The organism is Lysobacter korlensis (assembly GCF_042434515.1).
Genome location: NZ_JBHLTG010000003.1, coordinates 455012 through 512193 on the forward strand (window position 1 = coordinate 455012; position 57182 = coordinate 512193).

Below are 57182 nucleotides of genomic sequence, written 5' to 3' on the forward strand. Positions count from 1 at the left end.
CGCTCGTCAGCCTGCTGCCCGAACTGCCGCTGGCGTGGGTGGAGTTCAAAGTGGGTCAGATGGGCATCTTCGTCGTCGAGCGCGCGGATCTCGTCGAGCACCACGAGCGCATCAAAGAGCTCGCCGCCGCCCGCGGCTGAGGCGCGTCGCGCCTTCGTGCCTGCGCCGGCATCGATCGTCCCGGCGCGCTAGAGTGGCGCGCCTCCCGTCCCTCCCGTCCAGCGGGCCCATCGGAAAACCTGCGTGGCCAGCAATACGTTCGGCAAGCTGTTCGCAGTGACGACCTTTGGCGAGAGCCACGGGCCGGCGATCGGGTGCGTCGTCGACGGCTGCCCACCCGGCCTGCCGCTGGCGGCTGAGGACTTTCGCGCCGACCTCGATCGCCGCGCGACCGGGCGCAGCCGCCACACCTCTCAGCGCCGTGAAACCGACGAGGTCGAGATCCTCAGCGGCGTGTACGAGGGCCGCACGACCGGCACGCCGATCGCGCTCCTGATCCGCAATACCGATGCGCGCAGCAAGGATTACTCCGCGATTGCCGGGCAGTTCCGCCCGGGCCACGCGGACTACACGTACTGGCAGAAATACGGCATCCGTGACCCGCGCGGCGGTGGCCGTTCCAGCGCACGCGAGACGACGATGCGCGTCGCCGCCGGCGTGATCGCCAAGCGCTGGCTTGCCGAGCGCCACGGCGTGCGCGTGCGCGGCTACCTGTCTCAGCTCGGCGAGCTGCGACCGCAGGGCGTCGACCTGGACGTGGTCGAAGGCAACCCGTTCTTCTGGCCCTGCGAAGCGCAGGTGCCCCAGCTCGAGACGTACATGGATGCGCTGCGCAAGTCCGGTGATTCGGTTGGCGCGCGCGTGGACGTGGTCGCCGACGGCCTCCCGCCGGGCTGGGGTGAACCGATCTACGGCAAGCTCGACGGCGAACTCGCCGCCGCGCTGATGAGCATCAACGCGGTCAAGGGCGTGGAGATCGGCGACGGCTTTGCGTCGGTCACGCAGAAGGGCAGCGAGCATCGCGACCTGATGGGCGCCGCAGGCTTCGAATCGAACCACGCCGGCGGCATCCTTGGCGGCATCAGCACCGGCCAGCCGCTGCATTGTTCGGTGGCGTTCAAGCCGACTTCGAGCCTGCGGCTGCCGGCCGACACGCTCGATATCCACGGCAATGCGGTTGAAGTCATCACGACCGGCCGCCACGACCCGTGCGTCGGCATCCGCGCCACGCCGATCTGCGAGGCGATGGTCGCGCTCGTGCTGATGGACCAGGCGCTTCGCCACCGGGCGCAATGCGGTGACGTCGGCGAGATCACGCCGCGCGTGCCCGGCGGGAAACCGGATCCGAAACGATAGCGGCCAGCCGCTGCGCTCGCCCGTGGGCGATGACGCGCGACTGCGCCGCTGCGCTGTAGTCCCGATATGCGCCGGTCGCCCTCGGCCACCTCGAGCCCTCCTTCGAGATGCGGGTCAGGCCGCCTCCGGACTTCGATATCCCTCAGACTTTTCGGAACACTCCAAATGACACAGCAAGTCACTGTCGCAATCGTCGGCGCCACCGGCGCGGTTGGCGAAACGCTCCTGAGCATCCTGGCCGAGCGCAGCTTTCCGATCGGCCGCCTGCATGTACTGGCGAGCGAGCGCTCGGCGGGCAGCCAGGTCGAGTTCGATGGACGCAAGATCACCGTGGAGGATCTGGCGACGTTCGACCCGGCCGGCGTCGACATCGCGCTGTTCTCGGCCGGTGGCAGCGTTTCCAAGGAATATGCGCCGAAGTTCGCCGCGGCCGGTGCGGTGGTGATCGACAACTCCTCGGCATTCCGCTACGACGACGACATTCCGCTCGTGGTGGCTGAGGTCAATCCCGAGCAGGTGCGCAACCGGCCGCGCGGCATCATCGCCAACCCGAATTGCTCGACGATGCAGATGCTCGTCGCGCTCGCGCCGATCCATCGCGAGGCGGGCATCACACGGCTCAACGTCGCGACCTATCAGTCGGTGTCGGGCACCGGCCGGCGCGCGCTCGAGGAACTCGGCAAGCAGACGGCGCGGCTGCTGAGTTTCCAGGACCCCGAGCCGGACGTGTACCCCGTGCAGATCGCGTTCAACGTGATTCCGCACGGCGGGGACTTCACCGACAACGGCTATACCACCGAGGAGATGAAGCTGGTCTGGGAGACGCGCAAGATCCTCGGCGAGGATTCGATCGGCGTGAACGCGACGGTTGCACGCGTGCCGGTGTTCTACGGGCATTCCGAGGCGGTGCACATCGAAACGCGCGAGAAGGTCAGCGTCGAGCGTGCCCGCGAGCTGCTTTCGCAGGCGCCAGGGCTGGAGATCGTCGACGAGCGCGCGCCCGGTGGCTACCCGACTGCGGTCACGCATGCCTCGGGTCAGGACCCGGTGTATGTCGGCCGTATCCGCGAGGACATCTCGCATCCGCGCGGGCTTTCGATGTGGATCGTCGCCGACAACATCCGCAAGGGTGCAGCGCTGAATGCGGTGCAGCTCGCCGAGCTGGTGCTCGCCGAGCGTTAAGGCTCGCATTGCGCCCCGCAGGTGGCCGCGGCTAGAGTCGCGGCCATCGGCATTTCAGGAAGGCGCTGTGAAACATTGGCTGCGGCACCCGACGTTGACGCTCGCCATCTCGGCTGCGCTGGCCTTCGCCAGCGGCACCGCGGCCGCACTGGGGCTCGGCCAGATCGAAGTTCGTTCGCGCGCCGGCGAACCATTGCTGGCCGAGATTCCGGTCATCAGCACCACGCCGGGGGAGGTCGAGCAACTGCAGGCCCGGCTTGCGTCCCCGGAAACGTTCGCGCGCATCGGCCTGCAACCGCCGCAGGGCGTGGTGACCGATCTGCGGTTCGAAGTCGCCTACAACCGGTCCGGGCGTCCGATCATCCGGGTCACCACCGACCAGCCGATCGAGCAGCCGCTGCTGACCTTTTTGGTCGAAGTCGACTGGGGGCAGGGGCGCCTGGTGCGCGAGTACTCGGCGCTAGTCGATACGCCGCGTGCGGTCGCCGCACCGGTGCAGCCCCCGGTCCAGGCGCCGGTTGGCGCGCCGTCCAATACGATCCAGCGACCGGTGACGTCGCCCACCAAGCCCTTGCCGATTCCGGCACCCGCACCGCAGCGACCTTCCGCTGCGGCCGCGTCAGAGCCTTCGCCGGCGCAGGACGTACCCGGCGAATACGGCCCGGTCCGTAACGGCGAGACACTCTCTGCGATCACTGCAAGGCTTGGCCTCGGCGACGGCGCGACGCTCGATCAGGCAATGATCGCGATGCTGCGCGCGAACCCCGACGCGTTCATCGGCGGGGATATCAACCAGCTCAAGCGCGGCGCCGTACTGCGCGTGCCGCCGGCGGCTGAGGTCGCAGCCGTGGACGCGGCCCAGGCCGCGCAGATCGTGCGCGACCGGATGCGCCAGTGGCGCGAAGCGCGGCGGCAGGCCCTGATCGCATCCGAGCAGGCTGATGCCAGCCAGGCCGCGGCACGCTCCGGCCAGACTTCGCCCGCCGAGGGCCGTGCAGGCTCGGAGGCACCGAAGCCGGTCCGCCCGCAGCCCGCGGACGGCGCCCGGCTCGAAATCGTTCCGCCCGCAGCGAACCGAGCGACGCAGGCGGGCACACAATCCGGCACCCAGGCCGGCGGCGAGGGCCAGATGCTGCAACAGGAACTGCAACAGACGCGCGAAACGCTCGCCGTGCGCGATGCCGAACTGCAGGAGCTCAAGAGCCGGGTAGCCGAGCTCGAGAAGCTGCAGTCGGACCAGCAGCGGTTGATCGCGATGAAGAGCGCCGAGCTCGCAGCCGCGCAACAGCGGCTCGGGAGCCGAGGCGAAGCGACAGCTGCTACGCCCGCCGAACCAGCCGATGCATCGGGGGGCGGAACATGGCTGCCGTGGCTGCTGGGCGCTGCCGCGTTGATGGCATTGCTGTTTGCGTGGTGGCGCACGCGCCAACGGACCCCGGCCCCGTCGCCGTTCCGCGCGCCGACGGAGAGCAGCGCCTCTGCGCTGGCGGCCGCGTTTCCGCTTCGGCGCGACGCAGACGCCGACGAGGATCTGCTCGTGGTGCAGCCGGCGGTGACGGACGCCGGAGCGATCGCGCCGGTGGCTTCGTCGCGCGTGGATGCTCGTCCTTCGGAAGCGGATCAGGATGAGGTTGACGCTTCCGCAGAGCTACCAGTCGAAGACGAAGGCCTGGAAGACGCAGGCGTGTCGACCGCCGATCCTCATGTCGCTGTCTGGGACGGCCCCGACCTCGCTCACGAGGACGCTGAGCCTGTCGAGGAGATCGAGGTAACTCCTCTGGCATGGCAAACACCCGAGAGGCCTGCGGTCACACCGGCGGCCCCGGCCCCGCTGGAACAGCCGGACGAACAGCGTCCCGAAACGGTGCCCGAAGCGCCGATCGAGGAAGTCCGTACGCCCGCCAGGCCCTGGATCGCGCCAGTTGCCCCGGTGCCGATGATCGAGCCGGGTCAGCCGAACGAGGCCGACCGGCCGAAGGAGCCGGACCAGTTCGACCGGCCGAACGAGCCGAACGAGCCGGACCGTCCGAACGAGCCGGACCAGTTCGACCAGCCGAACGAGCCGCGCGTCCAGCCTGTTGCCGACGCGCAAATCAACGAGCGAATCGAGCTTGCGCAGGCGTACCTGGACCTCGGCGACAGCGAAAGTGCGCGCCAGTTGCTGGGCGAGGTCGCCATCAACGGCGACCACGCGTCGCGCCAGCGGGCCCTGCGCATGCTTCGCGAACTCGAGTAACCGGTGGACGAACTCGACCCGCCAGCGACGCCTCCTGCCCGTCACCGGTACGCGCTTGGCGTCGAATACGACGGCAGTGAATTCTCCGGTTGGCAGCGCCTGAGCAAGCCGGGCGAGCCGGACCTGCGCGGCGAGGCGACCGTGCAGGCAGCGGTCGAAGCGGCGGTATCGTTCGTTGCCGGCAGCCGGGTGGAGGTCGTCTGCGCCGGTCGTACGGACGCGGGCGTACACGCCTCCGGGCAGGTCGTGCACTTCGACAGCCCGGTGCAACGCGACCCGCGGGGTTGGGTACTCGGCGTTACGTCGCGTCTGCCGCCTTCGGTCTGCGTGCGCTGGTGCGTGCCCGTTGCGCCGGACTTCCACGCACGCTTCAGCGCGCGCTCGAGGCGATACAGCTACCGCATCCTAAATCGCGCAGTGCGCCCTGCATTGCAGCGCCAGTACCTGAGCTGGGAGCGTCGCCCGCTCGATGCCGCGGCGATGCATCGCGCAGCCCAGGCGCTGGTCGGCGAGAACGATTTCTCCGCATTCCGTACGGTGCATTGCCAAGCCGCGCATGCACGTCGCGACCTGCAGGAGATCGTTGTCCGGCGCGAAGGCGACATCGTCGAGGTGCAGGTGCAGGCCAATGCATTCCTCCATCACATGGTCCGCAATATCGTCGGAAGCCTGTTGATGGTAGGACGGGGCGAGCAGGGCGAACCGTGGATCGGTGAGCTGCTCGCCGGGCGCGATCGCACGGTGGCCGGCCCGACTGCACCCTCCGCGGGCCTGGTGTTCCTGGGGCCGCGCTATCCCGCCCAATGGCGACTTCCGGCCGAGGTGACCTTGTGAGTCGAACCCCGTTCCGTACCCGAATCAAATTCTGCGGCTTGACCCGCCCGGGCGATGTGCGCCTGGCCAGCGAGCTCGGAGTCGACGCTGTCGGCTTCGTGTTTGCGGAAAAGAGCTCGCGCCGCCTCAAGGCCGAGGAGGCACGCGCGATGCGGCATGCGCTCGCACCGCTCGTCGATGCGGTCGCGCTGTTCATGGACAACGCGCAGGAGGAAGTGCGCGAGGTCGTGCGCCAGGTGCGCCCGAGCCTGCTGCAGTTCCACGGCAGTGAGGATGACGCGTTCTGCCGCGGCTTCGGCGTGCCGTATCTCAAGGCTGTCCCGATGGGTGGCAACGGCTCGCTCGAGGATGGCATCGCGTTGCACCGGCGTTACCCGGGCGCGGCGGGCTTTCTCTTCGACAGCCATGGCAGCGGTGAGAGCGGCGGCAGTGGTCGCGCGTTCGACTGGTCGCGTCTGCCGAGCGGCATGCAGAAGCCGTTCGTGCTCGCAGGCGGACTGACGCCGGACAACGTGTTCCGTGCGATCCGCGACACGATGCCCTGGGGCGTGGACGTGTCCAGCGGCATCGAGGTCTCGCCAGGCATCAAGGACGGCGATCGCATGCGCAAGTTCGTCGAGGAAGTGCGGCGCGCCGACTGCAACGTCGACTGACCTGCGGACCGACCGAGTCGGCAGGGCGTGGCGCCCGGCCTTTGGCCTACACTGGCGGTTCCGCCGAGAGCGTCGGCGATTGGACCGGTTCCGCATCCGCCGATGACCCGCGAAACGCCTTCCGATTTCCACGCATTCCCCGACGCCAACGGCCATTTCGGCCGCTTCGGCGGCCGCTTCGTTGCCGAGACGCTGATTGGCCCGCTGCAGGAACTGGCAGCCGCCTACGATGCCGCTCGGGTCGACCCCGAATTCATTTCCGAGTTCGAACGCGACCTCGCGCATTACGTGGGCCGCCCGAGCCCGATCTATCACGCGCGTCGGCTCAGTGACGAGGTCGGTGGCGCGCAGATCCTGCTCAAGCGCGAAGACCTGAACCACACCGGCGCGCACAAGATCAACAACACGATCGGCCAGGCGCTGCTCGCTTCGCGCATGGGCAAGCCTCGCATCATTGCCGAGACCGGCGCGGGTCAGCATGGCGTTGCGTCTGCGACCGTCGCGGCGCGGCTCGGACTCGAGTGCGTCGTCTACATGGGCGCGACCGACATCGAGCGGCAGAAGATCAACGTCTATCGCATGAAGCTGCTCGGCGCGACCGTCGTGCCGGTGACCAGCGGCTCGGCGACGCTAAAGGACGCGCTCAACGAAGCGATGCGCGACTGGGTCACGAACGTGCGTGACACGTTCTACATCATCGGCACCGTGGCCGGGCCGGACCCGTATCCGCGGATGGTGCGCGACTTCAATGCCGTGGTCGGCCGCGAGGCACGCGCGCAGATGCTCGCCGAGTACGGCCGGCTGCCCGATGCGGTAACCGCATGCGTGGGCGGTGGCAGCAACGCGATCGGCATCTTCCATGCGTTCCTCAATGACGCGGGCGTGCGCATCGTTGGGGCGGAAGCGGCGGGCGAGGGGATCGCCTCGGGCCTGCACGCGGCGTCGCTTGCCGCTGGGCGCCCGGGTGTTCTGCACGGCAACCGCACCTACGTGCTGTGCGATGACGACGGCCAGATCATCGAGACCCATTCGGTGTCGGCCGGCCTCGACTATCCCGGCGTCGGTCCCGAACACGCATTCCTCAAGGACATGGGTCGCGCCGAATACGTCGGCGTCACCGACGAGGAAGCGCTGTTCGCGTTCCACCGGCTTGCGCGCACCGAAGGCATCCTGCCCGCGCTGGAATCCAGCCACGCGATCGCGCAGGCCGAAAAGCTTGCCCGCGAGCTGCCGAAGGATGCGCTCGTGTTGTGCAACCTGTCCGGTCGTGGCGACAAGGACGTGCACACCATCGCGTCGCGCGACGGCATCACGTTCTAACGCAGCCCCGACGGTGCATCGGGACGCCTGACCGTCGATCGGCAGGCGTGCCGGTCCGCGCCGGCAATTCGAGCCGCCCAGCCCATCCGCCTGCCGCCGCGCCTGCGGCGCACGAGACCCCGATGAACCGAATCGACGCCCGTTTCTCGCAGCTCCGCTCAACCGGCCGCAAGGCACTGGTGCCGTTCATCACCGCGGGCGACCCCTCGCTCGAAGCCACGGTCCCCGTGATGCATGCGCTGGCCGAAGCTGGCGCGGACGTGATCGAACTCGGCGTGCCGTTCTCCGACCCGATGGCCGATGGCCCGACGATCCAGCGCAGCTCCGAGCGCGCCATCGCGCGCGGTGCCGGTCTTGGCTACGTGCTCGACTGCGTGCGCCGCTTCCGTGAAGTGGACAACGACACGCCGGTCGTGCTGATGGGCTATCTCAACCCGATCGAAATCCGCGGCGCGGAGCGGTTCGCGCGCGAGGCCGTCGAGGCCGGCGTCGACGGCGTGCTCCTGGTCGACCTGCCGCCGGAAGAGGCCGCTGAGTTCCGCGAAGCATTCGCGCCGCAGGGTCTGACGCTGATCCTGCTCGCTGCGCCGACCACGTCCGACGCTCGCATCGCGCAGCTCTGCGCGCAGGCCGCGGGTTATCTCTACTACGTGAGCTTCGCCGGCGTCACCGGCGCCGACCGCCTCGACACGGGCGAGGCAGGCGCTCGTCTGAACACGATCCGCGCCGGCAGCAGCGTGCCGGTCGTGGCCGGGTTCGGCATCAAGGATGCGACGAGCGCGGCGGCGATGGCGCGCGAAGCTGACGGGGTCGTGGTCGGCAGTGCGCTGGTCGGGGTGCTGTCCGAGGCCAGCGATGCGCCGGCCTCGGCGCGCCGGTTCTTGGCACCGCTGCGCGCCGCGCTCGATGCCTGAGCCCGATGCCTGACTAGGCGCGGTGCTGGGATAAACTGGCGCGCTTGCCGGCCCTCGGGGCCGGTGGTCGTCAAGCCTGAACGAGGGTTACCGAACGCATGTCCTGGCTCAAGAAACTCATGCCGTCCGGCATCCGCACCGACGGCGCCAACGCCAAGCGGCGTAGCGTGCCGGAGGGGCTGTGGGAAAAATGCGACAAGTGCGCGGCCGTGCTCTACCGGCCCGAACTCGAGGAAAACCTCGAGGTCTGTCCGAAGTGCAGCCACCACATGCCGATTCGCGCCCGCGCGCGACTCGCGGCGCTGTTCGACGCCGGCACTACGCACGAGATCGCCGCCGAGCTCGGCCCGACCGACGTGCTGAAGTTCCGTGACCAGAAGCGCTACAGCGACCGCATCCGCGCCGCGCAGAAGGCCACGGGTGAACGCGACGCTCTCGTCGCGCTGCGCGGTGCGCTGCACGGCCGCCCGCTGGTCGCATGCTCGTTCGATTTCGCGTTCATGGGCGGATCGATGGGCTCGGTGGTCGGTGAGCGCTTCGCGCGCGGCGCTGAGGCGGCGCTCGAACTCGGCTGCCCGTTCGTGTGCTTCTCCGCGAGCGGTGGCGCGCGCATGCAGGAGAGCCTGTTCTCGCTGATGCAGATGGCGAAGACCTCGGCGGCGCTCGGCCGACTGCGCGCCGCCGGCCTGCCGTATATTTCGGTGCTCACCCATCCGACCACCGGCGGCGTGTCCGCCTCGTTCGCGATGCTTGGCGACATCAATATCGCCGAGCCCGGTGCCCTGATCGGCTTCGCCGGCCCGCGCGTGATCGAGCAGACCGTCCGCGAGACCCTCCCGGAGGGTTTCCAGCGCAGCGAATTCCTGCTCGAGCACGGTGCGATCGACCAGATCTGCGACCGCCGCGAAATGCGTAGCCGGCTTGCCCACCTGTTGGCGTTGTTGATGAAGCAACCGCAACCCAACGACGAGGTCGAAGCCGCAGCATGAGCCGCAAGTATTTTGGTACCGACGGGATCCGGGGGCGCGTCGGCGAGGGCGCGATCTCGGCCGATTTCGTTCTCCGCCTGGGCAACGCCTATGGCCACGCGCTGGCGCGCCGCGCCTGGCGCAAGCCGGTGGTCATCATCGGCAAGGACACCCGCATCTCGAACTACATGTTCGAGGCAGCGCTCGAGGCCGGCCTGGTCGCTGCCGGCGTCGACGTCCAGCTGATGGGGCCTATGCCGACACCTGCCGTCGCGCACCTGACCCACTCGATGCGCGCCGACGGCGGCATCGTGATCTCCGCATCGCACAACCCGCACCACGACAACGGCATCAAGTTCTTCTCGGCCGAGGGTGAGAAGCTCGACGACGCGACCGAGCTCGCGATCGAGGCCGCGCTCGACCAGCCGTTCCGCACGGTGTCGTCTGAAGAGCTCGGCAAGGCCGTACGCACGCGCGACGCGCTCGGCCGCTACGTCGAGGCCTGCAAGAACTCGGTCCCGAAGGGGTTCGACCTCGGCGGCATGCGCATCGCAATGGACTGCGCGAACGGCGCGACCTACGAGCTCGGCCCGCTGGTGCTGCGCGAGCTAGGCGCCCGCGTCGACGCGATCGGCGTCGAACCGAACGGCGTGAACATCAACGACGGCGTCGGCTCCACCCACCCGGAAAAACTCGCCGCCCGCGTGTTCGAAACCGGCGCCGACCTCGGCATCGCGTTCGACGGTGACGGCGACCGCGTGTTGTTTGTGGATGCCGACGGCATGGTCTGCGACGGCGACGACCTGCTGTACCTGCTTGCGAACGACTGGAGCCAGCACGGTCGCCTCAAGGGGCCCGTTGTCGGCACACTCATGACGAACTATGGCCTCGAGCGGGCGTTCCAGCAGCGCGGCATCGGGTTCATCCGTGCCAAGGTTGGCGACCGCTATGTCCACCAGCAGCTGATCGCCCACGGCGGCGTGCTCGGCGGCGAGACCTCGGGCCACCTGCTGTGCCTGGACCGAACCAGCACCGGCGACGGCATCGTCAGCGCGCTCCAGGCGCTCGAAGTGCTGTGCCGCCGCGGCATTTCGCTGCGCGAGGCGTTGTCCGGCTTCACCAAGGTGCCGCAGAAGACCATCAACGTGCGCTTCGGCAGTGGCCGCAAACCGACCGAGGCGACCTCCGTGCAGACGGCGCTCGCCGAGGCGCAGGCCGCCGTCGAAGGCCGGGGTCGCGCGTTCCTGCGTCCGTCGGGCACCGAGCCGGTGGTCCGCGTCACGGTCGAGGCCGACGACGCTTCGCTGGTCCAGTCGACAATCGCGCGCCTGGCGGACGCCGTCCGCGCTGCAGCCGCCTGACCGGCGATTGCCGACACGTATCGGGTCCCGCGCCGGTCTGCACGCAGGCCGGCGCTTCACTTTCCAGTTTGAGCCCATGAGCCAGATCCCCACGCTAGACATCCGTCGCTTCACCGAGCCGACCAGCCAGGCCGACGCCGACGCGTTCGTCGCTGAGCTGGGAGCGGCATACCGGGAATGGGGATTTGCCGGAATCCGTAACCACGGCATCCCGCAGGCGCTGATCGATGACGCCTACCGGGTGTTTTCGCAGTTCTTCGCGCTGCCCGAAGAGACCAAGCGCCAGTACCACGTGCCCGGCGGTGGCGGCGCGCGCGGCTACACGCCGTTCGGGGTCGAGACCGCCAAGGGTGCGCAATACTCGGACCTCAAGGAGTTCTGGCACATCGGTCGGGAGATCCCCCGTGATGCGCGCAATGCGGACGTTATGGCGCCGAACCTGTGGCCGGAGGAACTCCCCGCGTTCCGCGAGGTTGGTTACGACCTGTACGAAGCGCTGGACCAGCTCGGCTCGAAGGTTCTGTCTGCGCTCGCGCTGCACATCGGCCTGCCGGGGGATTTTTTTGCTGATAAGACCGACCAGGGCAACTCGATCCTGCGCCCGATCCACTATCCGCCGATCACGACGCCGGACATCCCGAACGTTCGCGCCGGCGCACACGAGGACATCAACCTCATCACGCTGCTCGTCGGTGCCAGCGCCGAAGGGCTCGAGGTGCGCTCCCGCAAGGGCGAGTGGGTGCCGTTTACGGCTGATGCCGACACGATCGTCGTCAACATCGGCGACATGCTGCAGCGCCTGACGAACCATGTGTATCCGTCGACCACCCACCGCGTGGTGAATCCCCCGGGCGAGAAAGCGCGGCAGCCCCGGTATTCGACCCCGTTCTTCCTGCACCCGAACCCTGACGTCGTGATTGACGTGCTGCCCTCGTGCATCACCCCTGACAATCCGAGCCGTTACCCCGAGCCGATCACCGCTCAGGGCTATCTGGAAGAGCGGTTGCGCGAGATCAAGCTGAAATAAGCCGCACCCCGGCATAACGGAACGCCGATCGCCATGCGTCGAGCTTGGCGGTCTCGTCCTGCGACGCGTTCGCGGGGCTTGTCGACGGCAGTCTGCGCAGCTCAAGCGTGTCCGGCTCCAGCTGGGGCAGGGCGTAGCGCCGAAAGCTCTGCTCTGCCTTGGCGCCATTGAACAGCACGCTGCGGATCTGCGGATGTGTCTGCAGGAAGCTTCCGAAATCGTTCGCCGCCTCCGCGCGGATCGTGCTGTCGAGGCTGCCTTCGCGCTCGCATTCGGCCAGCACATCCCACAGCGCGACGCCGGCTTCGCGCATGATCTCGATTCGCCGCTCGTAGGGCAGCGAAGGCTCTGCCCCGACCAGTAACCCCATGAACCGCCAGAAACGGTTCTGCGGATGGGCGTAATAGCGGCCCAGCTTGAGGGACATTCCCCCGGGCATGCTGCCTAGGATGAGCGTCCGCGCTTGAGGATTTTCGATTGGCGGAAGGCCGGTGAGAACAGGCATTAGCGGGCTCCTTTTCGACAATCCTCGGTTCCTGCGCCAATGCGCTCGGTGAAGCTCGGGGTGGTCCACGCGCCGGGCCGACCCACACAGGGCTTCACACCATGGCTGCGTTAGACTGCCGGCCCTTCATGTACGGGAGTGGCTGATGCGTCGCAGGATCGTGGCCGGTAACTGGAAACTTCACGGCGATCGACAGTTCGCGAATGCGCTCGTGGATGCCGTCGCAGCAGGCGACGCGCCCGCCAACGTCGACCGGATCATCATTCCGCCGCTGCCCTACCTGGCCGAGCTGGCGGAACGCTACGGATCGGCGGGCCTGCAGTTCGGTGCGCAGGACGTCAGCGCGAACGAAAAGGGCGCCTATACCGGAGAGGTCTCCGCGGCGATGTTGCGCGACGTGGGTGCACGCTATGGCCTGGTCGGGCACTCCGAGCGGCGCGAGTACCACGCTGAAGCGAATGAGCTGGTCGCGCGCAAGTTCCTCGCAGCGAAGGCCGCCGGGCTGGTGCCAATCCTGTGCGTGGGCGAGTCGTTGAGCGAGCGCGAGCACGATCAGACGTGGTGGAAGCTCGAGCAACAGCTCGCTCCCGTCTTCGACCTCGGCGGCAAACAGGCCTTCGACGGCGCGATCATCGCGTACGAGCCTGTCTGGGCGATCGGGACTGGCCGGACGGCGTCCCCCGAGCAGGCGCAGGAAGTGCACGCATTCATCCGTAGCGAAGTCGCTGGGCGCGATGCTAGAATCGCTGACTCGCTGCCGATCCTGTACGGCGGCAGCGTCAAGGCCGATAATGCCGTCGCGCTGTTTGCCCAGCCGGACGTCGATGGCGGCCTGATCGGCGGCGCCTCGCTAGTTGCGGCCGATTTCCTCGCCATCGTCGCTGCTGCCGCGGCCTGACGCTGAACCACGCTACCGTTTCCGGACCCTGCCGATGCTGCTGCTGCTCAACATCGCCTACGTGCTGATCGCGATCGCGATGATCGTGCTGATCCTCATGCAGCGCGGCGCAGGCGCGCAGGCCGGTTCCGGCTTCGGTGGCGGCGCCTCGGCAACGGTGTTCGGCTCGCGCGGCGCGTCGAATTTCCTCTCGAAGGCAACGAAGTGGCTCGCGGTTACTTTCTTCGCGATCAGTCTCTTCATGGCCTGGCAGGCGACGCGTAACGCTGCGGGCGACACGGTTGATGCGCAGGACCTCGGCGTTATGTCGCAGGTTCCGGTGGCGCCGGTCCAGGCGCCTGCAGCGGACGCTGCCGTGCCTGCCGCCCCGGCGGCAACCGTGCCGCAGGCTCTCCCGGTCGCTCCGGTCGCAGCGCCTGCTGCCGAAGCGCCGACGACGTCAAATCAGACGCCTCAACCGGCTTCTGGTCAGTAACTTAAAGCTGTATAATTAGCGGCGTTTTCAGCCCGCGCGGAGCGCCGGGACAGGGGTCACGACACAGTCGAGCGACCCCAGCCTTCAACGCCGGACAGGCCGAGAAGACAGTCGGGAAGACAAGGTTTCAAGCCCAGGTGGCGGAATTGGTAGACGCACTACCTTGAGGTGGTAGCGACGTAAGTCGTGGGGGTTCGAGTCCCCCCTTGGGCACCATTACCTAGCAATAACCGCAATACGCACCTTCGGTCCGGGTGCAGCTCGCACGCGAGGCTGGAAGGCGCGCCGGGCGCATCCGGCCAGGTTGCACAGCCAAGGTCGCCACCGCGACCCTGTAGCCAATCAAGCCGAGAGAACAACCGCGTGCTGGCCGAATACCTGCCGACCCTGCTGTTCCTGATCGTCGCCAGCGGCATCGGCATCGCCCTGCTGGTCGTGGGCAACGTGCTCGGTCCGAAGACGCCGAGTGCGGCAAAGCTCTCCCCGTACGAGTCGGGGTTTGAAGCCTTCGGCGATGCGCGCATGCAGTTCGACGTGCGCTACTACCTCATCGCGATCCAGTTCATCGTCTTCGATCTGGAAATCATCTTCATCGTGCCGTGGACGCTCGTCTTCACGGAGATCGGCCCGCGTGCGCTCGTGACGATGGGCCTGTTCGTCGGCATGTTGTTCCTCGGCTTCATCTACGTGTGGAAGAAAGGCGCCCTCGAGTGGGAGTGATCTCATGAACGTGATGAAGAGCGTTTCCAATCTCATGCATAACCCGCTGCCCGAAGGGCGGCTGGATGACATCCTGCTTCCCGAGGCGGACAACCCCGTCATGCAGCAGGGGTTCGTCACGACGAATCTCGACACGCTCTGGAATTGGGCGCGCACGGGCTCGATGTGGCCGATGACGTTCGGTCTGGCGTGCTGCGCCGTCGAGATGATGCACGCCGGCGCGGCGCGTATCGACCTCGACCGCTACGGCGTCGTGTTCCGTCCATCGCCTCGCCAGTCCGACGTGATGATCGTCGCCGGCACGCTGGTCAACAAGATGGCGCCGGCGCTGCGCAAGGTCTACGACCAGATGCCCGACCCGAAGTGGGTCATCTCGATGGGCAGCTGCGCGAATGCGGGCGGCTACTACCATTACTCCTACTCGGTCGTGCGCGGCTGCGATCGGATCGTTCCGGTCGACATCTACGTGCCCGGCTGCCCGCCGTCCGCCGAAGCGCTGACGTACGGAATTCTTCAGCTGCAGAAGAAGATCCGCCGCGGGACGAATTTCGGTCCTGACATCCAGGGCGTCCGCTGATGGCCGAGTCCGTCCAAGAGTTTGCCGAGCGCCTGCGCGCGCGTTTCGGCAGCGCAAACATCACGATTGCGGAGCCGCGTGGCGAGCTGACCATGGAGGTCCCGCCGGGTCAGTGGCTGGAGACCGCGCAGGTGTTGCGCGACCAGTTCGACTTCGAGCAGTTGATCGACCTGTGCGGCGTCGACTTCATGAGCTACGGAAGCGACGAGTGGGACACGCAGGTGTCCTCCGAGGGCTATTCGCGCGGCGTTGAAGGCAAGGCAGTCGGTCGCGCGACCTGGGGCGAAGTGCCGAATGGTGCAGCCGCCACGGTCTCCGACCGTCGTTTCGCCGTCGTGATCCACCTGCTGTCCTACAAGCACAACCGCCGGGTCCGCGTCCGGACGTTCGCCGACAACGATGACCTGCCGGTTGTCCCGTCAGTGGTGTCGGTCTGGCGCGGCGTCAACTGGTTCGAGCGCGAAGCGTTCGACCTGTACGGCATCGTGTTCGATGGCCATCCGGACCTCCGACGCATCCTGACGGATTACGGTTTCGTGGGACATCCGTTCCGCAAGGACTTCCCGATGATCGGCAATGTCGAAGTGCGCTACGACGCCGAGCGCAAGCGCGTGGTCTACGAGCCCGTGTCGATCGAGCCGCGCGTACTCGTGCCGCGGGTCATCCGTGACGACGCGCGCTACGACACGTCGCGCGGCGAAGCTGCGCAGCGCGAGGAGGGCAAGCGATGAGCGTCGTTCCTCCCAGCCTTTCCGAGGACCTCGGACGCCCCGCGGGCACGACGGCCCCCGAGATCCGCAACTACTCGCTGAACTTTGGGCCCCAGCATCCGGCGGCCCACGGTGTGCTTCGCCTGATTCTGGAAATGGACGGCGAAGTCGTGCAGCGCGCCGACCCCCATATCGGCCTGCTGCATCGCGGTACCGAGAAGTTCGCCGAGACCAAGCCGTACATCCAGTCCGTGCCGTACATGGACCGGCTCGACTACGTGTCGATGATGTGCAACGAGCACGCCTACGTGCGTGCCGTCGAGACGCTGCTGGGCATCGAGGCTCCGGAGCGCGCGCAGTGGATCCGGACAATGTTCGACGAGATCACGCGCATCAAGAACCACCTGATGTGGCTCGGCTCGAACGCTCTCGATCTCGGCGCGATGGCGGTGTTCCTGTACGCGTTCCGCGAGCGCGAAGAGCTCATGGACGTCTACGAGGCCGTGTCCGGCGCGCGCATGCACGCGGCCTACTACCGCCCGGGCGGCGTCTACCGCGACCTCCCTGAGCGCATGCCGCGCTACAAGGAATCGCCTTGGCGCAAGGGCAAGGCGCTCAAGCGGTTCAACGAGGCGCGCGAAGGCACGATGCTCGATTACCTCGAGCACTTCACGAACTCGTTCCCGGATCGGGTGGACGAGTACGAAACGCTGCTGACCGATAACCGCATCTGGAAGCAGCGTACCGTCGATGTCGGCATCATCACGCCCGAGCAGGTCTACGCCTGGGGCATGACAGGCCCGATGATGCGTGGCTCGGGGATCGTATGGGACCTGCGCAAGCACCAGCCTTATGCACGCTATTCGGAAGTCGATTTCGACATCCCGATCGGCACGAACGGTGACTGCTACGACCGCTACCTGGTCCGCATGGCCGAGATGCGCGAGTCGAACAAGATCATCCAGCAGTGCGTGAAGTGGCTCAGGGCGAACCCGGGCCCGGTGATGGTCGACAACTTCAAGGTCGCGCCGCCGAAGCGCGAGGAAATGAAGGACGACATGGAAGCGTTGATCCATCACTTCAAACTCTTCACCGAGGGGTTCTGCGTACCGGCTGGCGAGACGTATGCCGCCATCGAACACCCGAAGGGTGAGTTCGGCTGCTACGTGATTTCCGACGGCGCGAACAAGCCATTCCGTCTGAAGATCCGTGCGCCGGGGTTTGCGCACCTGCAGTCGATGGACGAGATCGTGAAGGGCCACATGCTTGCAGACGTGGTCGCCATGATCGGTACCTACGACATCGTGTTCGGCGAGATCGACCGCTGAGCGCCGCACAGGCGCGCGACGATCGGCTGGGGAATAAACACTGAAATGAAAGCGACCGGAAATTTCGAGGCCTGCCAGCACGTCGACCCCATGGTCGCGCTGAGCGAGAGCACGCGCGCGGAAATCGACCACTGGCTGACCAAGTTCCCGCCCGACCGCCGGCGCTCGGCCGTGCTGCCGGGGCTGCACGCGGCGCAGGCGCAAAATGGCGGCTGGTTGTCGGACGAGATCATCGCCGCTGTTGCGAAGTACCTCGGAATCCCGCCGCTCTGGGCCTACGAGGTCGCGAGCTTCTACTCGATGTTCGAGACCGAGCAGGTCGGCCGTAACAACGTGGCGTTCTGCACGAACATCAGCTGCTGGCTCAACGGTGCTGAACAACTCGTCGAGCACGCCGAGAGAAAGCTCGGCTGCAAGCTCGGGCAGTCGACGGCCGACGGGCGCGTGTTCCTGAAGCGCGAAGAAGAGTGCCTGGCCGCCTGCTGCGGGGCGCCGGTCGTCGTCATCAATGGTCATTACCACGAGAAGCTCGACGCCGCGAAGGTCGACGAGCTGCTTGACGCACTGAAGTAGGGCGGACGCGATGGCGCATCACGACTATTCGAAGGGCTACGGTCCGGTAGGCCCGGCTCCGCAGGAGCACAGCGTCGTCTATACGACGCTGCACTTCGACACGCCCTGGTCCTACGAGAACTACCTCAAGACCGGCGGCTACAGCGCTTGGCGCAGGATTCTCGAGGAAAAGATCGAGCCGGCCGCAGTGATCGACATGGTCAAGCAGTCGGGTCTTCGTGGCCGCGGCGGCGCCGGCTTTCCGACCGGGCTCAAGTGGAGCTTCATGCCCAAAGGCTCGGGCACGCAGAAGTACATCCTGTGCAACTCGGACGAATCCGAACCCGGCACGGCGAAGGACCGCGACATCCTGCGGTTCAATCCGCATGCCGTCGTCGAGGGCATGGCGATCGCGTGTTACGCGACCGGTTCGACGGTGGCCTACAACTACCTCCGCGGTGAGTTCCACCACGAGCCGTTCGAGCATTTCGAACAGGCGCTCAAGGAAGCGTACGAGAACGGCTGGCTGGGCAAGAACGTGCTCGGCAGCGGGGTCGACGTCGACATCTACGGCGCGCTCGGCGCCGGCGCCTACATCTGCGGCGAAGAGACGGCGCTGATGGAGTCGCTGGAAGGCAAGAAGGGCCAGCCGCGTTACAAGCCGCCGTTCCCGGCGAACTTCGGCCTCTACGGCAAGCCGACGACGATCAACAACACCGAGACCTACGCCTCGGTGCCGGCGATCATCCGCAACGGCCCGGAGTGGTTCCTCAACCTCGGCAAGCCGAACAACGGCGGGGCTAAGGTCTTCTCGGTGTCGGGTCACGTCAACAAGCCCGGCAACTACGAAATCAGGCTGGGAACGCCGTTCTCCGAGCTGCTTGAAATGGCGGGCGGCGTGCGGGGCGGTCGCAGGCTTAAGGCAGTAATCCCAGGCGGCTCGTCGATGCCGGTCCTCCCGGGTGACACGATGCTCGGCCTGACCATGGACTACGACTCGATCCAGAAGGCAGGCTCGGGCCTCGGCTCGGGTGCAGTCATCGTCATGGACGAGACCACCTGCATGGTTCGCGCATGCCAGCGCATCTCGCGCTTCTACTTCAAGGAAAGCTGCGGCCAGTGCACGCCGTGCCGAGAAGGCACCGGTTGGATGTACCGGATGCTGACCCGCATCGTGCAGAAGCAGGCGACGCTGGAAGACCTGCAGATGCTGCGCGCAGCGGCCGGCCAGATCGAAGGCCACACCATTTGCGCGTTCGGCGAGGCCGCGGCCTGGCCGGTGCAGGGCTTCCTGCGCCACTACTGGAGCGAGTTCGAGTACGCGATCGTGAACAAGCGCTTCCTGGTCGACGACCAGGCGGCCGGCACGGTGAAGGAGGCCGCATGAGCGCCCAGCCAGCCAACCCGAACGTTCCGCCGGATCACGTCTCGATCGAGATCGACGGCGTGCCGATGACCGCGCCGAAAGGCTCGATGATCATCCAGGCCGCGGACAAGGCCGGGATCCCCATCCCGCGTTTCTGCTATCACGACAAGCTCAGCGTTGCGGCGAACTGCCGCATGTGTCTCGTCGAGATTGAGAAGATGCCGAAGCCGGCGCCCGCATGCGCGACGCCCGTGATGGACGGCATGAAGGTGGCGACGCGCAGTGACAAGGCGCTGAAATCGCAGCGCAACGTGATGGAGTTCCTGCTGATCAACCACCCGCTCGATTGCCCGGTCTGCGACCAGGGCGGCGAGTGCGAGTTGCAGGACCTGTCGATGGGCTACGGGCGTTCGATCAGCCGCTTTGCCGAGCGCAAGCGTGTCGTCCCTGACGAAGATATCGGCCCGCTGGTCGCAACCGAAATGACGCGTTGCATCCAGTGCACGCGCTGCGTCCGTTTTACCGGCGAAGTCGCCGGTACGTACGAGCTCGGCGGCATGTATCGCGGCGAGAACCTGCAGATCGGCACGTATGACGGCAAGCCGCTGACCACCGAGCTGTCGGGCAACGTCATCGACGTATGCCCGGTCGGCGCGCTCGTCGACAAGGTCTACCAGTTCCGCGCACGCCCGTGGGAGCTGATCGCACGCGAGTCCGTTAGCTTCCACGACGCGCTCGGCAGCAACCTGTACCACCACATCCGTCGTGGCCTCGTGATGCGCACGGTTCCGCGCACGAACGAAGCCGTCAACGAGTGCTGGCTTTCCGACCGCGATCGGTTCTCGCGCGACGGCCTGTACGCCGACGACCGCGCGACCGTGCCGATGGTGAAGGAAGCAGGGCAGTGGCGCGAAGCGAGCTGGGAAGAGGCGGTTGCCCGGTCCGCGCAAATCCTGCGCGAGAACGGCGCGGATCGGCTCGGCGTGCTCGTGCACCCGGCTACGTCGAACGAGGAGGGTGCCTTGCTCGCCCGCCTCGCCGAGGCCGCCGGGACCGGAAATCTCGACCACCGCATCGGACAGCTCGATCTTTCCGACGCGGCTGTAGCCGAGCCGTTCGAAATGCCGGTGTGCGAGTTCTCCACTGCTGACGTGGTGGTCATCATCGGCAGCAACCTTCGGCACGAGCTGCCGCTGCTTCATGCACGCGTACGCCGGGCCTGGATGTCGGGCGCGAAGGTGCACGTCGTCAATCCAGTCGATTTCGACTTCACCTTCGACGTTGCAAGCAAGCGCATCGTTGCTCCTTCGCGGATTGCGAACGAACTCGCCGGGCAAGCGCTGCGTGATGCCGCGAACGGTGGTTCGCGTGCCGTGGTTATTGTCGGGGCCCTTGCCGAGAACGGCCTGCACGCTGCGTCAATTCGCAAGGCCGCCCGCGAATTCGCCGACGCGATTGGCGCTCGCCTGTGCCGAGTTCCGCAAGGCGCGAACGCCGTCGGACTGACACGCCTCGGCGTGCTGCCCGCGTCGCGCGACGCTCAGGCGATGTTGTCTGACGCCCGAAGCGCGTATCTGCTGTACGGGATCGAGCCGGGCCTGGACTTCGGTGACATCCCGACCGCGCTGCGCGCGCTCGGTGGCGCGCAAGTGGTCGCGTTCAGCCATTACGCGTGCGCCTCTACGCGTGCCGTCGCGGACATCATCCTGCCGATCGGCCTGCTACCCGAGATCGACGCATCGATGACCAACCTCGAGGGCACGATTCAAGGCGCACGTGCGGGCGGCAAGCTGCCGGGCTACGCACGTCCCGGTTGGCGCGTGCTGCGTGCGCTCGGCGGCGAGATCAATGCTGACGGTTTCGATTTCACCGACCTGGACGGACTACGTGCGGGGATGCAGGAGCGCGACGTCGTCCCAGCCGCCGGCCGTGCGCCCGACGCGGATGGCGCCGGTCTGGAGGTGGCGGTCTCAACGGCGATCTATCGCAGCGACGCGACGGTTCGGCGCTCCCCCTCGCTGCAGGCGCACCCGCTGAACATCGCGCCGCGTGCGGTCGTGAACCCGGAAGATGCCGGACGTATCGGCATCAGCCAGGGCGATACCGCAAAGCTTGCGACGCGTGACGGCACGGCCACGCTGCCGCTCGAGGTAAGCGCCAAGGTTGCGGCTGGCACTGTCTGGATAGAACGCGGGCACGGCGCGACCGCGCCGCTGGGCGCAGGTCGTGTCGAACTCGGGAGGGCCTGAGCGCCATGTTCATGACGACTTTCGTTGATCCGGTACGTGAGGTCATGCACTCGTTCGGCTACGTCGGCGAGGCCGCGTGGATCGTCCTGAAGATCCTCGCCATTACGATGCCGGTGATCATCACCGTCGCGTTCTATGTGGTCTGGGAGCGCAAGCTGATCGGCTGGATGCACGTGCGTCACGGGCCCATGTACGTGGGCATGGGGCTGCTGCAGGCCTTCGCAGACGTCTTCAAGCTTCTGTTCAAGGAAGTCATCCAGCCGACGCGCGCCGAGAAGTATCTCTACGTCCTCGCGCCACTGCTCGCGCTGGCGCCTGCTTTCGCGGCGTGGGCGGTCGTCCCGTTCGACGCACGCGTAGTGCTTTCAAACGCGAACGCGGGCCTGCTGTACCTGCTCGCGATGACGTCGATGGGCGTCTACGGAATCATCCTTGCAGGCTGGGCCTCGAACTCGAAGTACGCATTCCTCGGAGCGATGCGCGCAGCGGCGCAGGTGGTTAGCTACGAGATCGCGATGGGCTTTGCGCTTGTGGGCGTCCTGATCGCCGCCCGCAGCCTCAATCTCAGCGAGATCGTCATGGCGCAGGCCGGCAACGCCGGTGCGTTCGAATGGTTCATGTGGCCGTTGCTGCCGATGTTCGTGATCTACTTCATCTCGGGCGTTGCCGAAACGAACCGCGCGCCGTTCGACGTCGTCGAGGGCGAGTCGGAGATCGTCGCCGGCCACATGGTCGAGTACTCGGGCTCAGCGTTTGCGCTGTTTTTCCTCGCCGAATACGCGAACATGATCCTGGTCAGCTTCCTGACCGCGATCTTCTTCGTCGGTGGATGGTTGAGCCCGTTCCAGGGGCTGGGCATTCCGCTGCTGTCCGTCGACGGCTGGTGGTGGTTGCTGATCAAGGTGTTCTTCTTCGCGAGCGCCTTCATCTGGTTCCGCGCCTCGTTCCCGCGTTACCGCTACGACCAGATCATGCGGCTGGGCTGGAAGGTCTTCATCCCGCTCAGCATCGCGTGGATCGGCGTTGCTGCACTGCTGGCGTTCTACGGCGTGCTCGAGCCCGGCCGCTGATGCGGCTGGCACAGAACAAGAGAAGGGTATGAATCGCATTTTTTCCTACATCAGGAGCCTGTTCCTGATCGAGCTGGCGCAGGGCCTCTGGCTTACGCTCCGCTACCTGTTCAAGCCGAAGTACACGCTGATGTACCCGGCAGAGCACATCCCGCAGTCGCCGCGTTATCGCGGCGCGCACGCCCTTCGTCGCTACCCCAACGGCGAGGAGCGCTGCATCGCGTGCAAGCTGTGCGAGGCCGTGTGCCCGGCGCTCGCGATCACGATCGACTCGGAAAAGCGCGCAGACGGCAGCCGCCGCACGACGCGCTACGACGTCGATATGTTCAAGTGCATCTACTGCGGCTACTGCGAAGAGTCGTGCCCCGTGGACTCGATCGTGCTGACGCATGTCAACGAGTACCACTTCGACCAGCGCGGGCAGCACATCGTTACCAAGCCCCAGCTGCTGGCTATTGGCGACCGCCTCGAGGCGGAGATCGCCGAGCGCCGCGCTGCCGACGCACCGTACCGCTGAGGGCTGATCGATGGATCTCGTTCAGATCGCGTTCTATTTATTCGCCGCGTTGGCGATCGGCTCCGCTATGGCGGTGATCAGCGTCCGGAACCCCGTACATGCGGCGCTGTTCCTCGTGCTGACGTTCTTCTCGATTGCGTGCACCTGGATCGTTGCAGGCGCGGAGTTCCTCGGTATCGCCCTGATCCTGGTCTACGTAGGCGCGGTCATGGTGCTGTTCCTCTTCGTCGTGATGATGCTCGACATCGACACCAAGCTGCTGCGGCAGGGGTTCGGCCGTTACCTGCCCGTCGGCGTGATCATCGCCGTGGTCATGCTGGTAGAGATCCTCACGCTGATCGGCGTTCGCGCGCAGATGACACCGTTCCCCATGAACGATGCGGTCGGTGATGTCCCCAACACTCTTTGGCTCGCCCGCGCACTGTTCACGAAGTTCACGCTGCCGTTCGAGATCGCGGCAGTGATTCTTACCGTCGCGGTGATCGCGGCGGTGATGCTGACCCTGCGCCGCCGTCCGGGCACGAAGCACCAGAACCCGGCGGAACAGGTGCTGGTCCGAGCCCAGGACCGCCTCCGTATGGTCAAGGTGGAACCGCTGAGGAGCGCGGCTCCGCCCGGCACGTCCTCCGAGGAGTCGAACCCGTGAGCGCGATGATGAGCGGCGTGGCCCTGGGCCACTACCTGACGCTGGGCGCTGCGCTGTTCTGCATCAGCGTGGCCGGAATCTTCCTCAATCGCCGGAACGTGATCATCCTGCTGATGTCGATCGAGCTGATGCTGCTTTCGGTCAACGTCAACTTTGTTGCGTTTTCACGCCATTTCGGTGATCCGGACGGCCAGATCTTCGTCTTTTTCATCCTCACGGTCGCAGCCGCTGAGGCCGCGATCGGCCTGGCAATTCTGGTGACCCTGTTCCGCAACCGGCGAACGATCAACGTCGCCGAAATCGATTCGATGAAGGGCTGATCCGATGCCGGGTGCCGACATGCTTCACACCAGCGTCGCGCTGAACAAATCCGTCCTGCTTGCGATCGTGCTTGCGCCGTTGCTGGGCTCGATCCTGGCCGGACTGTTCGGGCGCCGCATTGGTCGAGCCGGTGCGCACACGGCGACGATTCTCGGCGTCGCCGTTAGCTGTGCGCTGTCCGGATACGTGCTTTGGCAGTTGGTCGGGCAGGGCGCGCCGCCGTTCAACGAGAACCTGTACACCTGGTTCCAGGTCGGCCAGATCGAGGCCCATGTCGGCTTCATGGTCGACAAGCTCACCGCGATGATGATGGTGGTCGTGACCTTTGTCGCGCTCCTCGTTCACATCTACACGATCGGCTACATGGCCGACGACGACGGGTACCAGCGGTTCTTCAGCTACATCTCGCTGTTCACGTTCTCGATGTTGATGCTCGTGATGAGCAACAACTTCCTGCAGCTGTTCTTCGGCTGGGAGGCGGTGGGCCTAGTCTCGTACCTGCTCATCGGCTTCTGGTTCAAGAAGCCCACGGCGGTGTTCGCGAACCTCAAGGCGTTCCTGGTCAACCGCGTCGGCGATTTCGGCTTCCTGCTCGGCATTGCGGGCGTTCTGCTGATGTTCGGATCGCTCGATTACGCCACGGTGTTCGCGAACGCGTCGACGATCGCAGGCGTCACCATTACGGTTATCGACGGCTACGAGTGGTCGGTTGCGACGCTGATCTGCATCCTGTTGTTCATTGGCGCGATGGGCAAGTCTGCGCAGGTGCCGCTCCACGTCTGGTTGCCCGACTCGATGGAAGGCCCCACGCCAATCTCGGCGCTGATCCACGCAGCGACGATGGTGACCGCCGGCATCTTCATGGTCGCGCGCATGTCGCCGCTGTTCGAGCTCACCGAGACGGCTTTGCAGTTCGTGCTGTTCATTGGCGCCACGACGGCCCTGTTTACCGGCCTGATCGGCATCGTGCAGAACGACATCAAGCGGGTGGTCGCGTACTCGACGCTGTCGCAGCTGGGCTACATGACCGTCGCGCTCGGCGTCTCCGCGTACTCGGCCGCCGTGTACCACCTGATGACGCACGCGTTCTTCAAGGCGCTGCTGTTCCTCGCGGCGGGCTCGGTCATCATCGGCATGCACCATGAGCAGGACATGCGGCGCATGGGTGGCCTGCGCAAGTACATGCCCATCACCTACTGGACGAGCCTCATCGGCACGTTGGCTCTCGTCGGCACCCCGTTCTTCAGCGGCTTCTATTCGAAGGACACGATCATCGAAGCGGCCGGCCACCACGCCCATGTCGAGCCGAGCTGGATCGCGACCTACGCGTACTGGTCGGTTCTTGCCGGCGCGTTCGTGACGGCGTTCTACAGCTTCCGACTGCTCTACCTCACGTTCCACGGCGCGGAGCGGTTCCGCGAAATTGCGGACGTCGACGGCCATCACGCCGTGCAGCCGAACGAAGCGCATGCCGCGCAGGAGCACGCACCGGACGAGCACGGCCATGGCCAGCACGATCATGACGACCACCATGGGCCGGTCGAGCCGCATGAGTCGCCGTGGGTGGTCACTCTGCCGCTGATCCTGCTCGCGATTCCATCGATCTTCGTGGGCTTCTTCACTGTCGGCCCGATGCTGTTCTCGACCGACGTGACGGGGAGCGGGAAGCAGCTGCCGTTCTTCCTGGGAGCGATCGACCTGGTCGCTGCGCGGGACACCGTCGCGGCGCTGGCGGTGGAGTTCCACGGCCCGGTCGCGTTCGCTTTGCACGGCTTCACCACGCCGACGTTCTTCCTCGCGTTCGGTGGCTTCGCGCTCGCCACGGTCATGTACCTGTGGAAGCCGCACCTCGCAGCCAAGGCCCGCCGCATGTTTGACGTGCCGGCGCGCATCCTCGAGAACAAGTATGGCTTCGACCACCTGTGGATCGATGGCTTTGCAGGTGGCGGCGTGGCGCTCGGCAAGGCGTCGCGTGCAGTCGACACACACCTGATCGACGGGGCGGCCGTCAACGGCAGCGCGCACACCGTCGGCTTCATCGGTGGCATGGTCCGGCGCCTGCAGTCCGGCTACCTCTACCATTACGCCTTCGCGATGATCCTCGGTCTTATCGCGCTCCTCGCCGTGCTGATCAGGCACTGGCAGTAATCCGGCAAGGACCCTGACGTGAGCCCCGAGCCCTTGAATGGAATGTTTCCCTTGCTGAGCCTGCTCGTCTGGCTGCCGATCATCGGTGGCCTCCTGACCCTTGCCTTCGGCGACTCGCGCGCGAACGGAGCGCGATGGTTCGCGACCGGCGTCGCCGCCGCCACGCTTGCCGCGAGCCTGTTCCTGTTTACCGGGTTCGAGATGGCCAGTCCGGCGATGCAGTTCGTCGAGAACAGCGTCTGGATTGCGGCGTATGACATCCGCTACCACCTGGGCGTCGACGGCATTTCCGCCGCGCTGATCGGGTTGACGACGTTCACCTCGGTGCTGGTTCTGATCGGCGCATGGGGCTCGATCGACAAGCGCGTCAGCCAGTACTACGCCGCGTTCCTGATCCTCGAGGGCCTGATGGTCGGCGTGTTCGCGGCGCTCGACTCGATCCTGTTCTATGTCTTCTTCGAAGGCATGCTGATCCCGATGTTCATCATCATCGGTGTCTGGGGCGGGCCGCGCCGAGTCTACGCGTCGGTCAAGTTCTTCCTGTACACGTTCCTCGGCTCGCTGTTCATGCTGGTCGGGCTGATCTACCTGTACCTCAAGGGCGGCAGCTGGCAGCTCAGCGACCTATACGCGCTGCCGCTGACTGCCACCGAGCAGACCTGGCTGTTTTTTGCGTTCCTGCTCGCTTTCGCGGTCAAGGTGCCCATGTTCCCGGTGCACACGTGGCTGCCCGACGCGCACGTCGAGGCGCCGACCGCCGGTTCGGTCGTCCTGGCCGCAATCATGCTGAAGATTGGCGGCTATGGATTCCTGCGCTTCAACCTGCCGATCGTTCCCGATGCCAGCTACGAGTGGGCGTGGCTCGTGATCGCGCTGAGCCTGATCGCGATCATCTACGTAGGCCTGGTCGCCCTGGTTCAGGACGACATGAAGAAGCTGATCGCCTACTCGTCGATCTCGCACATGGGCTTTGTAACCCTCGGTACGTTCATTGCGATGTCGCTGGTGCGCGACTACAGCAATTACGACGCCGCGCGGCTCGGCCTGCAGGGCGCGATGGTGCAGATGATCAGCCACGGCTTCATCTCGGGCGCGATGTTCACCTGTGTCGGCGTGCTCTACGACCGCATGCACAGCCGCATGATCCGAGACTACGGCGGTGTTGCGAACGTGATGCCGTGGTTTGCAGCGTTCGTGGTCCTGTTCGCGATGGCTAACTCGGGCCTTCCGGGCACGTCGGGCTTCGTTGGCGAGTTCATGGTCATTCTGGCGAGTTTCCAGATGCATCCGCTGGTCGCGTTCGCTGCGGCATTTACCCTGATCATCGGCGCCGGCTACACGCTCTGGCTGGTCAAGCGGACGATCTGGGGCGAGATCGGCAACGCAGATGTCGCAGAGCTCAAGGAGATCAATGGGCGCGAGGCTTTCGTGCTTGGCGCCTTCGCGGTCGGTGTTCTTCTGCTCGGCGTCTGGCCGAAGCCTCTGACCGACCTGATGGAGCCATCGATCGCCAACCTCGTCGCGCAGATCGCAACCAGCAAGCTCTAACCCGACTTCAGTGCGCGGCGCCTGACGGCGTCGCGTTGCGATGACCGCCCGACGTCTTGCGGGCGGAACGATCAAGGATTCGCCATGGTGAATGTACCGACCGCCGCCGATCTGCTCCCGCTGCTGCCCGAGCTCGTGCTCGTGGGCGCGACGTTCGCGCTGCTGATGCTGGACCTTTTCCTCGACGAGCGTCGTCGTGTGGTTACGCATGCGCTTTCCGTCGCTTCGTTAGTGGTCGTCGTCGCCATGCTTGCGACAGGCGTCGGGGGCCACGGCGTGGTCTTCAACGGGATGTTCGTGCGCGACATCGCGGCCGACGTGCTGAAGATTTCGATCTGTGCGATCGGTGCGATCTCGCTCATCTACAACTGGCCGTTTCTACGCGACCGCAGCCTCTACAAGGGCGAGGTCCCCGTCCTGATGCTGTTCGCGATCACCGGCATGATGTTGCTGGTCTCGGCCGGCAACCTGGTCATGATCTACCTCGGCCTCGAGATGCTTGCGCTGTGCTCGTACGCGCTGGTCGCGCTTGATCGAGACAGCCCGCTCGCTTCGGAAGCGGCGATCAAGTACTTCGTGCTCGGCTCGCTGGCGTCGGGCCTGTTGCTCTTCGGGATGTCGCTCGTCTACGGCGCCACCGGCTCGCTCGACCTCGCCACGATCGGCGCGGCAACCGAGCTCACGCAGTTGACGCCGATGCTGGCGACCGGCGTGGTGTTCATGGTGGCCGGCATCGCTTTCAAGTTCGGCGGCGCGCCGTTCCACATGTGGTTGCCGGACGTCTACCACGGCGCTCCGACGTCGGTCACGCTGTTCATTGGCTCGGCGCCAAAGCTTGCGACGTTCGGCATGGCCTACCGCCTGCTGGAGGTGGGGGCGGGCGGCCTCGACGATCACTGGCGCATGATGCTCGCGGCCATCGCGGTCGCGTCGCTGGCGATCGGCAACCTGACGGCGATGGTGCAGGACAACCTCAAGCGCCTGTTGGCGTACTCCACGGTGTCGCACGTCGGCTTCCTGTTCGTGGGGCTTGCTGGGGGCGGTGCTCAGGGCTTCTCGGCCGCGATGTTCTACGCAATCAGCTACGCCCTTATGTCGACCGCCGCGTTCGGTGCGATCGTCGTGCTTGCGAACCGCGGTTTCGAATCGGATCGGGTCGACGACCTCAAGGGGCTGAACGCGCGAAACCCCTGGCTGGCCGGGCTGGTGCTGTGCGTGATGGCGTCGCTTGCAGGCTTGCCTCCGTTCCTCGGTTTCTGGGCCAAGCTCGCGGTCCTGCGCGCGGCGCTCGAAGGCGGAATGATGTGGCTCGCGATCGTGGGTATCGTCTTCGCAGTCGTAGGCGCGTTCTACTACCTGCGGGTGGTGAAGGCGATGTACTTCGACGCGCCCGAGGGTGAGCTGCACGCGCCGTCGTCGGACAGGCCGCTGCGGGTCACGTTCGGAGTCAACGCGCTCGCGCTGCTTGCGCTCGGCTTCGCGTGGAGCCCGATCATGGCGTGGTGCCAGCGGGCTTTTGCTGGCTGAGAATGAAAAAAAAGCGGGTTTGTCGCACGACAGGCTTGCAGATGTTTAAGTCGGCCGTTATGATGGTCGGCCTGATGCGGGGTGGAGCAGTCTGGCAGCTCGTCGGGCTCATAACCCGAAGGTCGCAGGTTCAAATCCTGCCCCCGCTACCAGCTTCGGTCACCGGTTGCAGATACTGCAGCTGGTTGGGAGTCTGAAAAGGCTCCCTTCGGACCAGGGCTCGGGCTTGGTATCAGCGCTCTGCTCGCGCCGATACACCGAAATCCAGCAGTACCGGACAAGGGGCCCTATGGGCCCCTTGTTGTTTCTGGACCTTTGATGCGCCTGCCGTTTTGCGTTTCAGGGCCGTGCTGTGTGTGAGCGCCCGTTCGGGCCTTGTTTGTGTTCGGCGGGCCGCGTGGGCCGCCACTGTCGCTGGAGGGAGTCCGTGACCGACAAGTCGACTGAAATAACCAGGCTGCTGGCCCCGACGGTCGAATCGCTGGGTGTCGAACTGCTGGGCGTCGAGTACCTGCCGGGCTCCGGCAATGCCGTGCTCCGCTTGTACATCGACGTGCCTGCGAATGAGACAGTCGGCGAATCGCCGCGTTCGGTGACGATCGAGGACTGCGAGGCCGTCAGCCGTGAGGTCTCCGCCCAGCTCGACGTCGAAGATCCGATCAGCAGTCACTACACGCTCGAGGTTTCGTCGCCCGGGCTCGACCGTCCGCTGTTCGGCGCCGCGCAGTTCGCGCGCTTCGTGGGCGAGTCGGTCAAGGTCACGCTCCGGCTGCCGCACGAGGGGCGTCGACGGCTCACCGGCGTGATCTCGCGCGTCGACGGTGAGACCGTAGTGTTCGTGGTCGACGGCGCCGAGATCGCGGTGCCGGTCGACAACATCGACAAGGCGCGGCTGGTGCCGGACTGGGCTGCGCTCGGACTGGCGCCGACCAAGCCGGGCGGGCCCAAGGGCAAGCCGGGCAAGAAGAAGTCCCCCAGGATTCCAACCAACAAGCCGGCGGCCGATGGGCCGAGCGCGGCGGAGTAACTAGATGAGCAAGGAACTGTTGCTGGTCGTTGACGCGGTCGCCAATGAAAAAGGCGTGCCGCGCGAAGTGATCTTCGAGGCGATCGAGGCCGCGCTGGCGTCCGCCGCCAAGAAGCGCTACCAGGACGAGGACGTGCTGGTGCGCGTCGCGATCGATCCGAAGGACGGCAGCTACGAGACGTTCCGTCGCATGGAGGTTGTCGCCGACGACGTCGTCATGGAGTCGCCCGACCGTCAGATCCGACTGATGGATGCAGTTGACGAGGTCGAAGGCGTCGAGGTTGGCGACTTCATCGAAGAGCAGATCGAAAACCCGGACTTCGGCCGTATCTCGGCGCAGGCAGCGAAGCAGGTCATCGTGCAGCGGGTACGCGAGGCCGAGCGCCAGCAGGTCGTGGACCAGTGGAAGGATCGCGTGGGCGAGCTCGTCACCGGCATCGTCAAGCGCGTCGAGCGCGGCAACATCTACGTCGACCTGGGTGGCAATGCCGAGGCGATCATTTCGAAGGACAAGGGCATTCCGCGCGACGTGTTGCGCACCGGCGACCGCGTGCGCGGTTACTTGTACGACGTACGTTCCGAGCCGCGTGGGCCGCAGCTGTTCATCAGTCGCGCCGCGCCGGAATTCATGATGGAGCTGTTCAAGCTCGAAGTGCCGGAGGTCGGCCAGGGCCTGGTGTCGATCAGGGCCTGCGCACGTGACCCGGGCGACCGCGCGAAGATCGCGGTGCTTGCGCACGACAACCGCACCGATCCGATCGGCGCGTGCATCGGCATGCGCGGCTCCCGCGTGCAGGCGGTCAGCAACGAACTCAATGGCGAGCGCGTCGACATCGTGCTGTGGTCGGATAACCCGGCGCAGTTCGTGATCAACGCGATGGCGCCGGCCGAGGTGCAGTCGATCGTCGTCGACGAAGACAAGCATTCGATGGACCTGGCGGTCGCCGAGGAGCGCCTTGCGCAGGCGATCGGCAAGGGCGGCCAGAACGTGCGCCTCGCCAGCCGCATGACGGGCTGGCAGCTCAACGTCATGACGCAGGACCAGGTGACCGCCAAGTCCGAGGCCGAACAGAACTCCGCGCGCCAGCTGTTCCAGGACAAGCTGGAGGTCGACGAGGAGATTGCCGGCATCCTGGTGTCGGAAGGCTTCAGCACGGTCGAAGAAATCGCCTACGTGCCGGTCGGCGAACTGCTGGCCGTCGAGGGCTTCGACGAAGACATCGTCGAGGAACTGCGTGCCCGCGCACGGGACGCGCTGCTCAACGAGGCACTGGCTGCCGAAGAGCAGCTCGAGGAGCACCAGCCCGCGGCCGACCTGCTCGAGCTCGAGGGCATGGACGAGGCAACGGCGTACGCACTCGCGTCGCGTGGCGTCGTCACCCGCGACGACCTGGCGGACCTTGCCACCGACGAGCTCACCGACATCGAAGGGGTCGACGAGGCACGTGCCGCCGCGTTGATCATGGAGGCACGCAAGCACTGGTTCGAGTGAGACAGTGAGCGGTCGGGCTGTGGCCCGACCGTAGTGCCCGCCGCAGGCCGGGCCTGCCTTCACCGCCTTCTCTCGTTAGAATCGCCCACTTCGGCAGCCGTCACCGACGGCAGCCAGACGATACGGAATCCGAATGTCGCAACAGACCACCATCCGCAAGCTGGCCGAACTGGTGAACACGCCGGTCGAGAAGTTGCTCGAACAGCTGGCCGAGGCCGGCATGAAGTTCAGCGGCCCCGACCAGGTCGTGACCAGCATTGAGAAAGTCAAGCTTCTCGGGTTCCTCAAGCGCGCACACGGCAAGGCCGACCAGGCCGACGTGATCGACGCCCCGAAGAAGATCACGCTCAACCGCAGCCGCAAGCAGGAAATCACCGTCGGTGGCGGCAAGAACCGCACGACGGTGGACGTGGTCGTACGCAAGAAGGTCACGCTGGTCAATCCGCACCACGGCGAGATCACCAGCGACGAGCGGACGGAGATCCTGCGCAAGCTCGAGGAATCGAAGCAGCGCAACCTGGCCGAGCAGCAGCGGCTGGCGGAGATGGACCGTCGCCGGGCCGAAGAGCTCGAGCGTGCGCGTCAGGAGGCCGAGGCGGCACGGGTTAGCGCCGAGGAGACCGCGAAAGCAGCGCAGGCAGACGCAAGCGCCGCTCCGGACGAAGCGGAAGTCGCGCGCAAGCCCGCTCACGGGCAGCCGCATGCGCCCAAGGCGGCGCCCGCGCGAGAAGCAGCGCGTCCGGCGGATCCGAAGCACAAGACCCGCGGCTCGCATGCGATGGTTGCCGGCGTCGAGGACGATGATCGTGCCAGCCGTTTCGCGGGACAGATGCATCTGAGCGCCTCCGACCGGGCCCGGCGCTCCACCGGTGCGCGCGGTAAGGCCAAGCCCCAGCGCCGCATGGCCGAGCCGTCGCGTGCTGGCGCAGGCCCGCACGGGTTCTCGCGCCCGACCGCACCGATTGTGCGTGATGTCGCGATCGGAGAGACGATCACAGTCGCCGACCTCGCGCAGAAGCTCGCGCTCAAGGGCGGCGACGTGGTCAAGGCACTGTTCAAGATGGGCGTCATGGCGACCATCAACCAGTCGATTGACCACGACACCGCGGTGCTCGTGACCGAAGAGCTGGGCCATCGCGCGGTCCGCGCGGACGCCGAGTCCGCCGAGGACGCGCTGCTCGCGCACGTCGAGGACGTGCAGGGCGAGAAGGCCGTGCGTCCGCCGGTCGTCACCATCATGGGTCACGTCGACCACGGCAAGACCTCGCTGCTCGATTACATCCGCCGCACGAAGGTTGCTTCGGGCGAGGCGGGTGGCATCACGCAGCACATCGGCGCATACCACGTCGAAACCGACCGCGGGGTCATCAGCTTCCTCGACACCCCGGGCCACGCCGCATTCAGCTCGATGCGTGCGCGCGGCGCCAAGCTCACCGATATCGTCGTGCTCGTCGTCGCGGCGGATGACGGCGTCAAGCCGCAGACGCGTGAAGCCATCCAGCATGCGAAGGCGGCGAACGTTCCGGTGATCGTCGCGATCAACAAGATCGACAAGTCCGACGCCGATCCTCAGCGCGTCAAGAACGAACTGCTCGGCGAAGAACTCGTCGCCGAGGAATTCGGTGGTGACGTGCAGATGGTCGAGCTTTCGGCAAAGACCGGCGACGGCGTCGACGACCTGCTCGACTCGATTTCGCTGCAGGCCGAAGTGCTTGAGCTGCGTGCGGTGCCGACCGGTCGCTCGACCGGCGTCGTCATCGAGTCCTCGCTCGACAAGGGCCGCGGGCCGGTGGCAACGGTGCTTGTCCAGCAGGGCGAGCTCGCGAAGGGCGATTACCTCGTGTGTGGCGTGCAGTACGGCCGCGTGCGCGCGCTGTTTGACGAGACGGGCAAGCAGGTGCAGTCCGCCGGTCCGTCGATCCCCGTGCAGGTGCTGGGCCTGTCCGGCGTGCCGGACGCGGGCGACGACTTCGTCGTCGTCGACGACGAGCGCCTGGCGAAGGACGTCGCGCAGCAGCGTGATTCCAAGCGCCGCGAGTCGCGCCTGGTCGCGCAGGCGGGCAACCGCATGGAAGACATCATGGCCCAGATGGGCGAGGGTGCCGGCCAGCAGACGCTCAACCTGGTGGTCAAGGCCGATGTGCAGGGTTCCGTGCAGGCACTGCGCGAGGCACTGACCGCGCTGTCGACCCCGGCGATCCGCATCAACGTGATCGGTGGCGGCGTGGGCGGCATCACCGAGTCCGACGCCACGCTGGCGGCGACCTCGAAGGCCACCATCATCGGCTTCAACGTCCGTGCCGACGCGTCGGCACGCCGCGTCATCGACTCGAACGGTGTCGACCTGCGCTACTTCTCGATCATCTATGACGTGATCGACCAGGTGAAGCAGGTGGCGTCGGGCATCCTCGGCGTCGAGATCCGCGAAGAGATCATCGGTATCGCCGAAGTCCGCGACGTGTTCCGCAGCTCGAAGTTCGGCGCGGTCGCCGGCTGCATGATCGTCGAGGGCGTGGTCAAGCGCAGCAAGCCGATCCGCGTGCTGCGCGAGAACACGGTCATCTTCGAAGGCGAGCTCGAGTCGCTGCGTCGCTTCAAGGAAAACGTGGACGAAGTGCGCATGGGCACGGAGTGCGGTATCGGCGTCAAGCAGTACAACGACGTCAAGCCGGGTGACCAGATCGAGTGCTTCGAGCGCATCGAAGTGCAGCGCACGCTGTAATCGGGCCGAGGCGGGTCGGAGCCGCGCCTCGGAGCGCCGCCCGACTCGCCTTCACGTTTTTTCATGCCGAAATCTGCGAGTTTTTGCCTGGTGCCTTCAAAATCATTCCACCGCAGTGACCGTGTGTCCGCCCAGCTCCGCCGCGAACTGGGCACTCTCGTGCACGAAGCCGTCCGCGAGACGGGGCTGCCTTCGGTCAGCGTCTCGGACGTGGAGATCACCCGGGATCTGGCGCACGCGAAGGTGTTCGTCACCGCGCTGATGCCGGAGCGGTCGAAGGAAGCGGTCAAGGCGCTCAATGGAATGTCGAAGGAAATCCGCTTCGAGCTGGGTCGAGCGATGAAGCTCCGGCACGTTCCGGAACTGCATTTCCACTACGACGATTCGGTCGACCGTGGCGAGCGCATCGGCAACCTGCTCCGCGATAATCCGCCGCTCGAATCGGACGAAGCGTCCGACTCCTGACCGATCCCGCGGATACTGCGTCCGCCGTTCCCTCGCTCGACGAGACGCGCGGCTGGATGCCATCGCCGCAATGCCGGTTCCGGCTGCCGCGCTCGTGAACCCCGGCGGCTCGCGCTCAATAGTGATGAACAAGAAATCTCGCACGGTGTTCCGGCCGCTGGACGGCCTCCTCCTGCTCGATAAGCCGGCCGGGCTCAGCTCGAACCAGGCGTTGCAGCAGGTGCGCCACCTGTTCCGCGCCGAGAAAGCGGGCCATACCGGCAGCCTCGATCCGCTTGCGACCGGGCTGTTACCGATCTGCTTCGGCGAGGCGACCAAGATCGCAGGCCTGCTGCTTGGTTCGCGCAAGGCCTATGAAACGACCGCCGTACTCGGTGCGACCACGGATACCGATGACGCCGACGGCGTCGTACTGCTCGAACGCCCGGTGCCGGTTCTCGACCCCGGCGTCATCCATGACGCCATGGCGCCACTGCAGGGGCGCATCTCGCAGCGCGCACCGATCTACTCCGCGCTCAAGCAGGGCGGCGAGCCGTTGTATGCGAAAGCCCGTCGCGGCGAATCGATCGAGGCGCCGATACGCGAGGTCGAGGTCCACCGTTTCGAGTTGGTCGATCACCATGGCCAGGCGCTCCGCCTACGAGTCGAGTGCGGATCGGGCACCTACGTGCGCAGTCTCGTACGCGACCTCGGGGAGCGGCTCGGCTGCGGGGCGCACGTGACGGTGTTGCGGCGGACCTGGGTCGATCCGTTCCGCGAGCCACGTATGTTCACGCTCGAGCAATTGCGTGACATCGCGGCCGAAGGTGAAGTGGCACTCGATGCATGTCTATTGCCGATCGAGCAGGGGCTCGTGGATTTTCCGAAGGTCGAACTCGACCCCGAGCACCAGGTGCGCTTCGGACACGGGCAGCCGGTAGCGTGCGAGCCCGCTGGCGACGGGGTCGTGGCCGTCGCGAACGCGCAAGGCAAGTGCCTCGGCCTTGGCCAGCGACACGGCGCGCTGCTGGCGCCGCAGAGGCTGTTTCGATGGGCCGTGCCGGCCTGACGGCGCGCCGTAATGGCCATCCCCACGGGCCGGTCGAGCCAGACGCAGGTCGCAATCCAGAGCGGCCACTGTTACACTTCCGCCGCTTTTTGCGCCCCCGGCGCAGGGCATACACCCACCCGTAAACGGCGGGCCAGGCGGTGCATCGGGCTATCGGTCCGGTTCGCTTCTGCAGGCCACGCATCACGAGACTCATCATGTCCATCGACACCAGCCAGGTCATCCAGGAACACAAGCGCGGCGACAACGACACCGGTTCGCCGGAAGTCCAGGTTGCCCTGCTCACCGCTCGCATCGAATCGCTGCAGAGCCACTTCAAGGAACACAAGCAGGACCACCACAGCCGCCGCGGCCTCCTGATGATGGTCAACCGCCGCCGCAGCCTGCTTGATTACCTCAAGCGGAAAGACAACGAGCGTTACAAGGCGTTGATCGAGAAGCTCGGTCTGCGTCGCTGATCGAAATACCGGCCGCGGCGCAGTGATGCGCCGCGGTTTGCTTTTGGCGGGCTGAAAAGCCCGCGCGGCAGAACACCGGATGGAGTGTCTTCCATCGACCGGGCACGGCAAGGGCCCTGCGCGGAACGCATCGAAACGAAGGATTAGACAACGTGGCAAAAATCACCAAGACCTTTACGTTCGGCAAGCACCAGGTAACGCTGGAAACCGGCGAGATCGCCCGCCAGGCTGGCGGCGCCGTCATCGTCAGGATGGAAGACACGGTGCTGCTCGTCACCGCCGTGGCCGCCAAGACCGCACGTGAGGGTCAGGACTTCTTCCCGCTCACCGTCGACTACCAGGAGCGTTTCTACGCCGGTGGCCGTATCCCGGGTGGCTTCTTCAAGCGCGAAGGTCGCGCGACGGAGAAGGAAACGCTGACCTCGCGCCTGATTGACCGGCCGATCCGTCCGCTGTTCCCGGAAGAGTTCCGCAACGAAGTCCAGATCATCGCGACGGTGATGTCGCTGAATCCGGAAGTCGACGGTGATATCCCGGCGCTCCTGGGCGCATCGGCCGCGCTCGCCCTGACGGGTGCGCCGTTCCAGGGCCCGATCGGTGCCGCGAAGGTCGGTTACCGCAACGGCCAGTACCTGTTGAACCCGACCGTGAGTGAGCTCGCCGAGTCCGAGCTCGAACTCGTCGTCGCCGGCACGAAGGACGCGGTCCTGATGGTCGAGTCCGAGGCGAAGATGCTGTCGGAAGACGTGATGCTCGGCGCCGTGATGTTCGGTCACCAGCAGATGCAGGTTGCGATCGACGCGATCAACGAGCTGGTTGCCGAAGTCGGCAACCCGAAGTGGGACTGGCAGGTACCGGCGAAAAACGACGGCATGATCGAAGCGCTCAAGGGCGCGATCGGCAACCGTCTGGCCGACGCTTACCAGATCCGCGTCAAGGCCGACCGTCGCACCGCGATCTCGGCACTGCGCAAGGAAGTGATCGAGCAGTTGGCCCCGCAGATCGAAGCGAACGGCTGGAACCCCGCCGAGCTGACGAAGGAATTCGGCGAACTCGAGTACCAGACGATGCGCGGTTCGGTGCTGCAGACGAAGGTCCGCATCGACGGTCGCGCGCTGGACACCGTGCGTCCGATCAGCTCGAAGGTCAGCGTGCTTCCGCGTACCCATGGCTCGTCGCTGTTCACGCGCGGCGAGACGCAGGCAATGGTTGTGGCGACGCTCGGCACGGCCCGTGACGGCCAGATCATCGATGCCGTCGGTGGCGAGTACAAGGAACACTTCCTGTTCCACTACAACTTCCCCCCGTACTCGGTCGGTGAAGCCGGTCGCATGATGGGCCCGAAGCGTCGCGAGATCGGCCACGGCCGCCTCGCCAAGCGCGGCGTGCTGGCTGTCATGCCGACGATGGAAGAGTTCCCGTACACGATCCGCGTCGTGTCGGAGATCACCGAGTCGAACGGCTCCTCGTCGATGGCATCGGTGTGCGGCTCCTCGCTCGCGCTGATGGACGCCGGTGTGCCGATCAAGGCGCCGGTTGCCGGCATCGCGATGGGCCTGATCAAGGAAGGCTCGGACTTCGCCGTGCTCAGCGACATCCTGGGTGACGAGGATCACCTCGGCGACATGGACTTCAAGGTGGCCGGTACGTCGGAAGGCATCACGGCGCTGCAGATGGACATCAAGATCCAGGGCATCACCGAGGAGATCATGAAGACCGCACTGGCGCAGGCCAAGGCCGGTCGTCTGCATATCCTCGGGGAGATGGCGAATGCTCTGACCGCGCCGCGTGGCGAGCTCAGCGAGTACGCGCCGCGCCTGCTGACGATCAAGATCCACCCGGACAAGATCCGCGAAGTGATCGGCAAGGGCGGTTCGGTGATCCAGGCGATCACCAAGGAAACCGGCACGCAGATCGACATCCAGGACGACGGCACGATCACGATCGCCTCGGTCAACGCACTTGCCGGCCAGGCCGCGAAGGCGCGCATCGAGCAGATCACCTCGGACGTCGAGCCGGGCCGGATCTACGAAGGCAAGGTCGCGAAGATCATGGACTTCGGCGCGTTCGTCACGATCTCCCCCGGAAAGGACGGCCTCGTGCACGTCTCGCAGATCTCCAGCGAGCGCGTCGAGAAGGTCAGCGACAAGCTCAAGGAAGGCGACGTCGTGAAGGTCAAGGTGCTCGAGGTCGACAAGCAGGGCCGTATCCGCCTGTCGATGAAGGCCGTCGAAGAAGGCGAGGGCGCAGCGGCCGAGTAAGCCGTCGCGGCGTTTGCCGGATACGAAAAAGCGGGCTTCGGCCCGCTTTTTCTTTGCGCCGGATTTGCCGCGCCGGTCAGTGCGAGCGCGTCGCGGACGTCTGGCCGAACAGCACGCGCCGCTCGTGGTCGGTCAGCGGCGCGCGCCTTGCGGGAACGCCCTCATAGGCGCGCTTCGTCGCGGGCCGAGCTCCTATCGCCTCGAACCAGCGCTTGAGGTTCGGGAAGTCGTCGAGGTTCTGGTGGTGCGACTCGTGCGGCACGATCCATGGGTAGCAGGCGATATCGGCAATCGAGTAATCGCCCGCGATGAACTCGCGGTCGGCCAGGCGGCGGTCGAGCACGCCATACAGCCGCGCGGTTTCCTTCTCGTAGCGCTCGATCGCATACGGCACCTTCTCAGGCGCGTAGATGTTGAAGTGGCCGTTCTGCCCGGCCATCGGGCCAAGCCCGGCCATCTGCCAGAACAGCCATTGCAGCACCTCGGTACGCGCGCGCATGTCGCTCGGCAGCAAGCGGCCGGTTTTCTCGGCGAGGTAGAGCAGCATGGCGCCCGATTCGAACAGCGATACCGGCGGACCGCCATCAGCCGGTGCGTGGTCGATCATCGCGGGAATGCGATTGTTCGGTGCGATCGCGAGGAACGCCGGTTCGAATTGCTGTCCCTTGCCGATGTCGACATCGATCGTGCGGTAGGGAAGGCCGCTTTCTTCGAGGAACAGCTTGAGCTTGAGGCCGTTCGGGGTGGGCCAGTAGTAGAGGTCGATCATGGGCAGCGCTCCCTGTGAGGAACTGCAAGCATGGTGAGCTTTCGCACGCGGGGTAGGGCGGCAGATGGAACGCCGCGTCGTAGCCGTGTTTATGCCGGCGGCGAACGGGCGTCGCGCGCGGCGCGCGTGCGCCCGATGCGGTAGTGCGCCTCGAGCGAGAAGAACATCGGCAGCGCGAGCAGCAGGGGCGCCAAGTAGTAGACCGCGCGATACGCGAGCAGCGCGGCGAGGATCTCGAAGCGCGGCAGGCGGTCGTCCAGCATCGCGATGAAGACGGCCTCGAGCACGCCGATACCGGCCGGCACATGGACCATGGCCGCGGCGATGCCGCTGAGCAGCAATACCCCTAGCACGACCGGATATTCGATCTGACCCCGCAGCAGCAGGTAGGGAATGCCCGCGATCACCAGCCAGTTGCAGCAGGCGAGCACCGTCTGCAGCACTCCCATCGGCAGCGTCGGCAGGTGGAACACGTGGCCGCGTATGCGCAGGTGGCGTCCGTGCAGCGTCGCGCAGGCAACCAGGTACGCCACCGCGCTGCCGACCAGCACAGCTCCGGCGGCCTTCATCGCGAAAGGCGTTACCGGCCAATCGGCGGGCACGGAAAGCCAGCCACCGGCCAGCACCGCGCCCGCGAGCACCGCATACCCCAGCCAGTTGGTGAACACGCTGAATCCCGCAACCCGCATGATGCGGCCGGGCGAGAGGCCGGCGTGGCTGTACAGCCGGAGCCGGAATCCACCGCCGCCAATCAACGCGCCCAGGTTGAGGCTCATGACGTAGCTGACGAACGCGATCGCCATTACCCGCAGCGTCGGCAGCGTGTGCTGTGTATAGCGGCGGGCGGTCAGGTCGTAGCTGCAGTAGAAGAGAAAACTGGTCGCGGCGAGCACGGCCGCCATCACCAGTTCGCCGGCGCGGTACTCGGCCAGTGTCTCGAGCACCCGACCCCAGTCGATCGCGCGTGCGTAGCGGACCAGCAGCGTCGCGACGATGACGAGGAACACGACCATCGCCGCGCGTGCGGCACGCGGCCAGAAGCCGGCGCCGCGCAGCGTCACGCTGCGGCCTCCTGCGTGCTCCGCAGGCGCAGCATCAGCGACCTCGGCGTATGCGCGGGCAGCAACCCGGCCCATCGCGGAAAACGACGGATCAGGTGGTAGGCGATCGGCCCGGTCAGCGCCTGCCAGGCCGTGCTGTGCGGCAGGGTGCCGTAATCGATGCGGCGACAACCGGCCTTGCCCAGTGCGTCGAGGCGGGCGCGGAGCTGACGGTTGAATGCGGGGTCGCGGATGAACACGTTCGCCTCGAGGTTCAGCGACAGGCTCAAGGGATCGAGATTGCTCGAGCCCACCGTCGCCCAATCATCGTCGATCACCGCGACCTTGCCGTGGAACGGGCGCACGTTGTACTCGAGCACCCGCACCCCGGCATCGAGCAGATGCTTGTAGAGCGCACGTGCACCGAGCGTCGCGATCGGCTCGTCGGAGCGCGCGCCGACCACCAGCGTGACAGAGACCCCTCGACGCGCCGCGTGGCGCAGCTCGCTCAGCAGGCCGTGGCTCGGGAAGAAGTACGCGTTTGCGATCAGCACGTCGCGCTCGGCATGCCGGATGGCCTGGATATAGCGACGCTCGACGTCGGTACGACACCGGACGTTGTCGCGCGTCACGAACATCACACGCGCCTCGCCAGCGCACGGCCGCACATCGGACTGATCAACGCCCTTTGCTTCATCGTCGATGCAGACCTGCGCGGTCGCGAACGCGTGGATATCGGCAACGATCGGGCCTTCGAGCTCGACCGAGTAGTCCTGCATCGCATCGGGACCGTAATCGAGCATGTGGTCGGCCGAATAGTTGATGCCGCCTACGAACGCATGTTTGCCATCGATGACGAGCAGCTTGCGGTGCATGCGGCGAAACACGTACAGCCGCAGCCCGAACGGCCTGGGGCGCGGATCGAATACGTGGAAACGCACGCCCGCATCGAGCAGGCTGGCGACGAACTCGTGCGAGAACGTCGGCGAGCCCCAGCCGTCGACGGTCAGGTGGACCTGCACGCCGCGCTTGGCGGCTGCCACCAGTCGGCTGTGCAGTTCGAGGCCGACGCGGTCCTCGAACAGTATGAACGTCTCGATGATCACTTCGCGCTCGGCCCGGTCGATCATCTCGAACGCGCGCGGGAAAAACTCGTCACCGTTTTCGAGCAGGCGCACCGAATTGCCGTCGCGCCAGCGGCAAGTGACGTTCCGCGGATCGAAGTGCGAGCGATCGCTCATGCAGCGACGCGGGCCAGCAGCGGCGCATGGTCGGACAGGTGCGACCACGGGCGACTGCACAGCGCCTCGGCGTGCTCGGCACGCAGGCCGCGCAGATAGATGCGATCCAGCCTCAGCGTCGGGTAGCGTGCCGGGAATGACCGGGCCAGGCTGCCGCAGGTCTGCTCGAACGCCTCGTGCAGCCCGCAGCGCAGCACCTGCCCATGACCCCGCACGCGCCAGTCGTTGAAGTCGCCCGCCACCACGAGCGGCGCCTCGGCGGGAATCTCGTCATGGACGAGCCTGGCCAGCAGGTCGAGCTGCCGCTGGCGATGGGATTCGCGCAGGCCGAGGTGCACGCAGACCGCATGCAGCTCGACACCGTCCGGAAGCTCGAGCACGGCATGCAACAAGCCGCGGCCTTCGTGCCCGTCGATCGAGACGTCGCGGTTGTCGTAACGCAGGATCGGGAACGTCGACAGCAGGGCATTGCCGTGATGCCCGTCGGGGTAGACGGCGTTCCGGCCGTACGCATGGTGCGGCCAGATCTCGTCAGCGAGGAACTGGTACTGCGTGCCCTGCGGCCAGTTCGGATGGCGCCGCGCGTGACGCGCATTCGCGCCCATGACCTCCTGCAGGAACACCAGATCGGCGCCCACGCTGCGAATCGCGTCGCGCAGCTCCGGCAGCACGAAGCGGCGGTTTAGCAGGTCGAAGCCCATGTGGGCGTTGACGGTCAGGACATTGAAGGTCGGCATCCCGGTCGTGGCAGCATCGATCCTTCGCGATTCTGGCCGCGGCATTGGACAGGTCGCGTGAGGACGCGCCGTCCCGCGAATCCCCAGGCTCGCTGTTGCGCCGACTTGCCCATCACACCCGTGGTTGGCAGGCTGGAGATTCTTCCGGTGCCTGGAGCCGCGCATGCCACGCCACTTCTCGATGCTTCGCGATTTCCACCTGGCCGACTGGTTCACGCTGGCGAATGCGTTCTGCGGCACCGGCGCGATCTTTGCGGCGATGCGATTTCTGCAGCAGGAAGGCGGCGTGCGCGACCTGCTGATCGGCATGGCGCTGATCCCGCTCGCGTTCGTATTCGACGCTCTCGACGGCCGCGTTGCGCGCTGGCGCAAGTCTGCATCGACGCTGGGACGCGAGCTCGACTCGCTGGCCGATGTGATCAGCTTCGGCGTCGCGCCCGCCGCACTGGCGTACGCGTGTGGCCTGCAGGGCGGCTGGGACTGGATCGTGCTCAGCTACTTCGTCGGCTGCGGCGTCAGCCGCCTCGCGCGCTACAACGTCACAGCCGAGCAGCTCGCGGGCGACGAAGGCAAGGTGAAGTACTTCGAGGGCACGCCAATCCCGACCAGCCTGCTCCTCGTCATCGTGCTGGCCGTCGCGGCTGCGCGGGGCGACATCGGCCGCGAGCTGTGGTTCGGCGTGGTGCACCTCGGGCCGTGGCAGTTCCACCCGCTGGTGCTGATGTTCGCGCTGTCGGGCTCGCTGATGATCAGCAAGACGCTGCGGATTCCCAAGCCCTGAGGCGCCGACATCCTGCAACACCCGCGTTGTTATGATCCGGCCCCTGTAGCGCTCAGGTGGCGCGGAGGAATGGCAACGATGCAAGGATTCGGAGCAGGCGGTATCGGCGGAGCCGGTACGGGCGATTTCAACGAGGCGGCCCGGCAATACTGGACCGCGTGGGCCGACATGATGCGCGGCGCGGGCATGACTCCGGCGCATCAGCCGGCGCAGCCCGCATGGGGCGACCCCAACGCCTGGTGGGCACAGATGACGGGGACCGCGCGCCCCGAACCGGTCAATCCGGGCGAGGAACTGATGCGCCGCTTCCGCGAGCAGGCGGGTGGCTGGTACGGGCAGATGCAACAGCTGGCGGCGCAGTTCGCCGGACGCGATGCGAGCGCCAGCGAGATCGCATCGGCGTGGAAGCAGGCGCTAGGTGGCAATGCCGCTACCGCGTTTACCGATGTGTTCGCGGCGATGTCGCGCCCTGGTCAGCAGGGCATGGAAAGCTGGATCGCCCAGATGAAGCCCCTGCTGCCTGCACTGCAGGCGATGCAGGGTGGCGCGCCGGATGCGCGTGCATGGATGGGGCTGCCGACGTTTGGTTTTACCCGCGAGCACCAGGAGCGCTGGCAGCAACTGGCGCTGGCGCAGATCGATCATCAGGACAGCAACCGCGCATTCGCCGAGCTGATGAGCGAGGCGGCGCAGCAGGCGTTCGTGCGGTTCGAGCAGAAGCTTGCCGAGCGCAGCGAGCCGGGCCGGCAGCTGGAGTCGAGCCGCGCGCTGTTCGATCTGTGGATCGACGCGGCCGAGGACGCGTACGCCGAGATCGCATTGTCGCAGCGCTTCCGCGACACGTATGGCGCACTGGTCGACTCGCAGATGCGGTTGCGCGCGAGCGTCCAACGCGAGATCGAGCAGCTCGGCCAGCTGCTGGGTACGCCGACGCGAAGCGAAGTGGATTCGGCCCATCGCAAGATCGTGCAGCTCGAGCGCGAAATGCGCCGGTTGCGCGACGCGGTTGCCTCGTTGACGGGCGGGGCGGATGCGGCCCCGTCGCAGGCCAGTGGCGGTTCCCCGAACGGCGCGGGCAAGGCGTCCGCGGCCAAAGATGCGGCCGATTCCGGTAGCAGCGATGCCGCAGCTGTGAAGTCTGCCGCCAAGCCGCGCGCGGCGGCGAAAGATGCGAAGAAGGCCAAGCCCGCCAAGGCGGCAGAGGCCCCGAAATCAGGTAAGAAGCGCTCATGACTGCTCAGCAAACTACTGGCCCACTGAACCTCACAGCCGAGTCCCTCGCGCGCGAGGCCTCGCAGATGCGCGCCAAGCTCGGCGCGGCATTCGAAACGCTGCGGTCGGTCGGCGACTACGACTACGGCGCCAGCGTGCGCGAGGAAGTCTGGCGCGACGGCAAGGTTGCGCTGTACCGCTTCCGCGGCGAGAAAGAGCCGACCGCGAGCGTGCCGCTGCTGATCTGCTACGCCTTGGTCAACCGGCCGTACATGGTCGACCTGCAGTCCGACAAGTCGATCGTGCGTGGGCTGCTCGAGCGCGGTGAGGACGTCTACATCCTCGACTGGGGCTACGCGGATCGTTCCGACCGCTTCCTCGAGCTGGAGGATTACATCGAGCGCTTCCTCGGCGGCGCGGTCGACCACCTGCGGCGCTCGCATGGGCTCGATTCGATCAACCTGCTCGGCATCTGCCAGGGCGGTGCGTTCTCGCTGTGCTACTCCGCACTGCACCCGGAGAAGATCCGCAACCTGGTCACGATGGTGACGCCGGTGGATTTCCACACCGGCGACAACATGCTTGCGAACTGGGCGCGCGGCGTCGACGTCGATCTGTTCGTCGATACGCTCGGCAACGTACCGGCCGACCTGATGAACCTGAGCTACCTGATGCTCAAGCCGTGGCGGCTGTTCGTGCAGAAGTACGTGGGCCTTGTCGACATCCTCGACGACCGCCAGGCGCTCGAGGATTTCCTGCGCATGGAAAAGTGGATCTTCGATTCGCCTGACCAGGCCGGCGAAGCGTTCCGCCAGTTCGTCAAGCAGTTCTATCAAGCGAACGGCTTCGTCAACGGCGGCGTGCGCATCGGCGAGCGCGAGGTCGATCTGGCGAATCTGAAGATGCCCGTGCTCAACGTGTTCGCCCAGCAGGATCATCTGGTGCCGCCCGCGGCTTCGCAGGCGCTGGGGGGACTGGTCGGCACGGAGGACTACAGCGAGCTGTCGTTCCGTGGCGGCCACATCGGCATCTACGTGTCGGGGCGGGCGCAGAAGGAAGTGCCCTCGTCGATCCACGAATGGCTGGCGTCGCGCTCGGGCGATTGAGTTCAGGGCGGCCCGAACGTCGAGGCGTCGCGGGCTCGATTGGGGCTCGCGGCCTGGCGCCGGGCTGACGCGGCGCTCACCGCGCCGGCCTAGACTCGGTTCAGGACAACCTTTGCGAGGTGGACGGTCATGACGACATCGCGACCCTTCGTACGTTCAAGGCACGACCGCATGATTGCCGGCGTCCTCGGTGGCATCGCGCGCCGGTTCGGCTGGAGTTCCGGCCTGGTGCGGGTGCTGTTCGTGGTCGTGTCGATCGCGTCGGCGGCGTTCCCCGGCATCATCGTGTACCTGCTGCTGTGGCTTCTGATGCCCGAGGAAAGCCGCTGACGGGCCTAGGTCGCGCCGGTCTTCTGCTCGGCGCGCTGTGGACGTCACCGAATACCGCGATCGGGCTGCTGCTCGGTGCGCTCGGCGCCGTGTTCGGTGCGCGTCCGAAATGGCGGCAGCAGGACCTGGCAATCGTCTTCCATCGCTGGCCCTGGGGGCCGGGTGGGGCGATGACGCTGGGTAACGTGATCCTGCACACCGGAGTCGACCTCGACGTGCCGTGTCATACCTACGCCCACCGTGCCGGCCGTTGCGTCGAGCCGTCGGTGGTGCTCGCGGACCATGAGCGCGCACACGTCTACCAGTACATGGTGCTTGGGCCGCTGTTCCTGCCGCTTTACCTGCTGTGCGGCGGTATCAGTGTGCGTAACCGCTTTGAACGCGCGGCGGATCGCTACGCGGCGACCGGGCGCGGCTGGTGGCCGTGGTCGCGATAGCGGTCGCCAGCTCGCGAGCCCCGTGCTTCGCCACCGTGGGCGCCTGTTCGGGGCGAGACGCGCGCCGCGTCGGATGAGGCGCCAGCAGGCGCAGGCCGCCCCGTTTGCAGCCGGATGCCGACGCGCTAAGCGCCGCTTGGCGCTTGCGAAAACCGGCCCGGCGAACGTGCTTAAGCGTCCCGCGATGCCCTTTTCGAGGGGGAGTTGATGCCCGCTCTGCTACCGTTAGCGCCCGCGTAACGAAATTCCCTGCAGTGCAGACACTGGCTGACACGATCGAGCCCGCTCGCAACCCACCGACACGTCCGCGTCGCGTACCGACTGTTGTCGGGGTCGCGCGGTTCGTATTCGTCGCGCTGACGTACGCCGCACTGGCCGTGCTCGGGCTGCGCTGGGCCGTGACCAGCGGCGCGGCCTCGCCGGTCTGGCCGGCGGCCGGCGTCGCGTTCGCCGCCCTGATCCTGTTGGAGTTGCGGTGGTGGCCGGCGATCGTGGTCGGCTATCTGGCCGCGGCCTGGATCAACGAGTCTCCGCATGCGGTCTGGCTGCTCGTCGTCATCGCGCTCGGCAACGCGGCGTCGGCGTGCGTCGCAGCCTGGGCGCTGCGACGGTCGGGCTTCAACCGGGCGTTCGAACGCTTCCGTGACGTTCTGCTGTTCGTCGGGGCGGCGCTCGTGTCGACGCTCATCGCGGCCACGGTCGGTGCGCTGGCGATGGTCGAGTCGCTGGCGCTGCACCGCGCCGACGGCTTCTTCATGGGGGTCAACTGGTATCTCGGCGACCTCACCGGCGTGCTGGTGGTGGCATCGCTGATCCTGGTCTGGAGCAATGGCCGCGTGCCGCGCTCGCGGCGCTGGTGGCTGCAGTTGGCGGCCTGCGTCGCACTGGCCGCCGGGGTCAGTGCCGTGATGTTCCTGTCGGATGGGGCGGAGCGGCGGTTCTTCACGTTCCTGTCCTTCGTACCCCTGGTGTGGGCGGCCCTCGCGCTGCGTCTGCGCGGCGCGGTCGTCGTAACGCTCGTGATCGTGATCTGCGCGATCTGGGGCACCACGATCGGCCTCGGGCCGTTCACTCGGCCGGGCGGTCCGCCGCGATATCTCGACCTTCAGCTGTTCGTGGCAGTGATCTCCACGATGACGCTGGCGCTGGCGGTCGTGGCTGACGAGCGCCGCGCGCAGAAGGCACTCGTGCTCAGCGAAGCCCGCCTGCGGCTAGCGCTCGAAGCATCGCGGACAGGGCTCTGGAAGCTCGACATACGCAGTGGCGAGATGACGTTCTCGCCCGAGTGCGGCCAGGTCACGGGCCTCTCGTCCGCCGAAGTGGTTGCCACGCGGGCCGGGGTGATGGAACTGGTGCACCCCGATGACCAGCCCGCGGTGCGCGCGGCTTTCTGGGAGGCCGTGCAGCACGGCAGCCTGCTCGAGGCCGTGTTCCGCATCGTGCATGCGGGCGGACGGATCGTGTGGATCGAAGCGCGCGGACGGGCCATGTTCGGCCCCGACTCCCAGCCCGAGAGCATGCTCGGGACGATTACCGACATCACCGAGCGCAAGCGCGACGAGCGCCAGATCGCCGACCAGGCACGTCTGCTCGACCTGACCACCGACGCGATCATCATCCGCGACCTTCGGGGACGGATCAGCTACTGGAACAGCGGCGCCGTCGAGATGTACGGGTTCTCGGCCGACGAGGCTGTGGGGCAGGTCGTCCGCAGGCTGCTGAATACCGAGTTCCCCGAACCTGTCGAACAGATCGAGGACACGCTGCTGCGCACGGACCGCTGGACCGGCGAGCTTTCGCACGTGGCGCGTGATGGCCGCAAGGTCCACGTGCACGCGCGCTGGGTGCTGAGCCGCGACACGCTCGGCCGGCCCGCGACGGTGCTGCAGACGCATACCGATATCACGGCCCGTAAACGCGTCGAGTCGAACACGCGGTTCCTCGGCGACGTCGACCGCGCGATCGCACTCTCGACGAGCGCCGACCGCATCGGCCCGGCCGTGCTCGCGATGCTCGGCAGGCACCTGCAGCTCATGCGATGCACCCTGTCGGACATCGATCTCGAGCGGTCCCGGATCCGCACGTTGAACGAATGGACCAACGGGGCGCCGGCGGTCAGCGGCGTCCACGATGCGCGCGAGTTCTTCAGCTCCGAGCTCGGCGCGACCCTCGCGTCCGGCGAAGCGGTTGGCATCGCCGACGTGCGCACCGACCGGCTCACCGCGAAGCACGCCGCGGCCTACGTCCCCTACGGCACGGTCGCACTCGCGGCCGCGTCCTACGTCACCGAGGGGCGGCTGGCGGGCACCTTGACGGTGGCCGCCGGCGAGCCGCGCTCATGGCGCGCGGACGAATTGCAGCTGCTGCGGGAAGTCGTGGCGCGCGTGTGGCCGGCGATCGAACGCGCGAAGGCCTCGGCGGCGCTGCGTGAGTCGGAAGCGCGGTTCCGCCAGATGGCCGATACGGCGCCCATGATGATCTGGGTCTGCGACGCCGACGGCGCCTGCAGCTATGTCAGCCGGCGCTGGTCCGAGTTCACCGGCCGGCTGGCCGAGTCCGAACTCGGGCACGGCTGGCTGGAGGCGATCCACCCGGACGACCGCGAGCTGCTGCGAAGCGCGCTGTCCGAACACGGCGACCGCGTCGGCCCGTTCAACTGCGAACTGCGCGCGATGCGCTGGGACGGCGCCTACCGCTGGCTGCTCGCGTCCGGGCGCCCGCGCACCGGCTCGGACGGTGCATTCCTCGGCTTCATCGGCGCGTCGATGGACATCACCGAGCGCAAGGAGGCCGAGCACGCGCTGCGCGAGGCCGACCGCCGCAAGGACGAGTTCCTTGCCACGCTTGCACACGAGCTGCGCAACCCGCTGTCACCGGTGCGCACGGGCCTGCAGGTGCTCAACCTCACTGACGACCCCGAAACCGGCCGTCGAACGCGGCAGATGATGGAGCGGCAGCTCGGCCACATGGTCCGGCTGATCGACGATCTGCTCGACGTCTCGCGCATCACGCGCGGCAAGGTGGCGCTGCGACGCGAGCGCATCACTCTGCAACAGGCGGTCAACGCCGCGGTCGAATCCGCCCGGCCGATGATCGAAGCGGCGAACCACCGTTTGCAGGTCGAACTGCCGGACCAGCCGCTGTGGATCGATGCCGATCCCACGCGACTTGCGCAAGTGCTCGGCAACCTGCTCACGAATGCGGCGAAGTACACGCCCGACAACGGCGACATCCGGCTGTCCGCGGGTGAGCGCGACGGCGAAGCGTTCGTGCACGTCATCGATACCGGCATGGGCATTCCGGCCGATTCACTGGCCGACGTGTTCGGCATGTTCGCCCAGGTCAATCGAACGCTCGACCGCGCGCAGGGCGGGCTCGGCATCGGGCTGGCGCTGGCCCGACGGCTCATCGAGATGCACGGCGGCAAGATCGAAGCGCGCAGCGAAGGCCTTGGACGGGGCAGTACGTTCACGGTCACGTTGCCGCTCGTACCCGCCGCACCCGAGCAACCCGCGCGCACGCCTGAGGCCCCCGACCGGACCCCGCCGAAGCGGGTGCTCGTCGTCGACGACAACGTCGACGCCGCAGAAAGCCTGGCGATGATGCTCAGGCTGGAAGGACATGAAACCCGCTGCGTACATACAGGCCAGGACGGCCTGACCGCGGCGCTGGCGTTCCAGCCCGAGGTGGCGTTCCTCGACATCGGCATGCCGGGGATGAGCGGACACGATCTTGCCCGGATGCTGCGGGCCGACCCGCGCTTCGCCGACCTGTATCTCATTGCCGCGAGCGGCTGGGGCGGAGAGGCCGACAAGCGGCTCTCGCAGGAGGCGGGCTTCGACCTGCACCTGACCAAGCCGGTAAGCGCGGCGACGGTGCAGCAGGTGCTCGCTGGAGTCCCTCGCCGTCCCGCTGCGCCGGTGGTCTAGGCGCGCAGGCTACGACGCGTCGCGGCCCTGCGTGCGGTTGGGGTTGGTCAGGAGAACCGGCGCTCGGCGATGGACGGCCCTGCGAACCGCAGTGCGTATGCAGCCAAGAGCGATCGCCGTTGTGCGCGGCGCGCCTGGCGCACGTCACGGCCCCGGAGGGATGCGGGAGCCGGCGTCGTCCGAGTGCCGGCTGTCGACATCGCACCGTCGCGCGGCCCTGCCGTCGCCGCGCCCAACGAGAACGCCTGGGGCCTCGTCAGGCGCCGGACAACAAAAAACCCGCGTTTCAAGCGGGTTTTGGGAAGTGCGATAGCCGCTGAAGTCGCGGACCTGACTCTGGTGCCGGAGGTGGGACTCGAACCCACACGCTTTTAAGGGCGGCGGATTTTGAGTCCGCTGCGTCTACCGATTCCGCCACTCCGGCAGCGGGAGCGCAGTATACCCATCAGGCCGGTGATCCGGCACGCCGTTATGCGCTGTCGCTGCACAGCGCGAAGCCCACAGCAGGATTGCCGAGCGTGGGCAGCCCCGCGATCAGCCCACCGAGTCCGTTTCGAGCGCGCGCTCCACGCGTTCGAACCACTCGCCGTCGTGGGCGACGAACATCGCGCAGTTGCGCATCGGCGCCTTGTAGATGTGCAGCGAGACCGCGACCGTGTCCTGGCTGGTGTTACGGATCGTGTGGTACTCGTGCGGCGGGATCAGGCTGCCCGCACTGCCCAGACCGGCCTGCATGCCGCCTGTCGCGCGGAAGCGGAAGCGCGGGCCTTCCTGTTCGAGCAGTTCGTACTGGGTGATCTCCAGCTCGCCGTCCCAGACCCCTTCGACGCACCACAGGCCGCAGTGGTCGTGCACCGGTGTGCCTTGGCCCGGTGCCCACGTCATCGCCACCACGCTGTAGCCGTGGCGCGGGCTGCGGTACAGCTCGCGGCGCGCGTAGTGATCCTCGAGCGGCTCGTGCACGCAAGCCGGAAGCAGAACCTCGGGGTCGCGGATCGCACGGCAGAGCGCGTGCCGGAGCGCCGAGGTCACCGCCTGCTCGTCGCCACTGCTCACCGCCTCGTCGAGCGCACGGATGAATTTGTTGTGCCCTGGAAAGTCGACGTCAGGGCAGGGCGCTGCGTACTGCTGTTCGGTTATATCCATATAACCATTCTAGCCAGCCTCAAAGCGCAGCGAGGAAATCGCGCACCGCCGGACCGAAGCGCTGGATGTCGACCAGGAACGCGTCGTGGCCCTGCGGTGACTCGAGCGGGAGGAACCGCGCGTCGGCGCCACCCGCGGCTAGCCCGCTGGCGATCTCTTCCTGCTGCTGCAGCGGGAACAGGATGTCGGTGTGCACGCCGATCGAAAGGGCCCTTTCTACCCGGATCAGCGAGAGCCCGCCGCGCGCGTCGGCATCGTGGTTGCCGTGCGATTCGCGGCAGTAGTCGCCGAGGTCGAACCAGTCCATCGAGCGGCTCAGGTACAGGTAGCAGTTCGGGTCGAAGCGCCGCACGAACCGCCGCGCGTGTGCCTCCAGATAGCTTTCGACTTCGAACTCCAGACCGAACGGGTCGCCATCCGCGCGGTCGGAATCGAGCCGCACGCGTCCGAATCGCCCGTCCCACTCGAGCGCGGAGCGGTATGTGATGACGCCGAGCTTGCGGGCCATGCGCATGCCCGACTCCGGGTAGGTCTCGTCGCTGTAGCGGCCGTTGTTCCAGTTCGGGTCGAGGCGAATCGCTTCACGCTGCAGCGAGCGGATCGCGATCGAGAACGGCAGGGCACGTGCGGCACCCGAGATGTTGATGTGCGTGCGCGCCGAGCCCGGATGGCGCAGCAGGAACGCGAGCGAGACCATGCCGCCCATCGAATTTCCGATGACGCATGCCAGCTGCTCGATGCCGAGCGCACGCACCACGTGCGCGGCCGCGTCGGCGCCGTCTTCGACCGAAAGTTCGGGGAAATCGAGCCGGTAGGGCTCGCCAGTCGTCGGGTTGATCGAAGCGGGGCCGGTTGAGCCCTTGCAGCTGCCCAGCGAATTCACGCAAATGAGGAACCAACGATTCGTGTCGATCGGCTTGCCGGGACCCACCATGGCTTCCCACCAACCCGGCTCCGCATTCGCGTCATTCGATGCGGCATGCGCATCCGGCGACAGGCCGGTGAGGATCAGCACGCCGTTGTCGCGTGCTGCCGACAGCGTGCCCCAGGTTTCGTACGCGACGCGCCCACCGTGCAGCGTGCAGCCGCGTCTCATCGGGAATGCCGCCGGCAGGTCGACAAAACGTGTTCCGACAGGGATGAATTCGGTCATGCGGACGTGCTTCCTTGAGCGGGCGCGGGCTGCGCTGGCAATCGCCGGTGCATCTGCGTCGGCCAGCGGGCCGCGTATTGTCACTGCAGCGGCAGTGCTACGCACAATGGCGGTCGCGTATACCGGCCGGCGTATCAGGACATGTCGCATCGGCGATCGCTGACTGCATCGCCGCCCGTGCGGTGATGCAGTCCCGTGCGCGCCGCGATTCAGGGGACGACGCGGTCCACCGAAAGGTCGATTGGATCGGCCTTGCCGATTTCGACAACGATCGGACTCGACGCGAAATCGCCTGGCTGCGCGGACGCGTTGCCGCTGGCGGAGACGCGTGCGAGTACTTCGACCTTGTCGAGCTGGGACAGGCGCGCCGCCGGCATTGGACTGTCGCTGTCATCGAGCCGGAGCGTGATCGGGAACGCCGTCGCGGGCAGCCGCTCGACCGCGACCGGCATGACCGTGCCGGCCGCACGTGCGATGACGAACACGGCCGCGCCCGCGGGGACGCGCTCCGCGAACTCGGGCGACAGCGAGACGCGGATGTCGAGGCCGGGGTCCGCTGGCTCGGCCGGGCTTTCGGGCAGCGGTTCCAGCCCCGCATCCACACGCGCCGCATCGATCTGCGGGCGCAGGCTGGCGGCCGTTTGCGGGTCCACTGAGGCGAGAAGCGGTTCCCAGGTGCGTGCTGCTTCGGCCGGCTGGCCTGCCTGCCGCTGGGCGATGCCGAGGAACCAGCGCGCGCGCTGATGCGCGGGCTGCAGCTCCAGCGCCCGGCGAAGCATCGCGACGGCTTCGGCGTCGAAGCGGCGGTCCGCTGCGCCGCGCGCACGCGTTTCGGCCGCTTCGGCGAGCACGTCCGCATCAGGCGCGAGACGGATGGCCTGGGCGAACGCCCGCAGCGCTTCCTGCGTGCGCCCTTCGCTCGCGTACGCACGAGCGAGGACGTGCCAGCCCTCGGCGCGTTCGGGATTTCGTTCGAGCTCCGCTTCGAGCTGCGCGATCGCGTCGGCCAGCGTCTCCGGCGCCTTCCGCTGGGCGGGGTCCAGCGCCGCCGGCGTACCGACCGCGAAGTAGAGCAGAGCCGTACCGAGCGCCAGCGTGGCTGTCACGCCGACTCCGACGACCGCGCGCGGGCGCCACAGTGGACGCGTCACCGCAAACAGCGTGAGCAGCACCATTACTGCGGCGATGGCATAGAAGGCGGGCACGTCACCACTCCGGATCGTTGTCGGGCGCGGATCCCGGCTGAGGCGCCCGTCGCCGCACGATGCGCGCAACGACGAGTGCCCCGCCAATCAGCAGCACGACCGGGCCGAACCACAACAGCCAAGTCGCTGCACCGACTCGTGGGCGGTACAACACGAACTCGCCGTAGCGCTCGACGAGGAATTGCCGGATTTCGCCATCGCTGCGGCCCTCACGGATCAGCGTGAGCACTTCGCGGCGCAGGTCGACGGCGATCTGCGCGTTCGAGTCGGCCAGCGACTGGTTCTGGCACATCACGCACCGCAGCTCGGCGACCAGCGACTGGAAGCGCCGCTCCTCGACCGGGTCGGCGAACTGCAACGGCGCCGGATCGGTCACGGGCTGAGCGAACGCCGGCCCCGAGAGCGCCACCAGCAGGCCCAGCAGGAATGCGGCTGCGGCTTGATGCATCAGGCCGCGTAGCAACGCGGTCGAACCCGGGCCCAGGAAATGCAATGCGCGCATCAGCGGCGCTCCAGCTCGGCAAGGCGCGGCAGCAGTTCGTCGCGAACGGTCGCTTCGCTCATCGGGCCCACGTGCTTCCAGCGCACGATGCCCGCGGCATCGACCAGAAAGGTCTCGGGTGCGCCGTAGATGCCCCAATCGATCGCGGCTTCGCCCTCGCGATCGGCGATCACCAGCCAGTAGGGATTGCCGAACTGTTCGAGCCAGCGCAGCGCGTCCACCGGTTCATCCTTCCAGTTGAAGCCGATCACGCGCACCCGGCGCGTCTCGGCAAAACGCGTGAGCACGGGATGCTCATCACGACACGCGGGGCACCAGCTGCCCCAGACGTTGAGCAGGTACGGCGCGCCGCGAAGGTCGGCGTTCGTGACGGTCCGGCCGGGTTCGTGCAGCACGGGCAGCGCGAACGCCGGTGCGGGCTTGCCGATCAAAGGAGACGGCAGCGCCTCGCGGTTCGGGTTGCGGCTCAGCCATACGCCTGCGCCCAGCAGCACGGCCAGCAGGGCGAATACCGCGAGCGGGATCCAGCGTGAGCGTTTCATGTGCCTGTCTCTCCTGCGGGCGCAGAGCCGTCCAGTCGGTTGTCGGGCGACCGCGTCGCACCGCAGCGGGAGTCGTGGCCGGATCGCGAATCCGGCGACCCATTGCCGTCACGAACCGACCCATCGCGCCGGAAGCGACGGTCCGTCGCTGCGACGAGTCCGCCGAGCATCATCAGCAACGCGCCGCCCCAGACCCAGCGAACGAACGGCTTGACGTGCACGCGTACCGCCCATGCGCCGTCGCCGAGGGGTTCGCCCAGCGCTACGTAGAAATCGCGCGTCACGCCGCGGTCGATCGCCGCCTCGGTCATGACTTGGCCGCCGCTGGCGTACGCGCGTTTTTCCGGATGCAGCACAGTGACGCTGCGGTCCTGGTCAACCATCGTGACCGTGCCGCGATCGGCGGTGTAGTTCGGCCCCGGAAGGCGCGCGACGCCTTCGAAGCGCAGGCTGCGGCCCGCGATGTCGAGCGTCTGGCCGGGCCGCAGCGCGACTTCGCGCTGCACGCTAAGCCCTTCGACCAGCAGCGCGCCGATCAGGAATACCGCGACGCCCAGATGCGCCAGCGTCATGCCAAGCATCTCGGCCGTGAGGCGACCGTCCCCACGCAGGCGCGACCACAGGAAGCGTAGCGTGCCCCCGCCTACCCACACGGCACCGGCGACGCCGGCCGCGACCTTCCACGGCCCCTGGGGCGCAAGGAAGAACGCCGCTGCACCGGCCGCGAGCGCGAGGCCCAGCCACGGGGCAAGCATCGCGATCGGCCGCGACGGCTGATCGCGCTGCCAGCGCGTCAACGGCCCGAACGGCAGCAGCAGCACCAGCGGCGCCATCAGCAGCATGAACATCAACGCGAAGTACGGCGGGCCGACCGAGATCTTGCCGAGTTCGAGCGCATCCGCCAGCAGCGGGTAAAGCGTGCCGAGCAGCACCATCGCGCATGCGGTCGACAGCAGCAGGTTGTTGGCCAGCAGCAGCGTCTCGCGAGAACTGGCGGCGAAGTAAGTGCGAGGGTCGGAAACGTCCGGGTCGTCGGAGGGTGCACGCAGCGCGTACAGCAGCAGCGAGCCGCCGATCACGATGCCGAGGAAGGTGAGTACGAACACGCCGCGCGCAGGGTCGGCGGCGAATGCGTGCACGCTGGTCAGTACGCCCGAACGCACCAGGAACGTGCCGAGCAGCGAGAGCGAGAACGTCGCGATCGCCAGCAGCAGCGTCCAGCCGCGGAAGCTGCCGCGCTTTTCGGTGACCGCCTGCGAGTGCAGCAGCGCCGCGCCAACCAGCCACGGCATGAAGCTCGCGTTCTCGACCGGGTCCCAGAACCACCAGCCGCCCCAGCCGAGTTCGTAGTACGCCCACCAGGAGCCGAGCGCGATACCGATCGTCAGGAAGGCCCAGGCCACGTTCGTCCACGGGCGCGTCCACCGCAGCCAGCGAGCATCGATGCGGCCGTCGAGCAGCGCTGCGATCGCGAATGCGAACGGCACCGAGAAGCCCACGTAGCCGATGTAGAGCATCGGTGGGTGGATGATCATTCCCGGGTCCTGAAGCAGCGGGTTCAGGTCGCGGCCTTCCGCGGCCGCGGGCAGCAGGCGTTCGAACGGATTACTGGTGAAGATCAGGAACGCAAGGAAACCAACGCTGACGATGCCCATGACGCCGAGCACGCGGGCGATCACCGGCATGGGTAGGCGCTGCGAAAAGCGCGCGACCGCGGCGGTCCACAGTGCGAGGATCAGCGTCCAAAGCAGCAACGATCCCTCATGGGCACCCCAGACGGCCGTGTAGCGATAGATCACCGGCAGCAGCGAGTTGCTGTTCTGCGCGACGTACCGCAGCGAGAAATCCTGGGTGACGAAGCCCCAGGTCAGCGCGACGAACGCGAACGCGACCAGCCCGAGCTGGGCGTACGCGGCCGGGCGCGCGGTCGCCATCCACGGTTCGATGCCCCGATGGGCGCCGGCCAGCGGAAGCACCGCCTGCATGACGGACAGCAGCAGTGCGAGGACCAGGGCGACCTGGCCGAGTTCGGGCAGCATCGTGGTTACTCCGGCCGGCGGCGCGCGCGCGCGGGAGTGCGTGGCGCCGGCGCTCGGGTAACGAGGCCGAACGGCGACCCGAACGTCTGGCAGCCACAGGCGGGGACGGCATCAGGCTTGCGCGACGGCGCCGCCGGTGGGGCCGGGCGCGTGCGCTCGGCGCGGCCGGGAGTCTGCTCGGCCATTACTGCTGCATCGCCGGCGCGGCCTTGGCCGCGTCCACGTCGTGCTTGGTATGCGCGACGCCCATCTTGTCGGCGACTTCCTTCGGCATGTAGGTCTCGTCGTGCTTGGCGAGCACTTCTTCGGCGACGAAGCGGCCGTTTTCCATGCGGCCGGTCGCGATGACCGCCTGCTTTTCGCGAAACAGGTCGGGCAGGATGCCGGTATAGGTCACCGGCATCAGCGCGTCCCCGTCGGTGACCTTGAAGCGGGCCTCCAGCGAGCCGGGCGTGCGCTCGAACGAGCCGGCGGCGACCATGCCGCCAAGCCGGAAACGCGCCTGCTCCCCGGCTTCGCCGCGCAGCACTTC

Annotated in this window: 52 protein-coding genes and 3 tRNA genes (2 of these 55 running past the window's edge); 42 read left to right on the forward strand and 13 right to left on the reverse strand. The window is 66.7% G+C overall.

The features are described 5' to 3' along the window. The 11 genes from prmB to ACFFGH_RS15180 all read left to right on the forward strand — a co-directional run. On the forward strand, positions 1 to 140 hold the end of the coding sequence (gene prmB, locus ACFFGH_RS15130) for a 50S ribosomal protein L3 N(5)-glutamine methyltransferase (RefSeq protein WP_386669649.1). It extends 790 nt beyond the left edge of the window; 140 of the gene's 930 nt are visible here — the last part of the coding sequence; its start codon lies beyond the left edge, outside the window; it ends in the stop codon at positions 138 to 140. A 103-nt stretch (positions 141 to 243) separates the two neighbouring features. Next, entirely contained in the window at positions 244 to 1356 is a 1113-nt protein-coding gene (gene aroC, locus ACFFGH_RS15135; RefSeq protein ID WP_386669651.1) for a chorismate synthase, read from the forward strand. Positions 1357 to 1521: 165 nt separating this feature from the next. Continuing rightward, positions 1522 to 2538 (forward strand): aspartate-semialdehyde dehydrogenase, encoded by a 1017-nt coding sequence (locus tag ACFFGH_RS15140; RefSeq protein ID WP_386669654.1) that lies wholly within the window; start codon positions 1522 to 1524, stop codon positions 2536 to 2538. Positions 2539 to 2605: 67 nt separating this feature from the next. Next, entirely contained in the window at positions 2606 to 4774 is a 2169-nt protein-coding gene (locus ACFFGH_RS15145) for a FimV/HubP family polar landmark protein (protein WP_386669657.1), read from the forward strand. Between the two features lie 3 nt (positions 4775 to 4777). After that, positions 4778 to 5608: a tRNA pseudouridine(38-40) synthase TruA gene (gene truA / locus ACFFGH_RS15150; protein WP_386669660.1), complete on the forward strand. Its 831-nt coding sequence runs from the start codon at positions 4778 to 4780 to the stop codon at positions 5606 to 5608. Further along, complete coding sequence (locus tag ACFFGH_RS15155; RefSeq protein ID WP_386669662.1) at positions 5605 to 6261, forward strand: phosphoribosylanthranilate isomerase; 657 nt, start codon at positions 5605 to 5607, stop codon at positions 6259 to 6261. Before truA ends, ACFFGH_RS15155 begins: the two co-directional genes overlap by 4 nt. 102 nt (positions 6262 to 6363) lie before the next feature. Beyond that, on the forward strand, positions 6364 to 7581 hold the full coding sequence (gene trpB / locus ACFFGH_RS15160) for a tryptophan synthase subunit beta (RefSeq protein ID WP_386669663.1): 1218 nt from the start codon (positions 6364 to 6366) through the stop codon (positions 7579 to 7581). Between the two features lie 122 nt (positions 7582 to 7703). Beyond that, positions 7704 to 8495, forward strand: a complete 792-nt coding sequence (gene trpA, locus ACFFGH_RS15165; protein ID WP_386669666.1) for a tryptophan synthase subunit alpha — start codon at positions 7704 to 7706, stop codon at positions 8493 to 8495. Positions 8496 to 8593: 98 nt separating this feature from the next. Next, complete coding sequence (gene accD / locus ACFFGH_RS15170; protein ID WP_386669668.1) at positions 8594 to 9484, forward strand: acetyl-CoA carboxylase, carboxyltransferase subunit beta; 891 nt, start codon at positions 8594 to 8596, stop codon at positions 9482 to 9484. Beyond that, complete coding sequence (gene glmM, locus ACFFGH_RS15175) at positions 9481 to 10824, forward strand: phosphoglucosamine mutase (protein WP_386669670.1); 1344 nt, start codon at positions 9481 to 9483, stop codon at positions 10822 to 10824. The genes accD and glmM overlap by 4 nt, the downstream gene beginning before the upstream one ends. Before the next feature lie 76 nt (positions 10825 to 10900). Next, complete coding sequence (locus ACFFGH_RS15180) at positions 10901 to 11851, forward strand: isopenicillin N synthase family dioxygenase (RefSeq protein WP_386669672.1); 951 nt, start codon at positions 10901 to 10903, stop codon at positions 11849 to 11851. Here the strand turns inward: ACFFGH_RS15180 and ACFFGH_RS15185 are convergent. Beyond that, entirely contained in the window at positions 11838 to 12356 is a 519-nt protein-coding gene (locus ACFFGH_RS15185; RefSeq protein WP_386669674.1) for a DNA-deoxyinosine glycosylase, read from the reverse strand. The two genes, ACFFGH_RS15180 and ACFFGH_RS15185, sit on opposite strands and share 14 nt — an antisense overlap. Before the next feature lie 145 nt (positions 12357 to 12501). Here ACFFGH_RS15185 and tpiA point away from each other — a divergent pair, with 145 nt between their 5' ends. The 25 genes from tpiA to pnp all read left to right on the forward strand — a co-directional run bounded on the left by tpiA (position 12502) and on the right by pnp (position 38481). After that, entirely contained in the window at positions 12502 to 13254 is a 753-nt protein-coding gene (gene tpiA, locus ACFFGH_RS15190) for a triose-phosphate isomerase (protein WP_386669676.1), read from the forward strand. Between the two features lie 34 nt (positions 13255 to 13288). Further along, positions 13289 to 13729, forward strand: coding sequence for a preprotein translocase subunit SecG (gene secG / locus ACFFGH_RS15195; protein WP_386669678.1), 441 nt, complete (start codon positions 13289 to 13291; stop codon positions 13727 to 13729). A gap of 131 nt (positions 13730 to 13860) precedes the next feature. After that, positions 13861 to 13945, forward strand: a tRNA-Leu gene (locus tag ACFFGH_RS15200). A 147-nt stretch (positions 13946 to 14092) separates the two neighbouring features. After that, positions 14093 to 14449 carry an NADH-quinone oxidoreductase subunit A gene (locus ACFFGH_RS15205; protein WP_386669680.1) on the forward strand — a complete coding sequence of 119 codons (357 nt, stop codon included), beginning with the start codon at positions 14093 to 14095 and terminating at the stop codon, positions 14447 to 14449. A 4-nt stretch (positions 14450 to 14453) separates the two neighbouring features. Further along, positions 14454 to 15026: a NuoB/complex I 20 kDa subunit family protein gene (locus ACFFGH_RS15210; RefSeq protein ID WP_386669682.1), complete on the forward strand. Its 573-nt coding sequence runs from the start codon at positions 14454 to 14456 to the stop codon at positions 15024 to 15026. Next, positions 15026 to 15757, forward strand: coding sequence for an NADH-quinone oxidoreductase subunit C (locus tag ACFFGH_RS15215; RefSeq protein WP_386669684.1), 732 nt, complete (start codon positions 15026 to 15028; stop codon positions 15755 to 15757). The genes ACFFGH_RS15210 and ACFFGH_RS15215 overlap by 1 nt, the downstream gene beginning before the upstream one ends. After that, positions 15754 to 17064 (forward strand): NADH-quinone oxidoreductase subunit D, encoded by a 1311-nt coding sequence (locus ACFFGH_RS15220; protein WP_386669686.1) that lies wholly within the window; start codon positions 15754 to 15756, stop codon positions 17062 to 17064. The genes ACFFGH_RS15215 and ACFFGH_RS15220 overlap by 4 nt, the downstream gene beginning before the upstream one ends. A 45-nt stretch (positions 17065 to 17109) precedes the next feature. Then, positions 17110 to 17637, forward strand: a complete 528-nt coding sequence (gene nuoE / locus ACFFGH_RS15225) for an NADH-quinone oxidoreductase subunit NuoE (RefSeq protein WP_386669688.1) — start codon at positions 17110 to 17112, stop codon at positions 17635 to 17637. A 10-nt stretch (positions 17638 to 17647) separates the two neighbouring features. Continuing rightward, positions 17648 to 19003, forward strand: coding sequence for an NADH-quinone oxidoreductase subunit NuoF (gene nuoF / locus ACFFGH_RS15230; protein ID WP_386669690.1), 1356 nt, complete (start codon positions 17648 to 17650; stop codon positions 19001 to 19003). Then, positions 19000 to 21231: an NADH-quinone oxidoreductase subunit NuoG gene (nuoG, locus tag ACFFGH_RS15235; protein WP_386669693.1), complete on the forward strand. Its 2232-nt coding sequence runs from the start codon at positions 19000 to 19002 to the stop codon at positions 21229 to 21231. Before nuoF ends, nuoG begins: the two co-directional genes overlap by 4 nt. A gap of 11 nt (positions 21232 to 21242) precedes the next feature. After that, positions 21243 to 22301 (forward strand): NADH-quinone oxidoreductase subunit NuoH, encoded by a 1059-nt coding sequence (nuoH, locus tag ACFFGH_RS15240; RefSeq protein WP_386669695.1) that lies wholly within the window; start codon positions 21243 to 21245, stop codon positions 22299 to 22301. Between the two features lie 28 nt (positions 22302 to 22329). Next, a complete protein-coding gene (nuoI, locus tag ACFFGH_RS15245; RefSeq protein WP_386669697.1) occupies positions 22330 to 22818 on the forward strand; it encodes an NADH-quinone oxidoreductase subunit NuoI in 489 nt (162 codons plus the stop codon). Positions 22819 to 22828: 10 nt separating this feature from the next. After that, entirely contained in the window at positions 22829 to 23464 is a 636-nt protein-coding gene (locus ACFFGH_RS15250; protein WP_386669699.1) for an NADH-quinone oxidoreductase subunit J, read from the forward strand. A gap of 5 nt (positions 23465 to 23469) precedes the next feature. Continuing rightward, positions 23470 to 23784, forward strand: a complete 315-nt coding sequence (gene nuoK, locus ACFFGH_RS15255; RefSeq protein WP_386670251.1) for an NADH-quinone oxidoreductase subunit NuoK — start codon at positions 23470 to 23472, stop codon at positions 23782 to 23784. A gap of 19 nt (positions 23785 to 23803) precedes the next feature. After that, positions 23804 to 25933 (forward strand): NADH-quinone oxidoreductase subunit L, encoded by a 2130-nt coding sequence (gene nuoL / locus ACFFGH_RS15260; RefSeq protein ID WP_386669701.1) that lies wholly within the window; start codon positions 23804 to 23806, stop codon positions 25931 to 25933. Positions 25934 to 25975: 42 nt separating this feature from the next. Next, a complete protein-coding gene (locus tag ACFFGH_RS15265; protein WP_386670252.1) occupies positions 25976 to 27481 on the forward strand; it encodes an NADH-quinone oxidoreductase subunit M in 1506 nt (501 codons plus the stop codon). Between the two features lie 84 nt (positions 27482 to 27565). After that, complete coding sequence (nuoN, locus tag ACFFGH_RS15270) at positions 27566 to 29008, forward strand: NADH-quinone oxidoreductase subunit NuoN (protein ID WP_386669702.1); 1443 nt, start codon at positions 27566 to 27568, stop codon at positions 29006 to 29008. A 75-nt stretch (positions 29009 to 29083) separates the two neighbouring features. Then, positions 29084 to 29160 (forward strand) — tRNA-Met (locus ACFFGH_RS15275). Positions 29161 to 29435: 275 nt separating this feature from the next. Further along, complete coding sequence (rimP, locus tag ACFFGH_RS15280; RefSeq protein ID WP_386669704.1) at positions 29436 to 30035, forward strand: ribosome maturation factor RimP; 600 nt, start codon at positions 29436 to 29438, stop codon at positions 30033 to 30035. Between the two features lie 4 nt (positions 30036 to 30039). Continuing rightward, on the forward strand, positions 30040 to 31527 hold the full coding sequence (nusA, locus tag ACFFGH_RS15285) for a transcription termination factor NusA (RefSeq protein ID WP_386669706.1): 1488 nt from the start codon (positions 30040 to 30042) through the stop codon (positions 31525 to 31527). A 133-nt stretch (positions 31528 to 31660) separates the two neighbouring features. Then, positions 31661 to 34249, forward strand: a complete 2589-nt coding sequence (gene infB, locus ACFFGH_RS15290) for a translation initiation factor IF-2 (protein ID WP_386669707.1) — start codon at positions 31661 to 31663, stop codon at positions 34247 to 34249. Positions 34250 to 34312: 63 nt separating this feature from the next. Next, entirely contained in the window at positions 34313 to 34714 is a 402-nt protein-coding gene (gene rbfA / locus ACFFGH_RS15295) for a 30S ribosome-binding factor RbfA (RefSeq protein ID WP_386669709.1), read from the forward strand. A gap of 124 nt (positions 34715 to 34838) precedes the next feature. Further along, the gene (truB, locus tag ACFFGH_RS15300) at positions 34839 to 35762 is read left to right on the forward strand and encodes a tRNA pseudouridine(55) synthase TruB (RefSeq protein WP_386670254.1); all 924 of its coding nucleotides are present in this window, start codon (positions 34839 to 34841) and stop codon (positions 35760 to 35762) included. A 197-nt stretch (positions 35763 to 35959) separates the two neighbouring features. Beyond that, a complete protein-coding gene (rpsO, locus tag ACFFGH_RS15305; RefSeq protein ID WP_386669711.1) occupies positions 35960 to 36220 on the forward strand; it encodes a 30S ribosomal protein S15 in 261 nt (86 codons plus the stop codon). 152 nt (positions 36221 to 36372) lie between these two features. Then, the gene (pnp, locus tag ACFFGH_RS15310) at positions 36373 to 38481 is read left to right on the forward strand and encodes a polyribonucleotide nucleotidyltransferase (RefSeq protein WP_386669713.1); all 2109 of its coding nucleotides are present in this window, start codon (positions 36373 to 36375) and stop codon (positions 38479 to 38481) included. 76 nt (positions 38482 to 38557) lie between these two features. On the opposite strand, the gene ACFFGH_RS15315 is transcribed toward pnp, so the two are convergent. The 4 genes from ACFFGH_RS15315 to ACFFGH_RS15330 all read right to left on the reverse strand — a co-directional run bounded on the left by ACFFGH_RS15315 (position 38558) and on the right by ACFFGH_RS15330 (position 42268). Further along, positions 38558 to 39250, reverse strand: a complete 693-nt coding sequence (locus tag ACFFGH_RS15315) for a glutathione binding-like protein (RefSeq protein ID WP_386669715.1) — start codon at positions 39248 to 39250, stop codon at positions 38558 to 38560. Positions 39251 to 39339: 89 nt separating this feature from the next. Beyond that, positions 39340 to 40311 (reverse strand): lysylphosphatidylglycerol synthase domain-containing protein, encoded by a 972-nt coding sequence (locus tag ACFFGH_RS15320; RefSeq protein WP_386669717.1) that lies wholly within the window; start codon positions 40309 to 40311, stop codon positions 39340 to 39342. Beyond that, positions 40308 to 41531, reverse strand: a complete 1224-nt coding sequence (gene clsB / locus ACFFGH_RS15325) for a cardiolipin synthase ClsB (protein WP_386669719.1) — start codon at positions 41529 to 41531, stop codon at positions 40308 to 40310. Before clsB ends, ACFFGH_RS15320 begins: the two co-directional genes overlap by 4 nt. After that, entirely contained in the window at positions 41528 to 42268 is a 741-nt protein-coding gene (locus ACFFGH_RS15330; RefSeq protein WP_386669721.1) for an endonuclease/exonuclease/phosphatase family protein, read from the reverse strand. Before ACFFGH_RS15330 ends, clsB begins: the two co-directional genes overlap by 4 nt. A 163-nt stretch (positions 42269 to 42431) precedes the next feature. Between ACFFGH_RS15330 and ACFFGH_RS15335 the strand changes: the two genes are divergently transcribed. From ACFFGH_RS15335 to ACFFGH_RS15360, 6 genes are all read left to right on the forward strand, one after another. Then, entirely contained in the window at positions 42432 to 43049 is a 618-nt protein-coding gene (locus ACFFGH_RS15335; protein ID WP_386669723.1) for a CDP-alcohol phosphatidyltransferase family protein, read from the forward strand. A gap of 78 nt (positions 43050 to 43127) precedes the next feature. Beyond that, complete coding sequence (phaE, locus tag ACFFGH_RS15340; RefSeq protein ID WP_386669725.1) at positions 43128 to 44282, forward strand: class III poly(R)-hydroxyalkanoic acid synthase subunit PhaE; 1155 nt, start codon at positions 43128 to 43130, stop codon at positions 44280 to 44282. Further along, positions 44279 to 45367 (forward strand): class III poly(R)-hydroxyalkanoic acid synthase subunit PhaC, encoded by a 1089-nt coding sequence (locus tag ACFFGH_RS15345; protein WP_386669727.1) that lies wholly within the window; start codon positions 44279 to 44281, stop codon positions 45365 to 45367. The genes phaE and ACFFGH_RS15345 overlap by 4 nt, the downstream gene beginning before the upstream one ends. A gap of 129 nt (positions 45368 to 45496) precedes the next feature. Continuing rightward, positions 45497 to 45697: a PspC domain-containing protein gene (locus ACFFGH_RS15350; protein ID WP_386669729.1), complete on the forward strand. Its 201-nt coding sequence runs from the start codon at positions 45497 to 45499 to the stop codon at positions 45695 to 45697. After that, complete coding sequence (locus ACFFGH_RS15355; RefSeq protein ID WP_386670255.1) at positions 45694 to 46134, forward strand: hypothetical protein; 441 nt, start codon at positions 45694 to 45696, stop codon at positions 46132 to 46134. The genes ACFFGH_RS15350 and ACFFGH_RS15355 overlap by 4 nt, the downstream gene beginning before the upstream one ends. A gap of 254 nt (positions 46135 to 46388) precedes the next feature. Continuing rightward, positions 46389 to 50063, forward strand: a complete 3675-nt coding sequence (locus tag ACFFGH_RS15360) for a PAS domain S-box protein (RefSeq protein ID WP_386669731.1) — start codon at positions 46389 to 46391, stop codon at positions 50061 to 50063. Positions 50064 to 50400: 337 nt separating this feature from the next. On the opposite strand, the gene ACFFGH_RS15365 is transcribed toward ACFFGH_RS15360, so the two are convergent. The 8 genes from ACFFGH_RS15365 to ccmE form a co-directional block, all read right to left on the reverse strand. After that, a tRNA-Leu gene (locus ACFFGH_RS15365) sits at positions 50401 to 50487 on the reverse strand. Between the two features lie 110 nt (positions 50488 to 50597). Beyond that, positions 50598 to 51209, reverse strand: a complete 612-nt coding sequence (locus ACFFGH_RS15370) for a cysteine dioxygenase family protein (protein WP_386669734.1) — start codon at positions 51207 to 51209, stop codon at positions 50598 to 50600. A gap of 19 nt (positions 51210 to 51228) precedes the next feature. Next, positions 51229 to 52362, reverse strand: coding sequence for a homoserine O-acetyltransferase MetX (gene metX, locus ACFFGH_RS15375; protein WP_386669736.1), 1134 nt, complete (start codon positions 52360 to 52362; stop codon positions 51229 to 51231). 209 nt (positions 52363 to 52571) lie between these two features. Continuing rightward, on the reverse strand, positions 52572 to 53567 hold the full coding sequence (locus tag ACFFGH_RS15380; RefSeq protein WP_386669739.1) for a tetratricopeptide repeat protein: 996 nt from the start codon (positions 53565 to 53567) through the stop codon (positions 52572 to 52574). Between the two features lies 1 nt (position 53568). Beyond that, entirely contained in the window at positions 53569 to 54015 is a 447-nt protein-coding gene (locus ACFFGH_RS15385; RefSeq protein ID WP_386670256.1) for a cytochrome c-type biogenesis protein, read from the reverse strand. A gap of 53 nt (positions 54016 to 54068) precedes the next feature. Then, positions 54069 to 54611, reverse strand: a complete 543-nt coding sequence (locus ACFFGH_RS15390) for a DsbE family thiol:disulfide interchange protein (protein ID WP_386669741.1) — start codon at positions 54609 to 54611, stop codon at positions 54069 to 54071. Then, positions 54608 to 56650 carry a heme lyase CcmF/NrfE family subunit gene (locus ACFFGH_RS15395; RefSeq protein WP_386669743.1) on the reverse strand — a complete coding sequence of 681 codons (2043 nt, stop codon included), beginning with the start codon at positions 56648 to 56650 and terminating at the stop codon, positions 54608 to 54610. The genes ACFFGH_RS15390 and ACFFGH_RS15395 overlap by 4 nt, the downstream gene beginning before the upstream one ends. 184 nt (positions 56651 to 56834) lie before the next feature. Further along, on the reverse strand, positions 56835 to 57182 hold the 3' portion of the coding sequence (gene ccmE, locus ACFFGH_RS15400) for a cytochrome c maturation protein CcmE (protein WP_386669746.1). Its footprint extends 123 nt past the window's final position; the window shows 348 of its 471 coding nt (coding positions 124–471); its start codon lies beyond the right edge, outside the window — the gene reads right to left on this strand; its stop codon occupies positions 56835 to 56837.

Excerpts from the sequence above, each read along its gene's own strand:
- ACFFGH_RS15330 (WP_386669721.1), bottom strand. The coding sequence starts at position 42,268 with ATGCCGACCTTCAATGTCCTGACCGTCAACGCCCACATGGGCTTCGAC.
- ACFFGH_RS15220 (WP_386669686.1), top strand. The coding sequence starts at position 15,754 with ATGAGCGTCGTTCCTCCCAGCCTTTCCGAGGACCTCGGACGCCCCGCG.
- nuoI (WP_386669697.1), top strand. The coding sequence starts at position 22,330 with ATGAATCGCATTTTTTCCTACATCAGGAGCCTGTTCCTGATCGAGCTG.
- nusA (WP_386669706.1), top strand. The coding sequence starts at position 30,040 with ATGAGCAAGGAACTGTTGCTGGTCGTTGACGCGGTCGCCAATGAAAAA.
- secG (WP_386669678.1), top strand. The coding sequence starts at position 13,289 with ATGCTGCTGCTGCTCAACATCGCCTACGTGCTGATCGCGATCGCGATG.
- tpiA (WP_386669676.1), top strand. The coding sequence starts at position 12,502 with ATGCGTCGCAGGATCGTGGCCGGTAACTGGAAACTTCACGGCGATCGA.
- nuoL (WP_386669701.1), top strand. The coding sequence starts at position 23,804 with ATGCTTCACACCAGCGTCGCGCTGAACAAATCCGTCCTGCTTGCGATC.
- ACFFGH_RS15385 (WP_386670256.1), bottom strand. The coding sequence starts at position 54,015 with ATGCATCAAGCCGCAGCCGCATTCCTGCTGGGCCTGCTGGTGGCGCTC.
- rpsO (WP_386669711.1), top strand. The coding sequence starts at position 35,960 with ATGTCCATCGACACCAGCCAGGTCATCCAGGAACACAAGCGCGGCGAC.
- glmM (WP_386669670.1), top strand. The coding sequence starts at position 9,481 with ATGAGCCGCAAGTATTTTGGTACCGACGGGATCCGGGGGCGCGTCGGC.
- accD (WP_386669668.1), top strand. The coding sequence starts at position 8,594 with ATGTCCTGGCTCAAGAAACTCATGCCGTCCGGCATCCGCACCGACGGC.
- ACFFGH_RS15180 (WP_386669672.1), top strand. The coding sequence starts at position 10,901 with ATGAGCCAGATCCCCACGCTAGACATCCGTCGCTTCACCGAGCCGACC.
- ACFFGH_RS15210 (WP_386669682.1), top strand. The coding sequence starts at position 14,454 with ATGAACGTGATGAAGAGCGTTTCCAATCTCATGCATAACCCGCTGCCC.
- rbfA (WP_386669709.1), top strand. The coding sequence starts at position 34,313 with ATGCCGAAATCTGCGAGTTTTTGCCTGGTGCCTTCAAAATCATTCCAC.
- ACFFGH_RS15335 (WP_386669723.1), top strand. The coding sequence starts at position 42,432 with ATGCCACGCCACTTCTCGATGCTTCGCGATTTCCACCTGGCCGACTGG.
- truB (WP_386670254.1), top strand. The coding sequence starts at position 34,839 with ATGAACAAGAAATCTCGCACGGTGTTCCGGCCGCTGGACGGCCTCCTC.
- trpA (WP_386669666.1), top strand. The coding sequence starts at position 7,704 with ATGAACCGAATCGACGCCCGTTTCTCGCAGCTCCGCTCAACCGGCCGC.
- ACFFGH_RS15265 (WP_386670252.1), top strand. The coding sequence starts at position 25,976 with ATGTTTCCCTTGCTGAGCCTGCTCGTCTGGCTGCCGATCATCGGTGGC.
- ACFFGH_RS15395 (WP_386669743.1), bottom strand. The coding sequence starts at position 56,650 with ATGCTGCCCGAACTCGGCCAGGTCGCCCTGGTCCTCGCACTGCTGCTG.
- ACFFGH_RS15370 (WP_386669734.1), bottom strand. The coding sequence starts at position 51,209 with ATGGATATAACCGAACAGCAGTACGCAGCGCCCTGCCCTGACGTCGAC.
- nuoE (WP_386669688.1), top strand. The coding sequence starts at position 17,110 with ATGAAAGCGACCGGAAATTTCGAGGCCTGCCAGCACGTCGACCCCATG.
- infB (WP_386669707.1), top strand. The coding sequence starts at position 31,661 with ATGTCGCAACAGACCACCATCCGCAAGCTGGCCGAACTGGTGAACACG.
- ACFFGH_RS15250 (WP_386669699.1), top strand. The coding sequence starts at position 22,829 with ATGGATCTCGTTCAGATCGCGTTCTATTTATTCGCCGCGTTGGCGATC.
- nuoF (WP_386669690.1), top strand. The coding sequence starts at position 17,648 with ATGGCGCATCACGACTATTCGAAGGGCTACGGTCCGGTAGGCCCGGCT.
- ACFFGH_RS15345 (WP_386669727.1), top strand. The coding sequence starts at position 44,279 with ATGACTGCTCAGCAAACTACTGGCCCACTGAACCTCACAGCCGAGTCC.
- nuoH (WP_386669695.1), top strand. The coding sequence starts at position 21,243 with ATGACGACTTTCGTTGATCCGGTACGTGAGGTCATGCACTCGTTCGGC.
- ACFFGH_RS15140 (WP_386669654.1), top strand. The coding sequence starts at position 1,522 with ATGACACAGCAAGTCACTGTCGCAATCGTCGGCGCCACCGGCGCGGTT.
- nuoK (WP_386670251.1), top strand. The coding sequence starts at position 23,470 with ATGATGAGCGGCGTGGCCCTGGGCCACTACCTGACGCTGGGCGCTGCG.
- trpB (WP_386669663.1), top strand. The coding sequence starts at position 6,364 with ATGACCCGCGAAACGCCTTCCGATTTCCACGCATTCCCCGACGCCAAC.
- ACFFGH_RS15185 (WP_386669674.1), bottom strand. The coding sequence starts at position 12,356 with ATGCCTGTTCTCACCGGCCTTCCGCCAATCGAAAATCCTCAAGCGCGG.
- ACFFGH_RS15215 (WP_386669684.1), top strand. The coding sequence starts at position 15,026 with ATGGCCGAGTCCGTCCAAGAGTTTGCCGAGCGCCTGCGCGCGCGTTTC.
- ACFFGH_RS15390 (WP_386669741.1), bottom strand. The coding sequence starts at position 54,611 with ATGAAACGCTCACGCTGGATCCCGCTCGCGGTATTCGCCCTGCTGGCC.
- ACFFGH_RS15315 (WP_386669715.1), bottom strand. The coding sequence starts at position 39,250 with ATGATCGACCTCTACTACTGGCCCACCCCGAACGGCCTCAAGCTCAAG.
- nuoN (WP_386669702.1), top strand. The coding sequence starts at position 27,566 with ATGGTGAATGTACCGACCGCCGCCGATCTGCTCCCGCTGCTGCCCGAG.
- nuoG (WP_386669693.1), top strand. The coding sequence starts at position 19,000 with ATGAGCGCCCAGCCAGCCAACCCGAACGTTCCGCCGGATCACGTCTCG.
- ACFFGH_RS15350 (WP_386669729.1), top strand. The coding sequence starts at position 45,497 with ATGACGACATCGCGACCCTTCGTACGTTCAAGGCACGACCGCATGATT.
- clsB (WP_386669719.1), bottom strand. The coding sequence starts at position 41,531 with ATGAGCGATCGCTCGCACTTCGATCCGCGGAACGTCACTTGCCGCTGG.
- phaE (WP_386669725.1), top strand. The coding sequence starts at position 43,128 with ATGCAAGGATTCGGAGCAGGCGGTATCGGCGGAGCCGGTACGGGCGAT.
- metX (WP_386669736.1), bottom strand. The coding sequence starts at position 52,362 with ATGACCGAATTCATCCCTGTCGGAACACGTTTTGTCGACCTGCCGGCG.